At 48.2% G+C, this 57,671-nt stretch carries 46 protein-coding genes and 1 pseudogene (1 of these 47 running past the window's edge); 31 read left to right on the top strand and 16 right to left on the bottom strand.

Annotated features, from left to right (window positions below):
• From PBN151_RS25355 to PBN151_RS25330, 6 genes are all read left to right on the top strand, one after another.
• On the top strand, positions 1–280 hold the final stretch of the coding sequence (locus PBN151_RS25355; RefSeq protein ID WP_072731346.1) for a carbohydrate ABC transporter permease. It extends 593 nt beyond the left edge of the window; the window shows 280 of its 873 coding nt (coding positions 594–873); its start codon lies off the left edge, out of view; the stop codon is at positions 278–280.
• A gap of 13 nt (positions 281–293) precedes the next feature.
• Positions 294–1,172: a carbohydrate ABC transporter permease gene (locus PBN151_RS25350; protein WP_072731345.1), complete on the top strand. Its 879-nt coding sequence runs from the start codon at positions 294–296 to the stop codon at positions 1,170–1,172.
• A 20-nt stretch (positions 1,173–1,192) separates the two neighbouring features.
• Positions 1,193–2,350 (top strand): efflux RND transporter periplasmic adaptor subunit, encoded by a 1,158-nt coding sequence (locus PBN151_RS25345; RefSeq protein WP_072731344.1) that lies wholly within the window; start codon positions 1,193–1,195, stop codon positions 2,348–2,350.
• Positions 2,351–2,401: 51 nt separating this feature from the next.
• Positions 2,402–3,730: an ABC transporter substrate-binding protein gene (locus tag PBN151_RS25340; RefSeq protein ID WP_083545327.1), complete on the top strand. Its 1,329-nt coding sequence runs from the start codon at positions 2,402–2,404 to the stop codon at positions 3,728–3,730.
• A gap of 21 nt (positions 3,731–3,751) precedes the next feature.
• Positions 3,752–4,408: a hypothetical protein gene (locus PBN151_RS25335; RefSeq protein ID WP_072731342.1), complete on the top strand. Its 657-nt coding sequence runs from the start codon at positions 3,752–3,754 to the stop codon at positions 4,406–4,408.
• A gap of 154 nt (positions 4,409–4,562) precedes the next feature.
• Positions 4,563–5,843 carry an MFS transporter gene (locus PBN151_RS25330; RefSeq protein WP_072731340.1) on the top strand — a complete coding sequence of 427 codons (1,281 nt, stop codon included), beginning with the start codon at positions 4,563–4,565 and terminating at the stop codon, positions 5,841–5,843.
• Between the two features lie 341 nt (positions 5,844–6,184).
• Here PBN151_RS25330 and PBN151_RS25325 read toward each other — a convergent pair whose 3' ends face one another.
• On the bottom strand, positions 6,185–7,015 hold the full coding sequence (locus PBN151_RS25325; RefSeq protein ID WP_072731339.1) for a hypothetical protein: 831 nt from the start codon (positions 7,013–7,015) through the stop codon (positions 6,185–6,187).
• A 170-nt stretch (positions 7,016–7,185) separates the two neighbouring features.
• Here PBN151_RS25325 and PBN151_RS25320 point away from each other — a divergent pair, with 170 nt between their 5' ends.
• Together PBN151_RS25320 and PBN151_RS25310 are read left to right on the top strand one after the other, a co-directional pair.
• Positions 7,186–7,515, top strand: coding sequence for a hypothetical protein (locus PBN151_RS25320; protein ID WP_028531894.1), 330 nt, complete (start codon positions 7,186–7,188; stop codon positions 7,513–7,515).
• Positions 7,516–8,383: 868 nt separating this feature from the next.
• The gene (locus PBN151_RS25310) at positions 8,384–9,253 is read left to right on the top strand and encodes a lipoate--protein ligase family protein (RefSeq protein ID WP_083545326.1); all 870 of its coding nucleotides are present in this window, start codon (positions 8,384–8,386) and stop codon (positions 9,251–9,253) included.
• A gap of 6 nt (positions 9,254–9,259) precedes the next feature.
• Here the strand turns inward: PBN151_RS25310 and PBN151_RS25305 are convergent.
• From PBN151_RS25305 to PBN151_RS25295, 3 genes and pseudogenes are all read right to left on the bottom strand, one after another.
• Positions 9,260–9,449 (bottom strand): annotated as a pseudogene (locus PBN151_RS25305) (aldo/keto reductase); the annotation flags it as partial.
• 96 nt (positions 9,450–9,545) lie between these two features.
• On the bottom strand, positions 9,546–10,562 hold the full coding sequence (gene cydB, locus PBN151_RS25300) for a cytochrome d ubiquinol oxidase subunit II (protein WP_072731337.1): 1,017 nt from the start codon (positions 10,560–10,562) through the stop codon (positions 9,546–9,548).
• Entirely contained in the window at positions 10,546–11,955 is a 1,410-nt protein-coding gene (locus PBN151_RS25295; RefSeq protein ID WP_072731335.1) for a cytochrome ubiquinol oxidase subunit I, read from the bottom strand. Before PBN151_RS25295 ends, cydB begins: the two co-directional genes overlap by 17 nt.
• A 433-nt stretch (positions 11,956–12,388) precedes the next feature.
• Between PBN151_RS25295 and pdxR the strand changes: the two genes are divergently transcribed.
• The 5 genes from pdxR to PBN151_RS25270 all read left to right on the top strand — a co-directional run bounded on the left by pdxR (position 12,389) and on the right by PBN151_RS25270 (position 23,151).
• On the top strand, positions 12,389–13,831 hold the full coding sequence (pdxR, locus tag PBN151_RS25290) for a MocR-like pyridoxine biosynthesis transcription factor PdxR (RefSeq protein WP_072731334.1): 1,443 nt from the start codon (positions 12,389–12,391) through the stop codon (positions 13,829–13,831).
• A 195-nt stretch (positions 13,832–14,026) separates the two neighbouring features.
• A complete protein-coding gene (locus PBN151_RS25285; protein WP_072731332.1) occupies positions 14,027–17,554 on the top strand; it encodes a discoidin domain-containing protein in 3,528 nt (1,175 codons plus the stop codon).
• A 252-nt stretch (positions 17,555–17,806) separates the two neighbouring features.
• Positions 17,807–18,847, top strand: coding sequence for an efflux RND transporter periplasmic adaptor subunit (locus tag PBN151_RS25280; RefSeq protein WP_072731331.1), 1,041 nt, complete (start codon positions 17,807–17,809; stop codon positions 18,845–18,847).
• A 1-nt stretch (position 18,848) separates the two neighbouring features.
• Positions 18,849–21,950, top strand: coding sequence for an efflux RND transporter permease subunit (locus tag PBN151_RS25275; protein ID WP_072731329.1), 3,102 nt, complete (start codon positions 18,849–18,851; stop codon positions 21,948–21,950).
• Between the two features lie 286 nt (positions 21,951–22,236).
• Positions 22,237–23,151, top strand: coding sequence for a type II CAAX endopeptidase family protein (locus tag PBN151_RS25270; RefSeq protein ID WP_072731328.1), 915 nt, complete (start codon positions 22,237–22,239; stop codon positions 23,149–23,151).
• Between the two features lie 25 nt (positions 23,152–23,176).
• Here the strand turns inward: PBN151_RS25270 and PBN151_RS25265 are convergent, their stop codons facing one another.
• Positions 23,177–24,094 carry a serine hydrolase domain-containing protein gene (locus PBN151_RS25265; protein ID WP_072731327.1) on the bottom strand — a complete coding sequence of 306 codons (918 nt, stop codon included), beginning with the start codon at positions 24,092–24,094 and terminating at the stop codon, positions 23,177–23,179.
• Positions 24,095–24,676: 582 nt separating this feature from the next.
• On the opposite strand from PBN151_RS25265, the gene PBN151_RS25260 reads away from it, so the two are divergent.
• The 4 genes from PBN151_RS25260 to PBN151_RS25245 all read left to right on the top strand — a co-directional run bounded on the left by PBN151_RS25260 (position 24,677) and on the right by PBN151_RS25245 (position 29,039).
• On the top strand, positions 24,677–25,441 hold the full coding sequence (locus PBN151_RS25260; RefSeq protein ID WP_072731325.1) for an alpha/beta hydrolase: 765 nt from the start codon (positions 24,677–24,679) through the stop codon (positions 25,439–25,441).
• 23 nt (positions 25,442–25,464) lie between these two features.
• Positions 25,465–26,427 (top strand): ABC transporter permease, encoded by a 963-nt coding sequence (locus tag PBN151_RS25255; RefSeq protein WP_072731324.1) that lies wholly within the window; start codon positions 25,465–25,467, stop codon positions 26,425–26,427.
• Between the two features lie 14 nt (positions 26,428–26,441).
• A complete protein-coding gene (locus PBN151_RS25250; protein WP_072731322.1) occupies positions 26,442–27,344 on the top strand; it encodes a carbohydrate ABC transporter permease in 903 nt (300 codons plus the stop codon).
• A gap of 99 nt (positions 27,345–27,443) precedes the next feature.
• Entirely contained in the window at positions 27,444–29,039 is a 1,596-nt protein-coding gene (locus tag PBN151_RS25245; RefSeq protein WP_072731321.1) for an extracellular solute-binding protein, read from the top strand.
• 11 nt (positions 29,040–29,050) lie between these two features.
• Here PBN151_RS25245 and PBN151_RS32105 read toward each other — a convergent pair whose 3' ends face one another.
• Complete coding sequence (locus tag PBN151_RS32105) at positions 29,051–29,188, bottom strand: hypothetical protein (RefSeq protein ID WP_227775076.1); 138 nt, start codon at positions 29,186–29,188, stop codon at positions 29,051–29,053.
• A 121-nt stretch (positions 29,189–29,309) separates the two neighbouring features.
• On the opposite strand from PBN151_RS32105, the gene PBN151_RS25240 reads away from it, so the two are divergent.
• The 5 genes from PBN151_RS25240 (at position 29,310) to serC (ending at position 37,434) form a co-directional block, all read left to right on the top strand.
• Positions 29,310–31,475 (top strand): glycoside hydrolase family 3 N-terminal domain-containing protein, encoded by a 2,166-nt coding sequence (locus PBN151_RS25240; RefSeq protein WP_072731319.1) that lies wholly within the window; start codon positions 29,310–29,312, stop codon positions 31,473–31,475.
• Between the two features lie 122 nt (positions 31,476–31,597).
• A complete protein-coding gene (locus PBN151_RS25235) occupies positions 31,598–34,993 on the top strand; it encodes a GH36-type glycosyl hydrolase domain-containing protein (RefSeq protein WP_072731318.1) in 3,396 nt (1,131 codons plus the stop codon).
• Between the two features lie 177 nt (positions 34,994–35,170).
• Entirely contained in the window at positions 35,171–36,136 is a 966-nt protein-coding gene (locus PBN151_RS25230; RefSeq protein WP_072731314.1) for a LacI family DNA-binding transcriptional regulator, read from the top strand.
• An 88-nt stretch (positions 36,137–36,224) separates the two neighbouring features.
• Entirely contained in the window at positions 36,225–36,371 is a 147-nt protein-coding gene (locus tag PBN151_RS31525) for a hypothetical protein (protein WP_174810067.1), read from the top strand.
• Positions 36,343–37,434, top strand: a complete 1,092-nt coding sequence (gene serC, locus PBN151_RS25225; RefSeq protein WP_072731313.1) for a 3-phosphoserine/phosphohydroxythreonine transaminase — start codon at positions 36,343–36,345, stop codon at positions 37,432–37,434. Before PBN151_RS31525 ends, serC begins: the two co-directional genes overlap by 29 nt.
• 104 nt (positions 37,435–37,538) lie before the next feature.
• Here the strand turns inward: serC and PBN151_RS25220 are convergent, their stop codons facing one another.
• The 4 genes from PBN151_RS25220 to PBN151_RS25205 form a co-directional block, all read right to left on the bottom strand.
• Positions 37,539–38,123 (bottom strand): DUF3238 domain-containing protein, encoded by a 585-nt coding sequence (locus PBN151_RS25220; RefSeq protein WP_072731312.1) that lies wholly within the window; start codon positions 38,121–38,123, stop codon positions 37,539–37,541.
• A gap of 133 nt (positions 38,124–38,256) precedes the next feature.
• Positions 38,257–38,967, bottom strand: a complete 711-nt coding sequence (locus PBN151_RS25215; protein ID WP_021252585.1) for a response regulator transcription factor — start codon at positions 38,965–38,967, stop codon at positions 38,257–38,259.
• Between the two features lie 261 nt (positions 38,968–39,228).
• A complete protein-coding gene (locus PBN151_RS25210) occupies positions 39,229–42,390 on the bottom strand; it encodes an MMPL/RND family transporter (RefSeq protein ID WP_072731310.1) in 3,162 nt (1,053 codons plus the stop codon).
• Positions 42,387–42,836 (bottom strand): MarR family winged helix-turn-helix transcriptional regulator, encoded by a 450-nt coding sequence (locus PBN151_RS25205; protein ID WP_072731309.1) that lies wholly within the window; start codon positions 42,834–42,836, stop codon positions 42,387–42,389. Before PBN151_RS25205 ends, PBN151_RS25210 begins: the two co-directional genes overlap by 4 nt.
• A 219-nt stretch (positions 42,837–43,055) precedes the next feature.
• Between PBN151_RS25205 and trmL the strand changes: the two genes are divergently transcribed.
• On the top strand, positions 43,056–43,520 hold the full coding sequence (gene trmL / locus PBN151_RS25200; protein WP_021261527.1) for a tRNA (uridine(34)/cytosine(34)/5-carboxymethylaminomethyluridine(34)-2'-O)-methyltransferase TrmL: 465 nt from the start codon (positions 43,056–43,058) through the stop codon (positions 43,518–43,520).
• A 143-nt stretch (positions 43,521–43,663) separates the two neighbouring features.
• On the top strand, positions 43,664–43,912 hold the full coding sequence (locus tag PBN151_RS25195) for an AbrB/MazE/SpoVT family DNA-binding domain-containing protein (protein ID WP_021261526.1): 249 nt from the start codon (positions 43,664–43,666) through the stop codon (positions 43,910–43,912).
• Between the two features lie 148 nt (positions 43,913–44,060).
• Here PBN151_RS25195 and PBN151_RS25190 read toward each other — a convergent pair whose 3' ends face one another.
• The 4 genes from PBN151_RS25190 to PBN151_RS25175 form a co-directional block, all read right to left on the bottom strand.
• Positions 44,061–44,342, bottom strand: a complete 282-nt coding sequence (locus tag PBN151_RS25190; protein WP_072731307.1) for a 50S ribosomal protein L25 — start codon at positions 44,340–44,342, stop codon at positions 44,061–44,063.
• A gap of 38 nt (positions 44,343–44,380) precedes the next feature.
• Positions 44,381–44,590, bottom strand: coding sequence for a sporulation protein Cse60 (locus PBN151_RS25185; protein WP_021252579.1), 210 nt, complete (start codon positions 44,588–44,590; stop codon positions 44,381–44,383).
• A 388-nt stretch (positions 44,591–44,978) separates the two neighbouring features.
• Entirely contained in the window at positions 44,979–46,046 is a 1,068-nt protein-coding gene (locus tag PBN151_RS25180; RefSeq protein ID WP_072731306.1) for a phosphodiester glycosidase family protein, read from the bottom strand.
• 17 nt (positions 46,047–46,063) lie between these two features.
• Entirely contained in the window at positions 46,064–46,474 is a 411-nt protein-coding gene (locus tag PBN151_RS25175; protein WP_021252577.1) for a hypothetical protein, read from the bottom strand.
• A 230-nt stretch (positions 46,475–46,704) separates the two neighbouring features.
• On the opposite strand from PBN151_RS25175, the gene PBN151_RS25170 reads away from it, so the two are divergent.
• Together PBN151_RS25170 and PBN151_RS25165 are read left to right on the top strand one after the other, a co-directional pair.
• Positions 46,705–49,047 carry a sensor histidine kinase gene (locus PBN151_RS25170; protein ID WP_227775074.1) on the top strand — a complete coding sequence of 781 codons (2,343 nt, stop codon included), beginning with the start codon at positions 46,705–46,707 and terminating at the stop codon, positions 49,045–49,047.
• A gap of 353 nt (positions 49,048–49,400) precedes the next feature.
• Positions 49,401–50,612, top strand: a complete 1,212-nt coding sequence (locus PBN151_RS25165; protein ID WP_072731303.1) for an aminotransferase-like domain-containing protein — start codon at positions 49,401–49,403, stop codon at positions 50,610–50,612.
• Positions 50,613–50,778: 166 nt separating this feature from the next.
• Here PBN151_RS25165 and PBN151_RS25160 read toward each other — a convergent pair whose 3' ends face one another.
• The gene (locus tag PBN151_RS25160) at positions 50,779–51,681 is read right to left on the bottom strand and encodes a DUF2161 family putative PD-(D/E)XK-type phosphodiesterase (protein WP_083545325.1); all 903 of its coding nucleotides are present in this window, start codon (positions 51,679–51,681) and stop codon (positions 50,779–50,781) included.
• A gap of 266 nt (positions 51,682–51,947) precedes the next feature.
• On the opposite strand from PBN151_RS25160, the gene PBN151_RS25155 reads away from it, so the two are divergent.
• Positions 51,948–53,843 carry a PrkA family serine protein kinase gene (locus PBN151_RS25155; RefSeq protein ID WP_065293384.1) on the top strand — a complete coding sequence of 632 codons (1,896 nt, stop codon included), beginning with the start codon at positions 51,948–51,950 and terminating at the stop codon, positions 53,841–53,843.
• Positions 53,844–54,166: 323 nt separating this feature from the next.
• Positions 54,167–54,709 (top strand): DUF2199 domain-containing protein, encoded by a 543-nt coding sequence (locus PBN151_RS25150; protein ID WP_028531910.1) that lies wholly within the window; start codon positions 54,167–54,169, stop codon positions 54,707–54,709.
• A gap of 145 nt (positions 54,710–54,854) precedes the next feature.
• Here PBN151_RS25150 and PBN151_RS25145 read toward each other — a convergent pair whose 3' ends face one another.
• Positions 54,855–55,715 carry a DUF368 domain-containing protein gene (locus PBN151_RS25145; protein WP_072731302.1) on the bottom strand — a complete coding sequence of 287 codons (861 nt, stop codon included), beginning with the start codon at positions 55,713–55,715 and terminating at the stop codon, positions 54,855–54,857.
• Between the two features lie 121 nt (positions 55,716–55,836).
• On the opposite strand from PBN151_RS25145, the gene PBN151_RS25140 reads away from it, so the two are divergent.
• The 3 genes from PBN151_RS25140 to PBN151_RS25130 all read left to right on the top strand — a co-directional run.
• Complete coding sequence (locus PBN151_RS25140) at positions 55,837–56,475, top strand: TetR/AcrR family transcriptional regulator (protein WP_083545324.1); 639 nt, start codon at positions 55,837–55,839, stop codon at positions 56,473–56,475.
• A gap of 12 nt (positions 56,476–56,487) precedes the next feature.
• Positions 56,488–56,964: a DUF4188 domain-containing protein gene (locus tag PBN151_RS25135; protein ID WP_072731301.1), complete on the top strand. Its 477-nt coding sequence runs from the start codon at positions 56,488–56,490 to the stop codon at positions 56,962–56,964.
• Positions 56,965–57,100: 136 nt separating this feature from the next.
• Positions 57,101–57,671 (top strand): hypothetical protein (locus PBN151_RS25130; protein ID WP_227775072.1); only part of this gene is annotated, 571 nt, incomplete at its 3' end.

Genomic DNA, 57,671 nt, shown 5'->3' with positions numbered 1-57,671 from the left:
ATGTTATGGGATTACACTTGTCTATTTAACCCCAACGATGGTCTTCGTCGTTCTGATGTCGATTATGAATACATTCAAGATATTCCGTGAAACGTACCTGATCGCAGGAGATTATCCACATGACAGCATCTATACACTTCAGCACTACATGAACAACATGTTTCTCGGACTGGATGTACAGAAGCTGTCTGCGGCTGCGACGCTTATGGTGATCGTTATCTTTATCATCGTGACGATTCTGCTTCGGATAGAGAAACGATACACCCAATTTATGGAATGATACAGGAGGAAGAATGAAGAACAGGGGGTTCATTCGGAACCTGTCGTTCACGCTGGTGATGGCGTGCATCGGGCTTATCATGCTATTTCCAATTGTGATAACTTTCACAAATTCACTGATGACGGAGCATGAAATTCGCGGCAATTACGGTCTAGTGGGTCAAATGCCAGTCGTTACGCAAGGAGAGCCTGCTGTATTCGTGAATCTGAAGCTTATCCCGGATTGGCTGTCCTTCGAGCAGTATGGGAGCGTTTTGCTAGATACGCCGACGTATTTGTTCATGCTATGGAATTCCGTCGCGATGGTCGTGGGAATTATTGCGGGACAGACCGTTGTCAGTGCGCTGGCAGCGTACGCTTTTGCCAAACTCCGGTTCAGAGGGAGAGAGGGATGGTTTCAGGTGTACTTGCTGACGATGCTGATGCCTTTCCAAGTGACCTTGGTTCCGAATTATATTATTGCTGACAAGTTGGGACTAATGAATACAGCTAGCGCGATTATATTGCCAGGGATATTCGCGGCATTCGGTGTGTTCATGCTGAGACAATTTATGCTCTCGATTCCTTATTCGCTGGTTGAAGCGGCTCAGATGGATGGCGCGGGTCATTATCGCATTTTCTATCAAATTATGCTGCCTCTAATGAAGCCGGGGATTGCGGCGCTAATCGTATTGCTGTTCGTCGATTATTGGAATATGGTCGAGCAGCCCCTGATTTTCCTGGAGGAAGCATTCAAGCAGCCATTATCGCTCTATTTATCCAGAATTCATAAGGAAGCACAAGGCATCGGCTTTGCCGCGTCGATGATCTATATGACGCCCATGGTTCTCCTGTTTTTGTATGCGGAATCTTATTTTATCGAAGGGATTCAAATGTCGGGGATCAAAGGGTAGCTCATGAAAGGAGGGATAGGATGGCTATAGGGTTCACAGAAGCGCTGGATGCAAGAAAAAAACGGAAAATCGTGTGGCTCTCCGGCCTTTTCTTTAGCTTGCTCCTTTTCCTTACCCTGGCGAGCAATACATTGCTGACGTTACATTTGCCAAAGGTGCGAACCGAGGAAGGAAGGGTTGGTGAGCTGGTAACCACGTGGCGTGGTACGGCCCGGCTGATGCCACGGCAGCATATCGATTTATCGAACAAGGCGGAATGGTTTATTAAGGATGTTCATGTAAAAGAGGGGGATCGCGTAGCGAAGGGGCAGACGTTAATTACCTATGAAAATCCTGCTGCTGCTCAGGAAATTCTGGATGTACAGGCGGGCCTTGCAGGGCAGCGGCTATCGTTAGCTGACTTGCAGGAGGCTTATATTGAAGCCGTACAAAATAACGACGAGTTGCAGGCGCGCCGCACGAAGCGGGAATTGGAACGTGCGCGATTAGCGATTGGTGTTCAAGAGCGAAAATTGAGCATGTTGAAGTCGGAGGAGATAGAACGCAGACGCCTTATCGCGCCTTTTGACGGTGTTGTGGCGCAAGTACGTGCGACGCCGAAGCTGCCTTCAGGAAGCGGAGGGGCAGATATCAGCTTGGCGAATAGGCAGCAAGGATATCAATTCGAAATTGTCATCCCGGATGCCTTCGGCCGGGAATTGCGTACCGGGGAAAAGATGCGCGTGCAAATCGAGCATGAGGAGGCAAATGTTCCGGTTGAAGGAAGCATTACCGACATTCGGCCGATGCCAGGCGTTAATGGAGGGGCTTCCCTCCAAGGGGAAGCGGAAGGGAATGCATCTCAGGCAAATGCGAGTCAACGGGTCATTGTGAAGGTTCAACATCCGAATGTTCAGGCGAATGAGCTCGTAAGTGTGGAATTAACACAAACGAAGAAGAGCGATGGAGGCATGCTCGTATCGAACCAAGCGATTCGTCAGGCAGGGAAGGACATCTATGTGCTTGTTATCAAAGAGCAATCCGGCCCGCTGGGCAATATTTTTATTGCTAGCAAGCTTACCGTTCAATTAGGGGGGACGAATGGCCAAGAAACGCTGGTGCAAGGGGTATACCCGAAAACCCAGATTATTGTCGAGAGCAGTGAGCCATTAACAGATGGTCAACGTGTAAGGATCTAATGCGTCTGAGCGCGCAACGATCCTATGAAGAATGGAGAGGAGCGATTCAGGGTGAAAAAAAGGAGTGTACGCAGTCTGTTCGTAGCAATAACAATAGCGATGACATTGGCAGCATGTGCCGGCAAACAGGCTGATGAGGCGAAGCAAGAAGGGCAGCAGGGACAGGACGGGAAGAAAGTCGTTGTCGTATCCGTATCCGGAGCTGATCCTGTGTATGCTCAGGCTGAGAAGATGTATGAAGCGAAGCATCCCAATGTGGATATTCAAATCAAGGAATACAGCCAAGGGGGAGGCTCTAATCAAGAAGGAAGTGCGGAGAAGTATGTGAATACCACTACTACAGAGCTATTGTCCGGTAAAGGGGCTGATTTGATTGACTTGAATGTGAGCGGGTTGCCGATTGGGAAATACGTAGACAAGCAAGCGCTGGTGAACTTGAGTGAACTTATGAAGCAGGATCCTGTCTTTGATTCTAATTCGTACGAGATGAACATTCTGGACGGAGCCAAGATGAGAGGAGGTCTCTATGCGCTGCCTCTGCGGTTTTCCATGGACAGTCTTATGGGCGATGCGAAGGCAATTCAGCAATCCGGCGTAACATTCGATGACAGCACATGGACATGGGGAGAGTTTACGGAAGTAGGCAAACGTTTGGCAGCGTCCGGCGGGCACACGTATTCGCTGGGGAATACGCCGCCTGAGAGGATGTTGAACATTCTGTTCGCTGATAATTATGCTCGCATTGTCAATGAGGAGCAGCGCCCCGCCAGCTTCGATGCCAGTGCATTTGTCGGATTGATGGAGCAAGTGAAGACGATGTATGCGGAGAAGGTAGCGACGGATGCGGCGGTGAGCGCAGGAGATTATTTTTTTGCACCTAATTTGATTACTTCGCCGGAAGATTATTTCAGTGGGCCAGCGATGTTCTATGAGCAAGGGAAGATTTATCGCAAGCCGCTCGCGGCTGGGCAGCAGGCCGGAGGCACCTTCGTGACATCTAACAAATTAGGGATGAATCGGAATTCGAAGGTTCAGGCGGAAGCATGGGATTTCATGAAGTTCTTATTGTCTGAGGAAATACAGACCATGCCTGGACTGCGAGGGTTCTCAGTCAATAAAAAGGTTAACGAGCAGATGTTCAAGGATCTTGAAGACAAAGGCACTGTCGAATCGCCAACGGGATCTTCGATCCCGATTCAGAAGGCAGATATCGTCATGGTCAAGCAGATGCTGGCCGATGCGAACACCGCAATAATGGATAATTCGAAAGTTCAATCGATCATCGAGGAGGAAGCGAAGGCTTACTATAACGGTCAAAAATCGGCCCAAGCGGTTGCGGATTTGATCGCAAACCGTGTAACGACCTTTTTAAATGAATAGACGTGGATGGGGGGAGCACAAATGCAAAGAGATAGGGATGGAAGCAGGTTGAAAAAGTGGATGGTTCTATTGGTGCTGTCTGCAGCAGTCATCATTTCTGCTTGCAACTTCACAGGCAGCAAGCAGAAGAATGCTGGTGAGACCAAGAACGTCTCTTTGACTCCGCAGCAGGAGGGGCAGGAGCAAGGGCGAGCAGAACAAGAGAATAAGATTGCGGAAACGAAGGCTCCTGAGGAAGAAAGAATTCACGTATTCTCGAATTTGATGTCATTGAAGCTTCCGCAGGGATTAGAGGCGCAAACGAGTGAGACATCGAACTCGAAGCTTGTTTACATGGATAGCAGCCAGAAAGTTAAGCTTGAGATACAGCATGATCCAGAACAGCTCATGACCGATGCTGGAATCGATGGGTCACGATTAAAGATGAAGGCGATTTTGGAACAAGACAGTGAAGGAGAAAAGCTAGAGTGGTTGAAAGATGAAACGTTGCTTGTTAATGGGAAACACATTGCGATCAATGAAGTTATCATGCCTTCCCAGGAGGGAGCCACCTATCGTCTCGTCGGCTGGGCGGAACTAAATGGAGCTCTACTTGAAATTCAATTTAGCGCTCCAGCTAATGAGCAAGTGGAATGGCAGAAGGCCGTTCATGAAATGATTGAATCGATTCAGATGTAGGAATAAGAACCGTTTAGCGGCATAGCTAAGCGGTTCTTTTTTTGCTTATTTATTTGCGATAATGAAAGCGCATGATCTTGAAACGTAAGTTCCCCTATACTACAAATGCAAATTTGAATGGCAATTCGTTGTGTCGAAGAATGGGGGAACGAGTATGAGTAACAAGGTGGAAGGATTGTTAACGAACGCAGAGTTTCGCAGGCTCTGGATCGGGCAAACTGCATCACAGTTTGGGACTCAGGTTGCATTATTAGGAGTGCCATTAGTGGCAGCTCTCTATTTAGGCGCCAGTCCCATGCAAATGGGGTTGCTTGGTTTTGCCGAGTATGCTCCATTTATCATTTTCGGTTTGCTAGCTGGTGTATGGATAGACAGATTTCCCCGGCGACCAATTCTTGTTGCCGCTAACTTTTTCAGGGGTGCATTACTGCTCATTGTGCCGCTGACAGCCTCAACCGGATTCCTGAATATTACAGTTCTATATTTGGTAGCCTTCATAGTTGGTATCTGTACTGTCTTCTTTGATGTTGCCTATACATCCTTTTTGCCTTCCATTGTGAGCAAGGAGCAGCTTGTTGATGGGAATAGCAAACTAGAGACAAGTAAATCTACCGCACAAATTGCTGGGCCGGGTTTATCAGGCGGACTGGAACAGTTAATCACCGCTCCTTTTGCAATATTGTTCACGTCGGTATCCTTTTTTGTATCCGCTGTGTACATAGCCCGGATTCGCAAGTTGGAGACAGTTGTGACAGATGCGAAAAAACAAAAAAACATGTGGCTGGAAATGAAAGAAGGGCTGCATACGGTTTACACCAAACCGTTGCTGTGGGGAGTGGTACGCTGCTCAACAGTCTTTAACCTTTCCTGGAATGTTATTTTTAGTGTTTATGTTCTATATGCATCGCAAGAACTTAAAATCAGTGCAAGCATTCTTGGCATCATTTATGGAACGCTAGGAGTAGGGTACCTATTTGGTTCTCTGCTTGCCCAAAGGGCTGTACGTCGTTATGGAGTAGGTCCAACAATTGTGGGTTCCGCTACGCTCGCAGCAAGTGGCGGTTTACTTGCTCCATTAGCAGTAGGATCAGAACTAAGTATTGCGTTGATTATGATGCTCGGACAGCTTCTTTTCGGAATGGGTGTCTCCATGTTTAGCATTAGTACCATCAGTTTACGTCAAGTCATTGTTCCCGATGCCCTGCAAGGTCGCGTGAATGCTACATTTCGATTTATCTCGTGGGGTTCTTTACCGCTTGGTTCGTTAATTGGGGGGATGATAGGAGGGGCAATGGGTTTACGGTTCGCTTTATTTGCGGGTGGCATTGGATTGTTAGCTTCGGCTTGTACATTATTGTTCACCCCATTTTTACAACTACGCGTGAAATCATTTCATGAATTAACACTGGACAAAGATATGTCTATAAAGAGCTAAGGAGTGCCATAAGAAGTATTAAACGAACAGGCTCGTTTGTTCAATGAAACAGCGACAGTCTAGGACTTCATTTTCTTGCCCCAGTCTAATACCATATTTTCTGCTGACCGATGGGATAATGGTGTTATACCCGAAACCGATTTTTTCACAATGTAGTGTATGAGGGTATGCACTCTTTTGGTTTCGATATGAAGTAATACAAATGTACTGCAGATCGCAAAGAAGCCCGGGGATCTCCATCCTTGGGCTTCCTGTAATTACGGCTCCGAATCGTCAGTAGCCGTAATTCTGTCTTTGCCGATAACATAGCGTAGCCGTATCAAGAAATGAACTTTGCCTAATCACCAAGTAAGGTCGATTTGTTGGTAGCTATTAGAACCGGAATTTGGACTGAAAGAAACAGATGCTGGACCAAATGCTATAGTGACGCTATAACTTCCAAAAATATTACTCTTTGCTTCATTATATGCTCCTACGACACGGTTTATCGCTGTACTATTCTTCTTTTTCATTGTAAGTTTGGAAGTACCTTTGAATTTAAAACCAGGTACTGCAACTTTTGTGCTATTAAATTCCCAGGCTGCCCCATACATGTGATACTGAACTGGTTGTCCATTATTACATGTTGAACTATCCGGAGCTGTCCATTGCCATCCATTGGCAATTGTGTAATCATATGTTTGAGTTGCACACGCATATTTTCCAGACTGAACTTCCCAGCCGTCTGGAACAGCAATCGCGATATTATCCTTGTATATTCCATCAGGAGAAATGGAAGGATTTTTCTTCCATTCAAAACTATTGTAGACATCATCCATGTTAGTTCCGTTATAATTAATTACAAAATGAAGTAATGTCAGAGACAAATCACTAGTAGGAATGTTGTCCAGTGTTTTCATTTGATCGGAACTCACTAATGAATTTGTTTTTTGATCTCTGATGTACTCTTGTGTTGTTGAGTCGGCAAATTTAAGGTCTTCACCTGAATTTGTAACAATGAAGTTTTTGAGATCATAATCCATTGCTTCAAGGATTGTCTGTGGAACTTCCGCTTTAGTTAAGATTGTGTCCAATTCGGTTTCGGTATATGTTGTTTTCTCGGCGAATGTTGTACCCATGTTAATAGTGAATGTAAGAGCCAATACCGTGAGCAGAGAGATCATTTTTTTCACTTGTTATCCTCCTTAAATTACAGATGTAATTTTATTTTAAACTTCAAAAAAATAAATTTTTATATTAGCCCCCCTCAAAATTTTATTTGAATCAATTACACAACCTAATTCAAAACAATTATGAAGTTGATTCATTTGTATAAAATAACTGAAAGGAGAGAACAAACTTGATGAATAAGAAAAAGTCCTTACAGTTGATTTTAACTGGAGCATTAATAGTTGCCGTTTTATTTTTCCTGTTTAGAAATTACAGTTCACCAGCTCACACTACATCTTTTATTGAAATTATTGAAAAAGGAACTAAAACTAACAGTAATGAGCCATGGGCTATTGTGAAAAACCCATTAGATGCTAAAGCAGAATCATTTAAATTAATTCTTGATACTTTTAATACTCAAAATCTTTTAGTTGTAGGTAAAACTTATCTTGTAACTTATGAACACTTCAAAAATGATAACACTTACAAATTAGTGATAATTGATGAAGTTGATACAAAATAAACCAAGTAATATATTACCAATATACCATTTTTATCTAAATCTCGCAATATTCGAAAGTTTCATAACTTCTTCGAGGGGAATTATAAAAAAAGTACAATCCCCGTTGTTGTGCAGACCAACGGAGATGCTATGAATGTATCTATTATCATAGTAACAAGCAATATAAGGGCGCACAGACGGCCGCAGCGCGTATCTACGATAGCAATAACAAGCATGTAACGACTGTTACACTGGAGAAGACGGGCGGCAACTGAAAACAAGATACATTCGAGCTCTCGGTTACCTCCCATAAAAACTCAGTTACAGGCAAAACCTTTAAGTACCGTAAATTCTCTTTGGACTATACAGCGCCAGACGGCAAGTCTCGGGTTGAGATTGAATCTGACCCTGCAAGGGCAACCGGCATATCGGTTTGTAAGACTGTATTCGTATGGATTTACGGAAGTATGTATGATGACGTACAGAATCTCCAGATAAGAAACTAAACAAGGAAAAGTCCCATTTGGGGCTTTTTCTATGAAATTTACGAGATTCCTAGGCAATGCTAGAGAAACGAAAAAACGTCCATTGCTTTGGCGGGCATGGCGCTCTTCGTTCAAATACCATACGGGCGTCACCCATCCTTTGAGGAATTTTTTACGAGTCTAGCAAAGACACAAAAGTCAGGGGCATTAGCGATGAATCTCTTATTTTCCGTAACGAACTCATCCGTGTTAAGATACCTATAGATTGGATAGATTCAGAATTAGCCCGGTAATTCCGAATGGACGGTCAAGATGACGCATAGTGTTGTTGATCCGTATCTCTAGGAAATCCGATAAGTATAAAGGTTCGGTTGGTTTTTATGATCGATAAGGGGGATGCAGAAATGACGGAATGTACGGCTTCATTTCATATGGGAGAAGGATTAGACAATATCCTCGTGCTTGATCGCACGCAGTATCTGGAGGAGCCCGACATTCTGTATCCTTTTGCATTGGACGAGCTGCTGTGCAGACATACAGGCAAGGGAGGGCCCGCTGTATGTCACCTGTGGCGTCATCCGCGGGGCTTCGTGATGGGACTGCGTGACAGCAGATTGCCGCATGCGGCAGAGGCGCAGCAATGGCTGGAGTCGCTTGGCTACTCGACGGCTGTCCGCAGCACGGGCGGGGCGGCCGTACCACTCGATTTGGGCGTTGTGAACATTTCCCTGATCTTGCCGAAGGAAGGGAGGGGCGACAAATGCTTCCGCTCGGACTATGAGCGCATGTATCAGTTGATCAAGCTTGCTCTGCAGAACACGGGCTACACGATCGACAAGGGTGAAATCGATGGCGCATACTGCCCTGGCGATTTTGATCTCAGCATTGGCGGCATCAAGTTTTGCGGCATTGCACAGCGGCGTCAAGCTCATGCCTTTGTCGTGCAGGCATTCGTCATCTGCGAGGGTTCGGGCAAGGAGAGCGCCGAGCTCGTCCGCTCCTTCTATGAGCGTGCTGCGTTGGGTGAGGTGCAACCGGATCATCCTGTTGTGACCGAAGATAAGACAGGCAGTCTGGAAGAACTGGCTTCGCTCGGCAGCACTGTTGGCGGCGGGGCGGCACACGTATTTATTGAATCTGTCAAGCAAGTGATCCGAGAACGCCAGTCCGAGCGTTGTCTCGAACAAGCGTCCTCAGGATTGTGGCTCCCAGAGCCAGAGCAAGTGCACGAGGTTATCCATACATTGCGTGAACGTTATGGAATCAAAGCGTGAGAGTCTAAGCACTGCTTCTGCCCGTGTATCTGAGTACACATCTGTGGTGTCGAATGTAGTGATCCCAGCTTCCAGCGCAGCATGTACACAAGCTTTGGGCTGCATGAACGTCCACTTGGGCGCCGTGAGTTATCCAATTCCCAAAAGCAATCTCGCTCATAGATAATCCGCTTGTACCAAGCTTTCGCGAGTTCACTCTAACCCTTCCTTTTTCAGGTAACGGTTCGAGCATAGCAAGCTTATATTAATTGGTGAAATACTCATTATTTTGCGTATTGATTCGAGAATCCTATTAATACTCCAGATGTTCCTTATCATCGATCCGGTTGCGGAAGACGTAGTAGCTCCAAATTTGATATCCGAGCACGAACGGCAGAATCGTCAGCGAGATATACGTCATCACCTTCAGCGAGTAAGCGCCGGAAGCCGCATTCATAATCGTCAGATTGAACTCAGGGCTGATCGAGCTGACCATCACTCGTGGGAACAAGCCGATGAACATGCTCACGGCCGACAGAATGATAACGGACCCTGTCATGGCGAACGCCAGTCCATCTCGCTCACGCTTAATGAATGACATGGCCAAGAGCAATGCGCCCCCAGCTAACAGCGGCAGGATAAGCCAACCTCTGCCATGAACCGTATAAATATCAGTGCTGACATATGTCAGCATGGCGAACAGCAGCAGGACGACGACAACTGCCGGGCTGACATCGCGAGCTGCCTTCCGTGCCCGCTCCCGCAGGCCGCCGGTGGTTCGCAGCGTAATGAAGACGAGTCCGTGCAGAATGCATATCATGACAACGGCCACACCGCCAGCAAGGGAGTAGCCGTTCAGCAGGTCAAACACACTCCCGACCATTTCTTTGTTCCCGTCAATCGGCACACCGCGAATGATATTGGCGAATACGACACCGAATAGGAAAGGAGGCAGCAGACTACCAATGAAAATCGCGGCATCCCACGCTTTCCTCCAAGCGCCATAATCCATCTTGCCCCTGAACTCGAACGCGACACCGCGCGCGATAAGCGCCAGCAGCAGCACGACGAACGGGATATAGAAACCGCTGAACATCGTCGCATACCATTCCGGAAAGGCAGCGAACATAGCCCCCCCGGCCGTAATTAACCATACCTCGTTCGCATCCCAATAAGGACCGATTGTGTTGATAATGATGCGGCGCTCATGATCCGTCTTCCCGAGGAACCTGGCGACCATGCCTACGCCGAAGTCAAATCCTTCGAGGAAGAAGAAGCCGACGAACAGCACGGCGACGAGTATGAACCATAACTCATTTAGCGATAGCATGCGTTACCTCCTTATCAAATGAATCGTAATTCTTCATATCTTCTTCCTCCGGTTCTTCCATCTGCTCATCTTTACGTATCACCTTGACGAAGAGAACAGCGTCAATAATGGCGAGTACCGCATAAATGGTCGTGAACGCAATGAGCGAGAAGAGAAGTTCTTCCGCCGTAACTGTCGGCGATATGGCGTCCTCTGTACGCATAACTCCGAACACAACCCACGGCTGACGACCCATCTCGGCCATAAGCCATCCCGCCGAATTGGCGAGGAACGGAAAGGCGATCATGCCAACCATCAGCTTCAAGAACCATGGGCGCTGCTCCAGCTTCTTCTTGCGGGATAATATCAGGCCGTAAATGCCGACAAGGCACATGAGCCCACCTGCGGCAACCATCATGCGGAAGCTCCAGAACGTCATTTTAACCGATGGAATATAATTTCCTGGTCCGTACTTCTGTTCATAACGCGCTTGAATCTGATTCATCCCTTCTACACTGCCGCTAAGCTTGTTGTACGATAGCAGACTGAGCATATATGGAACTTGGATTTTGAACGAGTTTTCTTTCTTTTCCGTATCGATTGTAGCAAATAACGTGAACGGTGCCGGATCCTCACTCGTATCCCAGAGCGCCTCGGCCGCTGCCATCTTCATCGGCTGAGAAGTGAGCAGATGCTGCGCCTGTGCATGCCCAATGTAGGCAACGATGACGGACGAAATCAAGGCAACGGTAATCGAGACGCGGAACGAACGGCGGAACATGTCCGGATTGTGTCCACGGAGCAGCTTCCATGCGCTGACGCCTGCCATGAAGAAGGCGCCGGTTGCGAATGCCGCGAACAGCGTATGCGGAAATTGCAGCCACAATTGCGGATTCGTAATAAGTGCGAAGAAGTCGCTCATCTCTGCCCGTCCGTTGTTGAATTCATATCCGACAGGCGCATGCATGAACGAGTTGGCGGTCAAGATCCAGAACGCTGACAATACGGTACCGATCGAGACAATCCAGATGCAAGCGAGATGAACGCGCTTCGATAAGCGCTCCCAGCCGAATACCCATAAGCCGATGAAGGTGGATTCCATAAAGAAGGCGAGCAGCCCTTCAATGGCAAGCGATGGCCCGAACACATCACCGACGAAGCGGGAATAATTGGACCAGTTCATCCCGAACTGGAACTCCTGCAATATGCCGGTGACGACGCCAACTGCGAAGTTAATCAGAAATAATTTGCTCCAGAACAAGGCTGCTTGCTTGTAAATCTCCTTGCCCTTGACGACATAGAGCGTCTCCAAAATGGCAATTAAAAACGCCAGTCCAATCGTCATGGGGACGAAGATGTAGTGGAATAATGTTGTTGATGCGAATTGGATTCGCGCGAGAATGACCTGATCCATAGAGGCCTCCTTGTGATGAAAATATGATCGTCGTGCAACAAGAAAAAGGTCTGTGAGATTCGAACAATGTGAATGTCTTCACGTTTTGTGGTGCTGTGAGTGTGGCACTCGTTAAGATTCAGTCGTTAAGAAAAGTGTTAGGTTATGAGCTTGACGAGGCTGTACGTACATCGCTGCACACATCGTACATACTCTTGTCATATGGCATTGGCAGCCAGTCAAGTGAAGTTCTCAGGTTCAGCCTTATCATAGAGCAGAGTGGATGGGGTGTCGCCATCCACTTCAACGGGGGGAGGTCATCCATGTTCAAGAGACTGACACAGAGTTGACAACGTTTCGATGAAATCGAGTCATCGGAGAGTCTGTAGGAGAATGATATACTTATTTATATGTGATAAAAATCACAGATTATAATAGTAAGAGGTGTATTCCTATGTGGCAACCGGATCGTTCCAGCAATCAACCACTATATCAGCAGATTGCCGCATATATTGAGCGCAGCATTTATAACGGTGAATTTACTCCGGGAAGCGTCCTTCCATCGGAACGTAAATTTGCTGAGCAAATACATGTAAATCGAAGCACTATCGTTCAAGCCTATGAAGAGCTGCGTGCAGCAGGCATTATTGAGAGCATGGTCGGCAGTGGTACTCGAGTAAGCAAGTCGAAGTGGGGGGCAGACTCTCAACAAACGCCAGATTGGCATCAATACTTAGATAACTGCAAGCTGGTACAGCCTGATCCGGTATACGCAGAACTGATTCGTTCCGCACTGGATTCGGGCAGCAACTGTATAGACTTTGCCAGCGGAGAATTGTCACCCGATTTGTCGCCAAATGAAGAGATGCGGACGCTATTGAGCGAGCATCTGCTGCATGAAGATATGAGCTACGACGATCCTCAGGGCTATGTGCCGCTGCGGGAGGTTCTGTCTACCTCTTTACATCAATATCGCGGCATTCGGACGACAGCATCATCGATTCTCGTTACCTCTGGGTCTCATCAATCGCTCTATTTAATAACTCGACGATTGCTTCAGCCTGGGGATGCGATCGCGATCGAGGATCCTTCCTACTATTATTCTCTGCCTATGTTTCACTCGGCGGGCTTGCGCTTGTTTCGGCTGCCTGTGGACGAGAAGGGAGTATGTCCGGAAGGTATATTGTCCTTGTATCGGGAGCACAACATACGGATGATATTCGTGAATCCGAATTATCATAATCCAACGGGCCGTGTGCTTGACCCCTCTAGACGGGAACAATTGCTTGAGATTTGCGGCAGCTTAGGCATTCCCATTGTGGAGGATGATCCGTTTAGCCTGACTTCCTTCACGGGCAATCCGCCGCCGACACTGAAATCGATCGATACGAACAATACCGTCATTTATATTGGCTCATTATCCAAAATTGTAGCGTCAGGCCTGCGGATCGGATGGATGGTTGCCCCGCAGTCTGTTATCACGCGGCTTGCCGCTGAACGACAGCAAATCGATTTCGGAATGAGTGTGCTGCCGCAGCGGATCGCCGCACGTTTGCTGTCGGAAACTTATTTTGACCGCCACTTGGTGCGGCTGCGGCAGGAACTCCACAAGAAACGGAACTTGCTAATCGATGCGCTGGAGCGCGAACTTCCGGGGGAGGTGGCGTATTCCCTTCCGCAAGGAGGACTGCACTTATGGTGTAAAGTAAAAACACCGATTCCTGATGCAAAATTGCTAAAGGAAAGTATAAAGCGAGGGGTACTCTATAATCCCGGAACGGTCTACGGTTCAGAACCAGGGTATGTCCGGTTTACGTATGCAAGACCGCATGAGGATGAAATTGGGTTAGGAATAGCGCGATTCGCTCAAGCGATTCATGTATCCCAGCAGCGATAAAAATGATTCATTACGGAGTAGAAATTCAAAAAAAGAGATGCAATTGGAAAGTTCCTCCTTTCTAGTTGCATTTTTTTGTAATATGATAGAGAGGAAAGAAAAAGAAAGCGCTTGCGAAATTGGGTGCATGAGATTGGAGGGAGGAAGAAGGAGGGACTGTGCAAATCCGATAACTAGATGAGATGGAGGGAAATAATGAAGAGATCCATGTATTTGAAAGCGGTTTCGATGCTGCTCAGTTTGATGGTTGTTATGACTTCGACGCTTACAGTAGTGCAGCCTAAGGCGTACGCTCAACCAAATGGGCAGGAGAATGTAAAAATGGAGCATCAAGATGAAGGCCCAGTCCTATCTATACCAGATAAGGGGGATGGGACTCCGCCGAGCGTTACAGATGTCGTGTATGACAAGGACGGCAATATCATTCCGAATCCAATTGGGGACTCCAATGAGGAAGCTGCTCGCCTCCTCGCGGCTGCTACATTTAGCGGAACGAATCTAGCTCTGCATAAGCCGGCCTTTTCCTCTGGTAATGAAGTAGATTATTTGGGGCCTGAGCTGGCTGTAGACGGAAAAGGGAATACAAGATGGTCTTCGGCGAAGGAAGATGATCAATGGTTCTATGTAGATCTCGGAGAGAAAAAAGCTTTCGATCGTGTCGTAATCCGCTGGCAAACGCCGGCCGATACATACAAGATCCTCGTATCGGATGACGCTCAGAATTGGACGAATGTGAAGGACAACGATGGTCTCATCCAATGTAAGGGCGGTGTGGAGACGGTTGATTTCCCTTCGCTCGAAGCTCGTTATGTGAAGTTCCAGGGCGTGAAGCGCGCTCCTGTTGATGGAGTGCTGTATGGATATTCCTTTTTTGAATTTGAGGTGTATCAATTGAATGACTTGCAATCTGTCATCGATAAGGTAACAGCTGCGCTCACGGTGCAAGCCGGACAGACGAAGCTCGATTGGTCCGCTGCAGGAGTGCCGCAAGGCTACAGCGTCAGTGTATTTGGCAGCGACAGAGTTCCTGTCATTGACCGCGAAGGCAACATCCGTACACCGCTAGTAGACGCCAAGGTGAATCTGATTATTCAGGTAGAGGATCAGAATAATCCCGATCGGAAGCTGCTGTCGGGAAGTATCCCCGTAATCGTTCCAGGCTTGCATAAGCAGACATCGGATCGCAATCCTGAGCCGGAAGTGATCCCTTCTCTGCGCGAATGGTATGGGGATTCGGGCAATTTCAAGTTGAAGAAGTCTTCGCGAATTGTAGTCAATCCGAAGGATGAGTCCTTGCTCCGCAAGGCAGCAGAGCTGACTAGCGAAGATGTATTGGATCTGACGGGTTACCAGCTTACAGTAGTCTCTGGAACGCCGAAATCTGGGGATTTATATCTGTCGATTGATCCGTCATTATCATGGCTTGGCAATGAAGGAAATGTATTCAAGGTAGGGGATTACGTAGCTATTACCTCTTCATCAGCTAAGGGGGCTTTCTTCGGAACGAGAACAGCGCTCCAAATCATTAAGCAGAATAAGGACTTGACGATTCCGCGAGGTGAAGCAAGGGATTACCCGAAGTATGAGAAGCGTGGACTCATGATCGACGTAGCCCGCAAATTCTTCACGATTGATTTCCTTCGCGATTATGTGAAGCTGTTGTCATGGTACAAGATGAACATGTTCCAAATTCACTTGAATGATGACGTCGGGGAGCCATTCGCAGATGGCACCCGTGCAGCTTATCGCTTGGAAAGCACGACCTATCCTGGACTTGCAAGCGCCAGTGGGCATTATACGAAGCAAGAATTCAAGGATTTGCAGCTCATGGGCATGGACTATGGCATTAATATCATCCCGGAAATCGACACACCCGGACATTCTCGCGCATTCACGACCTACAACCCGGCGCTTGGGGACGATTCCCATTTGGATATTTCTAAGCCAGAAACCGTGGAATTCATCAAGAACTTATTCAATGAGTATATAGACGGAAGTGATCCAACATTCGTCGGGCCAGAAGTGCATATTGGCACGGATGAATATTGGGGTCCGGATATCGAGCGCTACCGTTGGTACATGGATACACTCGTGAAGCATATTAACAGCAAAGGCAAGCACCCGCACATGTGGGGAGGCTTGACCCAATATACCGGAACGACGCCGATTAGCAATGACGCAACGATGGACATCTGGTATGAGCCATATGGTGCGCCACAGCAGGCGGTAGATCTCGGCTATGACGTCATCAACTCGCAGAATGTATACATGTACATCGTGCCTACCTTATACGGAAACTACTTGAATTCGCAATTCCTGTACGATGAGTGGGAGCCGAATAAGTGGGAGAACACATCGCTGCCACTTGGCCATCCGCGTGTGAAGGGCGGCATGTTCTCGATGTGGAATGACGTATCTGAAGCGAATCGCTTGTCGATGGACGATGCGCATATCCGATTGCTGCCTGGCATACAGGTCGTGGCAGAGAAGCTGTGGACGGGAACACGTGATGATAAATCTTTCACGCAATTTAACAATCGTACAAAGGTGATCGGTGATGCACCGAATGCCGATCGTTCTCACAAAATTACGGTTAACAATCCAGACAATCTTGTTATGCAGTACATGTTCGAGAAGAAATTCAAGGATAGCTCAGGCAATGGCTTTGATGGCAAGGCAGTCAATGTGGATATTACAGAAGGAAAATATGAACAGGGCGCGCATTTCAACGGCGGCAAGAGCTACATCGAGACGCCAGTTGATGCGATTGGGTTCGGTTGGACCGCTTCCATGTGGATCAAGCCGGACAAGGATAATCCAGATGACGCTGTCTTGATGGAATCGCCTGTTGGTACGCTGAAATTAAAGCAGGGCAACACAGGCAAGCTCGGATTTAGCAAGGAGCATTATAACAGCACGTTCAATTACGTCGTTCCAGAAGACAAATGGACCCATATCTTGCTGAAGGGCGATGACAAGGGTGTATCCCTGTTCGTCAATATTGATGAGTATGTGGAGCGTCTGGAAATGGAGTATCCGAAAATGAACACACTCGTCTTGCCGACGCTTCGCATTGGCAGCGAGACCAACGCCTTCAAGGGCACCTTGGATAATGTAGTCATCTACAACAAAGCGATTGAACTGCTCAGCACGGAAAATCTGGCTCTGCACAAGGCTACGGAATCCTCGGAACCAGAGTTCCCATACTATTCCTCTGACAAGGCCGTAGATGGCAATCCTTCGACTCGCTGGGCCAGCAAGTATGTGGATGATGCGTGGTTCCTTGTAGACTTGGGAGAGGTCAAGGATATCAATAAAGTAATTATTAAGTGGGAAGGCGCCTATGCGGAGAAGTATCAGCTTCTTGTGTCTGATGACAAGACGAACTGGAGAAATATTTCCGGTGAAGGCGGAATCATCGAGTCAAAGGGTAAAATGGACATTCTCGAATTTGATACGACACCAGCACGCTATGTAAAGTTCCAAGGCATCCAGCGGGCAACCGTCTTCGGCAACTCGTTCTACGAGTTTGAGGTATATTCACCAGGGCAAATTCCTGAATACAAGCAGTTGATCGCTACCATGGATGATATGCTGGAGAAGATCGGCAACAAGGGGAAATGGTACAAATTAATGCTCGAAGTACTGAACCGATACCCATACGATGCCAATCGTCCGATTGATGAGATGAAGACGCTCATGTCGCAGCTTCAACCGAATTAACAGACAGGTGAAAACCTCGCTTCCTTGCTGGAGGCGAGGTTTTTTGGTGCAGCTGAAAAATCAACATCACGCAATCTTCACATCTTTATCCACTCTATTGAATGACCCGTGGTTCATTCTCGTGTTATCATTAAGGGGAGCAGCTGATATTTTACGTCTAAACCATATAACTAGAACTTTAGTAAGTAGGCTGCGCTGAAATGCTAGGGGGATTATTTCATACATGATAGACAAAAGGGGAGTGGGACAATTATGGCAGTGAGAAGACGTTGGCTGATTACGGGGAGCATTTTGCTTATGCTCGGAGCCGCAACAGGATGCGGAAGTCCGGAGGCAGAACAGCCAATGCAGGGAGCACAGGAGAAGGAGACGCCTGTTCAGGTGGCAGCCGTGCAGAAGGGAGCGCTGAATCAAACCAATGAGATGATTGGGACAGCGAGTGCAAGCCGATCTGTCGAGGTGATCCCGAAGCTGAGCGGTGAATTGAGAAGTGTGAATGTGAAGAAGGGTGACACCGTCAGCAAAGGCGAGACTCTGGCGAGCGTGAAGGCAGACGATCTGGACATCCAGCTCCGCTTGGAGCAGCTGGGCTTGGAACAGGCGCAGGACCAATACAAAACGCTGCATAATGCACAGGCGTCTGAGCTTGAATTGGATCAGGCGAAGCGCAGTATCGAACAGGCCGAGCTGCGTATTCAGCAAGCGAGCAATCGCAAAGCAGACGCATCCATCAAGGCGCCGATCAGTGGTCAGGTGGTGCGTGTAGCGGCCGAGCAAGGCGAGATTGCTGCAGGCACTTCGCCGTTGTTCACGATCGTGTCAACCAACCCGATCAAGTTCACGGCAAATGTGAGCGCTAATCAGATGCTGCTTCTGCAGAATAGGAAGGAAGTCAAGGTGGAGCTGCCGGATCTCGGCAAAACCATGAATGCGCACATTACATTCTTGTCTCCTGTGGCGAACGAATCTGGATTTTACGCACTGGAAACACAGGCAGAGAACAAGAAGGACGAGATTAAGCCGGGCATGACGGCCAAATTCTTAGTTGATCAGCAAGTGCTGAAGGATGCCTTGCTCGTGCCGACAGAAGCAATCGTCGAGAAGAATGGTACTTCACACGTATTCGTTGTTCGCGATGGACAAGCTGTCGAGGAAGCGGTAGAGGTGCTTGAGGCGCAATCCAAGCTGACGGCGGTGAAGGGCAATCTTCAGCCGAATGACCAGGTAGTTGTCAAAGGACAGCTGACACTGACAAACGGCAATAAAGTCAAAATTGTCGAGGGGGCACGCTAACGTGAAAGTAATCGACGTCTCCGTTAAGCGTCCTATCGGCGTAATGATGCTCGTGCTGGCGATTCTGGCACTGGGTTTGTTCAGTCTGCGCAGTCTTGCTATCGACCTTTTCCCGAAAATCGATGTGCCGATTGCTGTGGTCGCGACCTCCTATCAAGGGGCGGCTCCAGAGGAAATTGAGAAGCTGATCTCCAGACCGCTGGAGTCTTCTCTGAGCACGATTCAAGGGATTGACACCCTGTCGTCTCAGTCACAGGCGAATTCCTCGCTGGTCATGCTCCAATTCAAGACCGGCACGAATATGGACAACGCCCTGATCGATGTCCGGGAGAAGGTCGATCAAGTGAAGGGGATGCTTCCTGATGATGCCAATGATCCGACCGTGCTTCGGTTCGACCCGAACCAGATGCCGATCATTACGCTTGGCTTGACGGGCGCATCTCCAGAGAAGCTTCAAGAATTTGCGGACAAGACCATCATTCCAACCTTGGAACGGGAACGCGGGGTTGCATCTGTCTCTGTTGCTGGGGGCAAAACACGCGAAATTCTCGTTGAGCTGAATCGTGCAAGCCTGTCGCGGTACGGCATTACGCCATCTCAAGTGGTGCAGGCGATCAACGCAGAAAATAAATCTCAGGCAGCGGGCTCTGTACCGAAAGGTGTGCAGGATCTGCAAATCCGCGTGAAGGGCGAATACGGTTCCGTAGATGACATCAAGCAGACTATCATTCATTTGCCGCGTGGGGGACAAATACAAGTTAGTGATGTAGCTGTCGTCAAGGATACGTTCAAGAAGCAAACCTCGCTGACGTTAGTAGATGGCAGCCCTGCCCTCGTCCTGTCGGTACAGAAGCAATCGGATGCGAATACCGTAGCGGTTGCGGATAACATCGACAAGGGACTCGCAAAGATGAAGGATGTATTGCCGCAAGGCATTGAATTGAAGAAAGTGTCCGATACGTCGACCTTCATTCGTCAATCGATCGACAGCGTCATCGGCAATATGATGAGCGGCGGCGCATTGGCCGTCGTGATCCTGCTTCTCTTCTTGCGTAGCGTACGCTCGACCTTCGTTATCGCGCTCTCCATGCCGATCGCGATTATTTCGACGTTTACGCTCATGTATTTCACGGGGCAGACGCTCAATATCATTTCGATGGGCGGGCTTGCGCTCGGCATCGGGATGATGGTCGATAACTCTATCGTTATATTGGAAAATATCTTTACCTACAGGCAGCAGGGCATGTCCATGAAGGAGGCGGCCGTGAAGGGGGCATCTGAGCTCGCTTCTGCAGTTATCGCCTCAACAATGACAACACTCGTCGTGTTCCTGCCGATCGTGTTCATTCAAGGCTTGACTGCCGATATCTTCCGTCCGCTTGCACTGACGGTCTGCTTCTCGCTTATTGCATCGCTTGTTGTGGCGATTACGCTCATTCCGATGCTGGCATCGAAGATCGTATCCGAGAAGAAGATCATGCAGCAGGAGAAGAAGGGCTGGTATATGCGCTTCTTCGGCGGGTTTGTTGCAGGATACAAAAAGATATTGAAATGGGCCCTCGGACATCGTAAAATGACGGTGTTTGCCACGATTGCTTTACTTGTAGGGAGCTTCTTACTCGTGCCGTTCATTGGCATGGAATTCATGCCTGGCGGGGATCAAGGGCAAATTCAGATCAAGGTTCAGACGCCAAGCGGCACAAGTCTGGATGAGACGAAGAAGACCGCTGACGAAGTGGCAGCCCTGCTCAAGCCTTATGAGGGCATCATTGAGACGGCCTCGCAATCGATTGGCGGCGGTGGAGGATTCGGCGGAGGCGGAACGAATTCTGCTACGTTCACCGTTCAACTCGTTCGCGCTTCGGAGCGGGATATCAAGACCAAGGAACTCATGCAGAAATTAACGGATGCGACAGGCAATATTGCAGGCGCAGACATTACTGTATCTGCACAGGAGTCAGGCTTAAGTGCAGGAGCTCCGATTCACATCAAGCTGAATGGTCAGGATCAACAGGTATTAGAGGAAGTTGCGAATCAAGTGGTGTGGATGATCTCTGACGTACAAGGGGTATACAATGCAGAGTCTTCCGCTGCGGAAGGCAATGCGGAGTTGAACATTACTGTCGATCGCAGCTTGGCCGCTTCCTATGGCATCTCGTACCAGCAAATATTAAGCGAGATTTCGCTTGCCATGAATGGGCAGATGGCTACCCAATATCGGGAAGACGGCAATGAATATAATGTGAGAGTCATTATGCCGGAGGAAGAACGCAACAGTATCGCTGCATTGAATGCCTTAACGATTCAATCGCAGAATGGCCAGTTAATTCCACTGTCTGCTGTTGCGAAATTCAATCAGCTCCAAGGGCCTGTCATGATTCAGCGCGAGAATCAGCAGCGTCAAATTAACGTTACGGCTGATATTGCGGGCAGAGACTTAGGCAGCATCTCGAAGGACATTGAACAATCGCTGAAGAAAATGAATTTCCCAGATGGGTATTCATACTCCATGGGCGGAGCGAGTGAAGATATGGTGGAAGCATTCGGAGATCTTGGAATTGCACTCGTATTCTCCATCTTCCTCGTCTATGTCGTGATGGCTGTTCAATTCGAATCGCTGCTGTATCCGTTTATTATTATGTTCGCGATGCCGACGACGTTCATTGGGGTCATTGGCGGATTGTTCATTACGGGCACACCGCTGAGCGTAACGGCGATTATCGGTGTCATTATGCTCGCGGGTATCGTTGTCAACAACGCGATCATCTTGGTGGATTACATCAATATCCAACGCCGCAGCGGATTGGATCGCCATGAGGCAATCATGCAAGGTGCGCCGAGCCGGATTCGTCCGATCTTCATGACGACATTAACGACAGTGCTCGGCTTGCTGCCGCTTGCGCTCGGCATCGGGGAAGGCGCGGAAATGCAAGCGCCGTTGGCGGTTGTCGTAATATTCGGTCTATCCTGTTCGACGATCTTTACGTTGCTGCTGGTGCCAGTCATGTACACGTATTTGGATGATTTCTCGAACTGGATGAAGCGCTTGTTCACACGCAAAAATAAAGTAGAGAACGTGAGCGAAGCAACAGTATCTAATTAATTGGAACCACCTACAGTAACATCAAAAAAATCTTGGTATATAGCAAAGCTCCCACGAACGAATACAATCGTTTGTGGGAGCTTTTTCATTGTGATATACAGCCAACTCCAACCGGTACATAAAAGAATTGACATGTCGAATCGGACAGCTTACGCTTGATTTGCCTATTATTCTCATTTCTGGGTTGATAAACATGACTGTGCTTCTACTAGAATGCTGAAGTAGATAGGGATAATGGAATGAATGTGTAGATGGGAAATGATATCTTGGAAAGGAAAAGGTGCCGATGCCTCAACGAATACATGCATTACACGCGAGCTGGCTGTTCCTTGTCTCTTATGTATTAAGCAATATGCTGTCCACTTTTATTTTTCCTGACAAGCAGCCGTTGTACGCAAACTTGGGCCTATTCTTGCTCTATGTCATGTTTGCACAAGTTGGCTTGCATGTACTACCTTCCATTTTATTCATAAGGAGCAAGCGGATGTCTTGGAAGGCTGTATTCAAATTCCGCCACGTATCATTAAGTACGATGCTGCTAAGCCTCCTAATTTACGGAATCAGTCAGGTTCCAATGCTGTTCATCCATCAAGTCACAGAGCTTATTTCGAATGTTCTTGGTCGCTCGTATCAGATGTCCTATTATCCACTAGCTGCTGACTTCACATCGCTGCTCATGCTCATCATGGCTATCGGAGTATTTCCTCCGATATGCGAAGAGTTGCTGTTTAGAGGTGTGCTATTGTCCGGATATGAGGAAAAGGGCAAATGGTTTGCAGCGGCGATGAGTGCTCTCCTGTTTGCTCTATTTCACGACAATCCGTATCGGCTGCTGGAGCTGTTCTTTTCCGCATGGGTTTCAGCCATAATCGTGCTTCATGCCCGGTCAATCTGGCCGGGAATAGTCATTCACTTGGCCACAAATACAACCTATGTCATTGGTTCCTATTTGAAGGGTGGAGACCTCGTTATGGGCGTCACTTCAACCGAAGCATCCCCGAATTATTGGATAATAGGAGGATGGGGAGCCTTGTCTGTTCCGGCTGTTTATATAGGGTATATGCTGCTGCGAATCATTGCCAAGAAAGAACAGAGCAAGGAGAGTCACAACAGCACCAGTCAAATGGATCGTAGAAAAGGGTATAGCTGGCTAATCCCGATTTTCCTGTCACTTCTCATCTTTGTACTTCAGGTCATGTAACTAAGGCTTTTTAACATTTCCACACCTATAGCATCGGCCAAATCTTTGACCACACCGCATCCAAAATATCCTGCAGCCGATCTTCCTGACTATTGATGGCGATCACGGCATCCTTATCGGGCATGACCATACAGAACTGTCCATGCGCGCCATCCGCCCGATAGGCATTGTGGGAGCACATCCAGAATTGATAGCCGTAGCCTTGACACCAGTCACGGCTGCCTTCATTGCCGATCTGCTTGCTCGTTGCAAGCTGAATCCAATCGGCAGGGATCAATTGTACCCCGTTCCACATTCCTTGCTGCAGAAGCAGCTGGCCGAAGCGGCTCAGTTCTTCGTTCGTAAGTGCCAGCCCGGCACAGCCCAGCGTTACGCCAAGCGGCGAGGAATCCCATTTCTCTTCTGTAATTCCAAGCGGCACGAACAGCCTTGGACGCAAGTAGTCGTGCACCGTTAATCCGACGGCTGCCTGTACCATTGCCGAGATCATGAAGGTATCTCCGCTGCTGTATGTGAACCGCTCGCCTGGCACTCTATCCAGAGACAGAGACATGTAATAGCGGACCCAATCCGTTTCCTGCAGCGAAGCTCGTTCCTCTGCCCAGAGAGGGGGAGAGTCATGACCGGAAGACATGCGAAGCAGTTCGCCCAGCTTGATGCCTGCGGGGTGAAGCAGGGGATTGGGCTCCGTGTGCATATGAGCGTACTGCGGGAACATATCTCCTAGCGTTGTGTCTAGGGTCAACTTGCCTTCCTCAATGGCGAGACCGACGGCCATGCATGTAAACGATTTGCTGATCGAGTGCTGCAACCGCCGACTGTCTTCGTTCTGATCCCACTTTCCGATCAATTTCCCGCCCTGACGAACCCGCACAGAGGTGACCTGCAATTGTTCAGCCTTAATCCGATTCACGAATTCGGTCAGGCTTGAGGGTTCTATCATCTCCATTACTCCTTTCTCAATATGAGTGGTATGTTCCTATATCCGCCCAAACCATTTCACGCGCATTAGAATTCGAGCACATTCCGTTTCGCCAAAACGCTTGTTGAATATGTCAGGGATGATCGATGTAGAAACGTGATCTAAATCTCTTCATGAAAATCATGAAATCACGCGTCACTATTGAATAGAAACGTTTCAATTATGTATGATGAAATCTATACTTCAAGTATGTCATTGGTTCTAGTGCGTTGTCAATGAGTCTATAGTAATCGCTTTCTTTTTATTTTATATCTCAAAAACTGGGTAATTGCCAATTATGAGTATTCAAATTTTCCCCCTTTGATCGAATGCACCAAAAAAAGCATTGACAGATTCAGGAACATAGATCTATGATTGTGTCGAAACGATTCGAAAGAGTTGCTTACATTACGCAATCATGTGTTTTCAGCGAGTGATTTTCACTTAGTTGCAGACGAAAAGCTGGATTACAGTAGCGAATGAACATGTAAAACGGTCGATGTTTGATGATCTATTAGCAGTCAGAACTATATTTCAAAAATCCAAAAATGAAAGGGATTACATATGGCGCATGTAACGATAGAAACTGGGTCGAACGTTTTGCGAATGAACACGAGCATTCACGTGATTTATCCCTTGGAATCGCAAACTCCGCCAAGCAGTACGCTCTATTTGCTGCATGGTGCTGGTGATAATGCGAGCACATGGCAGCGGCTGACGACGATTGAGCAATATGCGCAGCGTCACAATTGCACGGTAATTATGCCAGAGGCTAATCGCAGTTATTACACAGACATGGCGTATGGACTCGACTACTTTACATTCATTACCGAAGAGCTTCCCGATTTGTGCAGCAAGCTGCTCCAGTTGAATGTCGAGCCAGAGCATACATACGTTGCGGGCTTGTCGATGGGGGGATATGGCGCATTGAAATGTGCGCTTACCTATCCCGAGCGATACGCCAAGACAGTATCGTTGTCCGGAGTGACCGATATGCAGCGCCGACTTCGCGATCCCGATATGCCCCAAGGAATGGTGAGAGAGATGCAGGCGGTGTTTGGCATGGATTTACTCGTGAAGCCCGAGCAGGATCTATATGCGCTGGCTGCCAAGAGGATAGAAGCGGGAAGTGCGATACCGTCCATTCTGTGCTGCTGCGGTTCGGAAGATCCTTTCATCGAAATGAATCGAGCATTTGCTGCGCGCATGAATGCCGCTTCCTCATCCGGGTTCCATTTCCGCTATGTTGAAGATTCAGGCACCCATGACTGGGTATTTTGGGAGAAGCATTTGAGGACAGCGTTTGACTTTCTTTTTGACAACAAGTAGCTATCTGAGAGGGGAAATGCAATGTGAAATCTGCAGCCTTGCAGGGGCCAGACGGCAAGCTGAAGAGTCGTTCGAAGCTGGGAGCGCTGTTCAGTGAAATATGGAAGCATCGAATGGTATATACGCTGCTCCTTCCTGGGCTGATCTGGCTACTATTATTTGCGTATTTGCCAATGGGCGGCTTATCGCTTGCCTTCAAGGATTATAAGGCGAACTTGGGCATTTGGGGCAGTCCATGGGTCAGGTTCGAAAATTTCAAGTACGTGTTCCGTGATCCTGCCTTCCTCGATGCGCTGTGGCGGACGCTGTACATCAACATCATTAAGCTGGTCATACAATTTCCATTTCCGATCCTGCTGGCGCTCATGCTGAACGAGCTTCGAATGAAGCGTGCGAAAAAGGTATTTCAAACCATACTGACGTTTCCCCATTTCTTGTCGTGGATTATCGTCTCAGGGATCGTGATTAACGTATTAGCCTACGATGGACTCTTGAACAGCACGCTGACGCTGCTTGGCTTGCCAACGATTAATTTTCTTGGGTCAGAGAGCACATTCGTTCCGATGCTGCTGCTTACGGATATCTGGAAATCCGCCGGTTGGGGAGCCATTATCTACTTGGCCGCTATTTCGGGTATCGATCAGGATCAATTCGAATCTGCCCAAATTGATGGGGCATCACGGATGCAGCAGGTGTTCCGCATTACGTTGCCCAACATTATGCCAACCGTCACGGTCATGTTCATTCTGTCCGTAGGCGGACTGATGTCATCGGGCTTTGATCAAATTTTCAACTTGGCAAATGCAGCTACGAAGAATGTGTCTGAGGTACTGGATGTGTACATTTACCGGATCACCTTCCAATCTTCGACTGACTTCTCGTTCTCAACGGCGGTCAGCTTGTTCCGATCTCTGGTGAATATGATCCTGCTGCTTGCTGCCGATCGAGTAGCGAAAATGCTGGGCGGAGACGGGCTATTCCGATAAGGGGGGATGCAACAATGAGCAAGAAAACTGCACGGCGGTCATCGTTCCGCAGAGAGAAGATGACTGCTCTCGACTATATCTTATTTGTCATTCTACTTGGTATTGCACTGTTGATTCTCATTCCGTTCTGGAACGTCATTATGATTTCATTCTCGACGCCGAAGGAGTACGCCGACAATCCGTTCCTGCTGTTCCCGAAAAATCCAACGCTGGCCTCTTACAAGGCGCTTTTCACGGACGGAAGCATTCTTATGGGATACTGGAACACCTTCAAGCTGCTAATTGTCGGTTTGCCTCTAAGCCTGTTCCTGACTAGCAGCATGGCCTACGGACTTAGCAGAAGCAAGTTTCCGGGCAAGCGGATCATCTTTTTCCTTGTGTTGTTCACGATGATCTTCAACGGCGGTATTGTTCCGCTGTACCTGATCATGAAATCCCTGCATCTGACAGGGACATTATGGTCTGTCATTTTTGCCGGCAGCTTCAGCGCCTTCAACATGATATTAATGATGAACTATTTCTACAGCCTTCCGGAATCGCTGATGGAGTCCGCACGCTTGGATGGTGCGGGCGAATGGAGAATTATGTTCTCCGTCGTGCTGCCGCTGGCTGCTCCCATTATGGCAACCATTACGCTGTTCTATGGTGTCGCGTATTGGAACAGCTGGTATGATGCGATGATCTTCCTGCGCAAGGCAGATCAGCTTCCACTGCAGAATGTGCTTCGCACCATTATTGTAGAATCGTCGACGAACGCATCCAATGCGTCAAGCGTAGATGCTGTCGGCAAGCAAGCTTTTTCAACGGGGATGAAGATGGCTGCGGTGTTCGTCACGATGGTGCCTATCATGTGCTTCTTCCCTCTGCTTCAGAAGCATTTCGCTAAAGGGGTGTTGACAGGGGCTATTAAGACCTGATGATACACATAGATTTTTGTTATTTTTGCATGATGGTATGAAGGCAATATTCAGTATGCATCAAAAATCTATTATCCAAAAAACAAGGGGCGACAAAACATGAATGCAGACAAAAAGCTGTCGGTAAGATCCATTCTTCTCCTCTCGCTATGTCTGGTAATGCTGCTGGCTACGGCATGCTCGAAGGAGGGAGCGCAAGGAGGCAACGAGAAGGATGCAGACGGAAGTTACAAGGACAAACTCAACATTTCCGTGGCAAGCACCATTAATCTGAAGGACGAACAATTAAACAATGAGTTCCATAAGTTCTGGATGGATAAGTTCAATCTAGAGTGGGACTACAATTTCATCGAATGGGATTCATGGGCGGAGAAGCTGCGGTTGTGGGTCAGCTCCGGCGATCTGCCTGACGTAGCTACATGGAACTACATTCACGGCGACGCGATGAACTATATTGACCAAGGACTTCTGTACAAGTTCCCGGATGATTGGAAGGAGCGCTGGCCGAACGTAGCTGCTGCCTACAAGCTGACTGGGCTTGGCGAGAAGCTGGAAGAGCTGAAGGGCGGCACGTATATTCTGCCGCGTCCAGTGTACTACGAGAACAAGCCTGCTGATCCACTCGTCAACCAAATCGGCGTTATTGCCCTGCGCAAGGACTGGGCACAGGCTGTTGGCTTCGAATTGAAGGATGTGTATACAACAACTGAATTAATGACGTATGCCAAGCTGGTGAAGGAGAAGGATCCGGGCAAGGTCGGTGCGAATCTGGTGCCTCTTTCCTACAACGCAGGAGATGCATTGACGAACATCATTATGCCGAACAGCGAGCATTCCCGTGTGGAGTCTGCCTTCTATAAAGGAGAGGACGGCAAATATCACTGGGGAGCAGCGGATCCAGATACGCTTGCCGGTTTGAAGCTGATGCAGCAGGCGTACAAGGAAGGACTGTTGAATCCTGAGTTCTATACATGGAAAAACAGCGAGGGCAGCGACAACTTCCGCGTTAAAGGAGTTGCGGCAGTTACCAGCCTTGGCGGTCTGGCTTCCTACAGACAAGACGTGGATAAGGCTATGAAGAAGAACCTGGGCGTGAACAGCGATGATCTTGTTCATACCGCAATCGTGCTCGGCGACGACGGCAAATATCGCAATTTGGAGCAGGTGAATTTCTGGTCGGCGCTTATTTTCTCGCCGAACATCAGCAAAGAGAAGTTTGAACGGGTTATGGACTTATTGGATTATTCGACTAGCAAAGAAGGACAAATGCTCTTGAACATGGGCTTTGAGGGCAAGGACTGGAAATACGGCGACAACAAGGAGCTGGCAAGCCTGCTGCCGGAAGGGACATCGCTTGAGGATAAATATCCAAGCCGCTTCGAAGGATTGTATTTGTTGGGAGATGATTTCAGCATCATTAACCCGGCGATTAAGAAGGAATATCGCGAACGCGCCGTTCTTCATTATCAGAATAAGGCGAAGCTGGGCAAAGAGGGCGGCAAGCTGGCTGCTTACGACTGGACGGTTCAATTGCACGATTCCAAGGTGAAGAACCAGGCAACCTTCGATTATGAGACGGAGTATACGAATCTCATTTTGCAGAGCGGTGATCTGGAATCGAACTGGAAGAAGTGGGTGGAGAGCAAAATGTCGCTCGTTCAACCGGTTTTGGATGAGCTGAACAATTTGAAATAGGTACGATTTGTTTAAAGATGAACCCGGTATGCCAACTGTGCAAACGGATTGCTGCTGCCGGGTTCCTTCTCCACAATATTATTCTTCTCAATGAGGAATTTGCACAACCGATGATTCTCTGCACTTTGGTGTATGTACAACGGAGTCATCTATTGCGCAAGTCCCTGAGGAAGGAGAATCACTATTTTAGGAAATGAAAATGAAATCCCTTCGAATGATGACAAGTCAATGATCGTTCATACGAGAAATTCGAACCGTGGAGGAACTATTATGGATAATCAACAACTTCAAGCGCTTGTACAACAGATGACATTGGAAGAGAAAATTGCTCAACTGCTGCAGCTTACGGGACATTTTCATGAAGGCTCGGACAGCGACGGGCAGGTAACGGGGCCGATGGAGGAAATGGGCATAACGGAGCAGATGGTTGCGGCGAGCGGCTCTGTGCTTGGCTTGTCCGGGGCGCAGGCGGTAATCGATGTGCAGCAGAATTATATGAAGAAAAGCCGCCTCGCCATTCCGCTTCTGTTCATGGCAGATGTCGTTCACGGCTTCAAGACCATTTTCCCGATTCCGCTCGCGATCGGCTGCTCGTGGAATACGGAGCTCGCAGAACAGAGTGCGGCAATCGCGGCGCGAGAGTCGGCTGTCTCGGGCATTCATGTGACGTTCGCACCAATGGTCGATCTGGTGCGTGATCCGCGCTGGGGAAGAGTGATGGAAACGACGGGCGAGGATCCGCATCTGAACAGCTTATTCGCGCGGGCGTTCGTGCGCGGTTATCAAGGCAGCGATATAAAGGGAGATTTGGAGCGGCTGGCCGCATGTGTAAAGCATTTTGCCGCTTATGGGGCACCGGAAGGAGGCCGCGAGTACAACACGGTTGATATGTCGGAGAGAGCCTTGCGCGAATATTACTTGCCTGCGTACAAGGCAGCACTGGACGAAGGCTGCGAGATGGTCATGTCCTCCTTCAATACCGTCGACGGTATACCAGCGACAGGCAATGAGAAGCTGCTGCGCGGAATTCTGCGTGAGGAATGGGACTTCGGCGGCATTGTGATATCGGACTGGGCTTCCATACGGGAAATGATTGCTCACGGTGCGGCTGAGGATGATCGCGAGGCAGCACTTCGTGCTATACGGGCGGGCGTGGACATCGAGATGATGACGCCGTGCTACGTACATCATTTGCCGGGACTTATCCGCGAAGGCAAGGTAGATGAGGCGCTTGTCGATGAAGCGGTGCTGCGCATTCTGCGCCTTAAGGACAAGCTGGGACTGTTCGAGAATCCACTGCGCGGCGCGAATCCGGAACGGGAGCGTGAGATTCTTTTCTGCGCGGAGCATCGCAATGCATCCTACGAGCTGGCAGCTAAATCCTGCGTTCTGCTGAAAAATAACGGCATACTGCCGCTGCAGCCTGATACTAAGGTGGCGCTGATTGGGCCATTCGCCCAGAGCGAGGACATATTAGGCTGGTGGTCCTGCGTCGGTGCGAAGGAGGATGCGGTGAAGCTGGGCGATGCCTTGTTGGAGCGGCTGCCAAGCGGGCAGTTGAGCATCGCGGCTGGATGCGGGATCGAGTGTATGACAGCAGCTCAGTTGAAGGAAGCTCTCAATACGGCTGCTGCCGCGGATGTCATCGTGCTTGCGCTGGGTGAGGAATCCGCGATGAGTGGCGAAGGCGCCTCTCGTACGGATCTCCGTCTGCCGGAAGTGCAGCTTGATCTAGTGAAGCAGCTGAAGACGCTTGGCAAGCCGATGGCTGTTGTCTTGTTCAATGGTCGGCCTCTTGATCTGCACGGCGTCATCGAATCAGTGGATGCTGTATTGGAAGCATGGTTCCCTGGCAGTGAAGGAGGAGCAGCAGTTGCGGACATCTTGCTCGGCAAGGTGAATCCGTCAGGGCGGCTTACGATGTCGTTCCCACAATCGGTCGGACAGGTTCCGGTTTATTACAATCATTTCAATACGGGCCGGCCGCTGAATCCGAGCAAGACGGATGAACGCTATGTCTCGAAATATATCGACTGCTGGAATGATCCGCTGCTTCCGTTCGGCTATGGACTGTCCTATACATCGTTCGCCTACAGCAATCTGGAGCTTTCCAGCAGCGAGATATCAGATGAGGAGAAGCTTGAAATCCGCATAACGGTTACGAATACAGGAGCGAGAGCAGGTGTGGAAACGGTACAGCTGTATATCCGCGACATATCAGGCGAGGTTGTTCGTCCGCTGCGCGAACTGAAGGACTATGTGCAGATTAAGTTGGAATCAGGAGAAAGCAAGGAAATCCTCTTCCACGTAACCGAGGAGCAGCTGAGATATCACCATTCCGATCTTCGCTTGGCAAGCGACGAAGGGATGTTCCAAGTACATGTTGGATCGAACAGTCGCGATACATTGCAAGATTCTTTCCGACTTGTTCGCTGATACTGATTTCGTCAATACAAGATGAATGACTAAGAAGGCATAGCCTTACTAGAACAACTAGAACTAGATTTATAGATACAAAAGATGCCTTGCTATGAGCTGGGATAGGAGGAAGGGCAGACATGACGACAATAGAGAGATCAACGCAGTCGAAGTTTACGTTACAAGCCGGCGAATTGCGCTTTACATTTTGGCCGAGTGGTGATTTGCATCAAGCAGTTAGCGGGCAGATTATGCTCAATCAGTTGGTGACGAGTCCGCTTGATGGCTCGCTCAACAACTTATATCTGCGGATTCACGACGATTCGGGTATCCGCTTCTATCCGCTGCTCGGGATTCGCTCGCGTAGCGCAGTGCGGATGGAAGGGAACCAGGCCGTATGGGAAGGGGCCGTCGAGGGAGTAGCGTATACGGTTACCTTTGCACTTCTGAAAGAGGGCATTTGGTTCTGGGATATTGCTGTGCGCGGGGAAGGTGTAACTGTCGATATTCTGTATGGCCAAGATCTTGGCATTGCTTCAGTAGGTGCGGTACGCAGCAACGAGGCGTATCTGTCGCAATATATCGATCATGCTGTCTTCGAGGATGAAGAGATCGGCTGTGTTGTATGCTCACGCCAGAACCAACCGCAAGGTGGATTATTCCCTTATCTACAGCAGGGAGCGCTCAGCCGTGCAATTGGCTACTCGACCGACGGGTTTCAATTTTTCGGATTGTCCTATAAGGAAACCAACATACCAGTGAGTGTGAGCAAGCCTTGTCTATCCAATGAAGTGTATCAGTACGAGTTTGCCTATACTGCGCTGCAATCGGAGCGTGTTACGCTTCATGGAGAAGAGCGGTTTGTATTTTATGGCCTGTACAAAACAGAACATACGGCTGCAATAACGGAGCTGGAGTATCGGGACGAGGTTCGGCAGGCATGGGAAGCCTACTTGTCCGAGTCAAGTCATATAGCTGCGGGCGAAAAAAATGCAGCATCGAGTCCGTTAAATCCTGTCCATTTCAATGCCGATATTGCTGAACCCCTGCGGACGCTTTCGATGACAGAAGCAGAAGTACAGGCGTTTTTTCCAGAACGTAATCAGGAAGAGCGCATGGATGGCAAGCTGTTGTCCTTCTTCACAAATTCCTACGAGCATGTCGTGCTGAAAGAGAAGGAACTGCTCGTTGAACGTCCGCATGGTCATATCGTAATGAGCGGAACCAGCGTGAAGCTTGGCGCGCAGGTCATAACGTCGACTGCTTATATGTACGGCATTTTCAACTCACATGTGGTGGTCGGCAACACAAATTTCAATAAAATGATGAGCAATGCCCGCAACCCGCTGAACGTGCCAAAGACGTCTGGGCAACGCGTCTATATACACTTGAACGGAAAGTATCGCCTGCTCGCGATGCCGTCCATGTTCGAGATGGGCTTCAATTACGCGCGCTGGTATTACAAGACTGACGACGACATGCTAATTGTGACGAATTACACGGCATCGGACGCGCCTGAGATCCGCTTGAACGTCCGCTCTGTGAATGGAAAGGCCTATAAGTATGTGGTCACCAATCAAGTGACGATGAATGTCAACGAGTACGAGGTTCCGGTTCACATGAAGCAGGAGGGCGGAACGCTGATCTTCCATGCGAATCGGGAATCGCTGAGCGCTAAGGTGTGCCCGAATCTTGAATATCGCATGTGGGTGGAAGGGGCGTCAGTGACGATCGGTGATGAGACGATGCTGGCAAGCGGCATCCAATCTGGTGACGCTTCACTTGTTGTCATGCAGCTTGATATGAATCAAGAATGGACGTTAACAATTCAGGGATTACTGGACGGACGAGAGAACGCAGCGAATTCGGAACACTCCCTGGGGACACATGATATCCAAACCGAAATGGACGCATACCGTGTATTTTTGAAAGGCTTGATGAACGAATTCCATCTATCGTATGGAGCGGGACAATCCGATGAGCTATTCAAGATGAATGCCTTGGCGTGGTGGTACACACATAACATGCTCGTTCATTATGCAGTGCCGCACGGACTAGAACAGTATGGCGGAGCGGCTTGGGGGACGCGTGACGTATGCCAAGGGCCAGTTGAATATTTCATGGCTACTCACAAGTACGAGCAGGTGCGGGATATTGTGAAGATGGTCTATTCCCACCAATATGAGGATGATGGAAACTGGCCGCAATGGTTTATGTTCGATGAGTACTTTACGGTACAGCAGGAGGAGAGCCACGGGGATATTATCGTGTGGCCGCTCAAGGTGCTGGGCGATTATTTGACGGCAACCGGGGATTACAGTATTTTGAAGGAAAAGGTTCCTTATACCATGAAGCAGCGTTTTGACTTTACGGCGGATAAGGCGACCATACTGGAGCATGCCATCAAGGAAATATCGTATATTCGCAATCATTTCCTACATGATACGCATTTATCATCTTATGGCGATGGAGATTGGGATGATACGCTGCAGCCGGCGAATGCGCAGTTGAAGAAATATATGATCAGCAGTTGGACCGTGGCACTTACGTATCAAGCAATGAAGCAATTCGCTGATGTGCTGCTGGCAGTGGACAAGAAGCTGGCTGAGGAATTGCAAGAGATCGCATCCGGCATTGAACAGGACTATAAGCGCTGCATGCTGCACACGGAGGTTATTCCCGGCTTCATCTATATGGAAGATCCGGCGCATGCCAAGTTGATGCTGCATCCGACAGACACGGATACTGGCATTCAATATCGGCTTCTGCCGATGACGCGCAGCATAATTGCCGAACTGGTCGATGAGAAGCAGGCTCACATTAATTATCGCTTGATTCAGGATAATCTGTCGTTCCCGGATGGTGTGCGGCTTATGAATCGACCGGCTCAATATGCGGGCGGCGTCAGCACTCACTTTAAGCGGGCTGAGCAGGCGTCGAACTTCGGACGCGAGGTAGGACTGCAGTATGTGCATGCGCATATTCGTTATGTTGAAGCGATGGCGAAGCTTGGGTGTGCGAACGATGCTTGGCGGGGCTTGGAGACGATTAATCCCGTTGGTATTCGGGAAGTCGTCCCTAACGCAGAGCTGCGCCAAAGCAATGCCTACTTCAGCAGCTCTGACGGGAAGTTTCATTCCCGGTATGAGGCGCAGGCGAATATGGATGCGCTTCGCAGTGGATCGGTGCAGGTGAAGGGCGGATGGAGAATCTACTCCAGTGGTCCGGGAATCTATATGAATCAGCTAATTGCAAATGTGCTTGGTATTCGGCAGGCTGGAGGCGATTTGGTCATTGATCCTGTGCTTCCGAACACGATGGATGGGCTGCATTTTGACTATCAATTTGCCGGAAGACAGGTTACCTTCATCTATCATATTGCAGGCGGTGGCGTGAGCCGCGCGGCGATAAATGGGACGCAGGTGAATGCGGAGCGGCTGAATAACCCGTATCGGCAGGCTGGCATACAAATCGCAAGTGCGGATATGGAACGCGAATGGAGAAGCGGTGGAAATCGGATAGAAATATGGATGTAAGGAAGGCAAAGGCGATCTTTTCCGGGTCGCCCTTTTCCCTATAATGCTACAATAGGGAAAGGACATCTGAAGAGTATGAACGGACATCGGCACATCTCAGTAAGACAAAGCGGCATCCGAACAGATGCAACATCATAAGGAAGAAGGATTGGTTATCAAACGGAGGATTGAGGACACGTGGTCAGTATAAAGGATATCGCTAAAAAAGCAGGAGTTTCAATTTCAACGGTATCTTATGCCCTGAATGGCAGCAGCAAGGTGACGGATGAGACAAGCTCAAAAATATTGGCTATTGCCAGAGAATTGAACTATGTACCGAACGCCGCTGCCCGCAATTTGAAAAAAAGAGAAACGAAGATCATCGGCGCCTTTTTAACAGACTTCAAGGGCGAAGTATATGGCGAATTGCTGGACGGCATGAAGAAGGTATGCAATGCGCAGGGCTATGATCTGATCGTATGCAGTGGGAAGCAGTCTCACCGCATGCTGCCGGAACGAATGATCGACGGCGCCGTCATTCTCGATCAGACGTTCACGAGCGAGGAACTGCTTATGTACGCTGATCGCAATCATAAGATTGTGGTGATGGATCGGGAATTGGATCATCCGAACATTAATCAGGTGCTGTTGGACAACAAGGCGGGTGCGACCTTGGCGACGGAATATTTGGTGGAGCAGGGGCACCAGAAGATTTATATTGTGACAGGCCCGCCTGGATCGTATGATTCTGAGCAGCGGATGAAGGCAGTGAAGCTCGTATCGGATCGGGCAGCGAATGTGGAGTGGGTTGAAATCGTCGGCGACTTCAACAAAAGCGGCGGTGAGAAGGCTGCCGAGCAAATCTTGCAGGAGTACACTAGGCCAGCAGCTGTATTCTGCTTGAACGATGAAATGGCGGTTGGGTTGTACAATCGCATATCAGATACAGAGCTCCGTGTTGGCGAGGATATTCATCTGATCGGGTTTGACAATATTGAGCTGACTCGCTATATGCAGCCGCGACTCGCAACCATCGATTATTCCAAGCACAAGTGGGGCTCGCTCGCATGCGAGCAGCTGCTTAAGATGATTGCGGAGGAGAAGGTTGAGCATGAGCGCGTCTACGTTACCCTCGTTAAGGGGGAATCCGTAGGTAAAGCTTAACAATTATGGGTTCAACTATACCTTATAAGTAATGAGTATCGCTCGATGACTAAGTCAATCTATTGCAAAACATATGGATTGCTCCTTGATGGCGAACCCAAATACTGCTATCATTATCGATAAAATATCGCTAGCAGAAGACGTTCGGATCATTTTATGGGCGCCTACGAACATGCTAGTCATGGAGACAAAGGTGGGAGAAACCGATGGGACAACATCGCGCGTACAATTTTAATGCAGGGCCGGCAGCGCTGCCGCTGGCTGTATTGGAGCGAGCACAAGCCGAATTCGTAGATTTTCAAGAGCAAGGCATGTCCATTATGGAAATGTCGCACCGCGGAGCGGTATATGAACAGGTTCATAATGAAGCGAAACAATTGCTGAAGGAATTGCTGAACATTCCTTCCGGGTACGATGTATTGTTCCTGCAAGGCGGAGCTAGCACACAATTCGCGATGGTGCCGATGAATTTGCTCACTGAAGGCAAAGTAGGCGCATATGTACATACCGGAAGCTGGGCGGAGAAAGCAATTAAAGAAGCCGAGCTGATTGGTGCAACGCGCGTTATTGCTTCGACAGAAGCGGATCGCTTTATGCGCGTTCCGATGCCAGAAGAGGTAGTCGCACCAGAGGATGCGGCCTATGTGCACATCACTTCCAATGAGACAATTGGCGGAACGCAGTACCATGCTTATCCAGACAGCGGTTCTGTACCCCTTATTGGGGATTTGTCCAGTGACATTTTGTGCCGTCCAGTAGATGTATCCAAGTTCGGCATGATCTACGCAGGCGCTCAGAAGAATCTGGGGCCATCTGGAGTAACCGTCGTCATTGCGAAGGAAGAACTAATTGCGAGCAGCCCGAAGACGATTCCGACGATGCTTCGCTACAGTACTCATTATAAAAATAATTCCTTGTACAATACACCACCTTCCTTCTCCATCTACATGGTCAATCTGGTGCTGCAATGGCTGAAGGAGCGCGGCGGGCTTGAGCAGGTTGAACGCGATAACCAAGCTAAGGCAGAACTCTTGTACAGCACGATTGATGCTAGCGGAGAGTTCTATCGCGGCTGTGCGGAGCGCGGAAGCCGCTCCCTCATGAACGTGACCTTCCGCTTGGCGGACGAAGAGCTTGAGAAGGCCTTCATTAAGCAAGCTGGCGAAGCAGGATTCGTAGGTCTGAAAGGACACCGCAGCGTTGGCGGGCTCCGTGCTTCCATCTATAACGCAGTTCCATATGAGAGCTGTGAGGCTCTTGCGCAGTTCATGAAGCAGTTCCAACAGCGCAACGGTTAAAGGGAAAAGTGAAATCATTGTTCTTATAAATAAAAACGAGTTAGTGGGAAGTTGCTCCCGCTAGCTCGTTTTTTTGTTTGCCTGTATAGAGCGCCAATTTTCCGTTATAACACTTTTTTGAAATGGTACTCCATTTCCCCGGCCAGAGCTTGAGCGGTATCTCCGGTTTCTCTGAAATCATGAATATAGATTTGTTCAAATGCTCCAAAGTCTACTTGCTTATAAAATTCAAAACACGGGAATCCATCATGGCTGCCCTCAACTTCAACGGCACCATTTTCTGTAACTCGTATGTGTAATAAATAATCAACAGGAGGCGCAAGTGCTAGTAATGGATTACTGGCACTTGCACGCATTTGGAACATGACTTCATTAGAGCCCCAACGAATATGGGAACACAAAATTCCCTCTGTACTGGCTTTGCCGGTTCTTTTATGCTCAGAGCCATCTGGGTGAGTCACTTTTTCTGTTGTGATGCCAGTATTCGAATAGGAGAACACTTCCTTTTTATAAAAATCAACAACAACTTCTTGCTCCACTCTGGAACGCATCGCGTTTACGGCATAGGGTGTAAATTCGCGAGTGTCGCCTTCGTATTGAATGATATTTCCCGTATCCAACTCTTGCTTCGGCTCCGTCCAAGACATAGGTATAAAAACACTTGCTCGAATTTTAACAATGTTCGCCATAGCACCCTCCATGGTCATGAAATTGTGTTCGTTCATTCATAATAGCCCAGTGAGTTGATTATGCAGGAAAAACAAATAAAAACCCCGCCTGCTCGGGGAAACAGGCGGGGCTATATCGGAAATGAGGAATAAGTTAGGCCAAGTGACGCTTTGTCGGTTCTGTAAGCTTGTAGCCTACATTGCGAATCGTCATGATATATTCAGGGCTGCGCGCGTTTTTTTCCAGCTTGTCGCGCAGATGGCTAATATGGACATCGACGATGCGTGTATCGCCGAGGAAGTGATAATCCCATACGCCGTGCAGCAGCTGCTGTCGGCTCAATACCTTGCCGCGATGACGGCATAGGAAGACGAGCAGTTCGAACTCCTTCGGAGTTAGCTCCACATCCCGGCCTTCCAGCTTCACTTCTCGCTGATCTGCCATGACGTGCAGACTGCCGATTTGGTACACCTGTCCTTCATCTACAAGAGGAAGGGAACGGATGCGGCGCATAACAGCCTGAATGCGGGATATAAGCTCCTGCGGGGAGAAAGGCTTCGTCATATAATCGTCAGCCCCATTATCTAATCCATCAATCTTATCGCCTATTTCATGCATCGCTGTCAGCATAATGACAGGCACCATATTGTTCGCCACGCGCAGCTTGCGGCATACTTCCAATCCATCGCTCTTCGGCAGCATGCGGTCAAGTATGATCAGATCTGGACGGAAAGTGGATAGAACATCAAATACAGCCTCCCCATCATAAACACACAGAACGTCATAGCCGGCCAGCTTCAAATTATATTCAATGAGGGTAGAGATTGAAGGTTCGTCATCAACAACTAAAATTTTGGATTTCAAAATAGTCCCTCCCACAATTCTTTTAGTAAGTAATCGGTTGAACGATTTATTGCATTCGATATCGTGCACCAAATTGTTTACCGATCGAATGCCATATACCAACATTATGAAGGATATTCGTCAGCGGCATATTAAGCAAACGTAAACTGGGTGTAAAAAATAGAGGAACCGATGCTCGGTTCCTCTTCAACATTGCGGATGTATTTCATGTGATCAATGGATATTCAATAGATTAATACTCACATGACGCAGAAAAGCAGTTTAGGCACTAACTTGCCGCTTCGCTTTCTCGTCCTGCTGCTTATGGAAGAACGGCCACCAGTTGGCAGAACCGAACGTCTTGACCATGACGGGTACGAAGAACGGCAGGATGAGGAATGTATACAGAGTAAGTCCGGATAATACGACGGTTGCAATTTGCATCATGGACAGTACGCCTGATGGATAGAAGGAAGCAAATGTTCCTCCTAAGATGATTACGGCGGAAATTATAACCGTCCCCATATTTTTCATCGCATATAGGATTGCATCCTTCACATCCAGATGCTTATTCTCATTGAAGCGCTCCATCAAGAAGATGCTGTAATCGACGCCAAGTGCCATCAGCATAACGAAGCCGAAGAATGGAGCTGCCCATGTAACGCCGGAGTAATCCAGCATCTTCGTAAAGATCACTTCCGTAATTCCCATCGAAGTGAAGAAGGTAAGCAGCAAGGATGCTACGATATACAGCGGCATAATGATGGATCGGAACAGGACAATCAGGATGAGCAATATGCCGATGATCATGTACGTTACGGTTCTCATATAATCTTCACCAGACATTTGCTTCAAGTCGGCAAACGTGCTTGATACACCGCCAACTGCGAGCGTCGCCTTTTCCAAGGAAGTTCCCTTCACACTGCGATCCACAGCTGCCTTCACAGCGTCGATCCGATCGATAGCCGGGGTTCCATATGGATTATCAGCAAAGATGACGTCCAAGGTCATTACACTGCGATCCTCGGATAAGTACATATCGAGCGCCTTGCGGAAGGCGTCATTCGTTAATACTTCATCAGGAACGAACCAGCCGCCAAGCTCTTTATCCGGCGCTGTACTTACATTTTGCAAATATCCCTGAGCAGAGTTGAGCCCATCCGATACTTGCGTCAATCCATCGGCTCCATCCTTCAAGCCGGTCTTCAGCTTGCCAATCTGATCAGATAATTGCGAGAAGCCGTCTCCGATCTGTTTTTGGCCAGCTTGAAGTTTATCAAGTCCTGTTATAATGCCAGGGACTTTACTAATGATTTGGCCTTGGCCATTGGCTGCCTGCTTCAGACCCGACTCTAGCTGCGAGATGCCTGCAATGAGCTGATCGAACCCTGATGCCAGCGCCTTCTGGCCGGTAATGGCTTGCTCGTAGCCTTGGTTCGCCTGAGCCATGCCTCCGTTTACTTTCGCTAATGTAGATTGCATCTGTCCAAGAGCGCCGGATAATTGGGCTGCCCCTTGCCCAGCAGCGGTTACGGTGCCGCGAATTGTCATATAATCAGCGTCTTTCAACAAATCTGGGAAGCGTTCCTCCAAGCTTGCGAATCGGCCCGTTAACGATTGCAGCGACTTGGTCAATTCGCTGAACTGTGTATTCATTTGGCCAACGCCGCTTGTTATTTCAGTAAGACCTTGCCCAATCTGCTTATAGGTATCGAGCAGCTTCTGATGAGCTTGGGCCAGCTTTTGCGCACTCTCCTTGGCCTGCTTCAGACCTTGCTGCAGTTGGCCGGCACCGGCAGAACCATCGCGAATGCCGGATTCAATGCGGCCAAGTCCGTCATTCAGCTGCTTGATTCCGGATTTCAGTTCTTCGGTTCCCGCGGTGAGCTGTGCTGCTCCGCTAGCTGCCTCTTTGAGCTTAGGCTCGTTTTTGCTTAATTCGTTGCTTGCCTCGGACAATCCATCTTTAATTTTGGATAATCCGTCATTTCCCTTGGATAGGCCGCTGTCAAGTGTCTTGACCTGTTCGGTAATTTGGAAGTCCTTGATTTCATCGCCAGCAGGTCGGCTAAGGCTGCGAACGCCCGATACGCCATCTACCTTAATCAGCTCACGGCTCATTTTCTCGGCTACGGCCATATATTCGCCCACCTGAAGCGGGGAAGAGCTCTTGATGACGACCTGGGTCGGCATGGATTCGCCAGGCTCGAAGCTGTCTGCAATAATGTTGAAGGCTTTGACGGAATCGTATTTATCTCCGATTTCCTCCAAGCTGTTAAACGATACTTCACCCTTATAGGAAAATAGGAACGGAACAGTGACAGCTGCAACCACGAGCATTGCTGCCAGCGGTCGGCGCAGTGAGAATGAGCCAATGGCGCCCCACGAGCGGCTCTCTTTATGGTCGATCGATTTCTTCGCCGGCCAGAACAGCTTCTTGCCGAGCACGGCCATGAAGAACGGCACGACCGTTACTAATGCGAGCAGCATAATCGCAATTCCAATGGCAACTGCAACAGCAGAACGATACAAATTGAATTCGGAAAATCCAATCACGGAAAAACCGACAAGAACGGCGATTCCAGAGAAGAGGACTGTTTTGCCGGCAGTACGGTACGTAGCGGCAATCGCATCCCATAGGTCGTCGTGCTTAGCGAGCTCTTCCTTGTACCGACTGAGGAGCAGGATGCAGTAATCCGTTCCAATTCCGAATAAGACAGCCACCATAAAGATTTGCGTGAACGTCGATAACGGGAATTGGGTGCTTTCGACAAGAAATGCGACAATGGATTGTGAAATGATATAGCTCAGACCGACTGTTAACAGCGGAATGAAGGCTGCGACGATCGAGCGGAAGACGAAAAATAGGATGGCTAGAATGAATACAACGGTAATCAGTTCCGATTTCTTCAAACCTTCTTGTGAGCTGATGAGTTGGTCATTTTCAATCAGCTTGCGACCGGTAATGTAGTGTTCAACAGAAGTAGAAGCAAGTTCTTTATTGATTTGATCACGAATCTCTACCGGATTCGCTGTCTCGGTACTAACTGACAGGGAGGTGAGTACGGTTTTGTTGTCTTTGGAAATTAATTTATCCTTCAATTCAGACTGTCCGTAGGGTTCGAGCATGGAGACGATATGAAGGCTGTTTTTGTTCTGATTGAGCTGCTGAATAGCACGCTGAATATCTTTGGTATCCTTATCCGTCAATCCATTTGGATTATGGAAGACCAGTGCCAGACTCGTTTCATGTGCATTGCCTTTCGCATTGGACACTTCATCCATGATGCGGATCGCTTCTGCAGAGGAGTAGCCGTCAGGTACACCAATCGTACCATGCTCCTTCACAAGCTCAGATAGCGACGGTGCTGCTATGGCAAGAATAACAGCAACTGCCATCCAGGCCGTCATGACGGCCCATCTTGCTTTTAGTATCGTTCTCATGTTTGATTCTTCCCTTCTGTCATCAAGCGGGCGAGCTTCTCGTACGTCCCGATGAAGGTTTCGACTTCCGCTTCATTGAAATGAATCAGATAAGAGGAGACAATATCCTGTACCTGCTTATCCACTTGCTCATAGACCTTGTGCCCTTCCTCGGTTAAGGACAGCTCGATAACGCGCCGATCCTCCTCAGCAGGCGTGCGTTCTACGTAACCGTGATCGACAAGTCTATTAATAATGGCGGTAATGGAGCTCTTGACGACCTTGAATACGACGGCCAGATCGGTGGAAGTGCACTGCCCTCGCTGCTGAAGTACGCACATAATCTGGTATTGATCGATGGTTAGATGATTGGGGATTGCTTCTCCGATCTCGTTAAATAAATGCTTCATAACAGTAAATTCTGCGGTGATATACCGTTCGATGAGGGTTTTGGCATCTCGATTCACAACAATAGCTCCCTTATGATTTTAAATGGTTTTATAATCGAATCGTTCAATAGTCGAATCGTTCAATTGTAGAACAATAATAATTCATGCAAAATCCAATGTCAAACTTACTTTTATGAACATTGCGTAAAAAGTTCGATTTACTTGCTGCGCACGGAAATCAATAGGCTTGCTTAATTGGTGTATAATATAACAATGAAATATGTGAGGTGAACACAGATGGCTTTCAACATCGTTCTAGTTGAACCAGAAATACCAGCTAATACAGGAAATATTGCGCGCACTTGCGCAGCGACAGGGACTCATCTTCACTTGGTTCGTCCACTCGGGTTCCGAACGGACGATGCGACCTTGAAGCGTGCAGGTCTCGATTATTGGTATGCAGTAACGATTCATTACTATGATTCGTTCCAGGAACTTCAAGAGAAATACAAGGATGGCCGCTTCTTCTACTCGACGAAGAAAGCAGACAACTGCTACAGTGACTTCTCGTTCCAGGATGGGGACTTCTTCGTATTCGGCAAGGAGACAAAAGGTCTCCCTGAGGAGATCATTCATGCGAATCCAGAGACTTGCATGCGCATGCCAATGACGGATAAGGTTCGGTCACTCAACTTGTCTAATGCGGCGGCAATTGTCGTATATGAAGCGCTGCGTCAAGTAGACTTCTTTAATTTGCGGTAATTGCACCTTATTACAAGATTTGAATAAAAACGAATTGAATTGACAAATTTCAGCAGGATTTTGGATCGAGACATCGAAGTAGTAGGGGCAGTAGTTTCGAGGGTAAACATGAGAGAAGAGAATATTCAAGAGAGGTGGAACTGATGAAACCTGCCGGTGTTGTCCGTAAAGTCGATCAGCTGGGACGTATCGTACTTCCCAAATCACTGAGGAAGCGCTACCAGATGAACGAGGGGGATCCTGTTGAAATTTTGGTTCAAGGAGATCATATTATTCTAGAGCGCTACCGTCCGAAATGTGTATTTTGTGGCTCAATGGATGGGGTAGCAGATTTCAAGGATCGATACATATGCGCACAATGTATGCATGAAATGACTCATTTGGCTCGATAAAGAGAAACAAGAGGCGAAGCATCACACTCGGTGATGCTTCTTTTTAATTTGTGGAGCTATAAATAAAATTAGCCAAGGGGAGAAGAGATTCTCCGACCTTGGCTGTATGATTATACTTGTAGTAGTGCTTGAAGGAAATGCAGGGGAATTACACACGCAGTAAGTCAGCATGCACAATGTCATTCGTAACAGGATGACGCTGAATCTCCTTGACGGTAGCCGTAATCGAATCTGCCCCGTCTAAGCTGAGTTCCAATTGGCTGCAAGTCGTATCTCTGACCCACATGGAGAACTTCTTCACATCCAAGTGAAGATTCACGCTCGTTCCCTTGTGCAGCAGGACACAAGGCAGCCGTCCATCCTTGCGAAGCTGCCGCAGTGTTCCTCGATCCTCGCTGTTTCTTGTTACTGCCTGAAAATGCTGCATCATGACAAACCTCTCCTTTTCAAATGTTCGGTGTATCGCAGCTATGGCTCATGCTTCCCAGCAGGAACACTAGCTGTCCGATAGATGACCAATATACAGCTTCTTTGCTCGGAGATTTCGCGATTTGGGCGATAACCTGCCGAGTATTTAATCTCAATAACTTGCTCTTCCTGCAGCGTTGCCAAAAACTCATTTGCCTTCTGCTCCGCTGTCACTGAGCCTACGTCTACAAACTCTCTTACCTGGATCATTGCATCAGTCCTTTCCTCACAGTAGACCATTAAATGTAAAATCCTATAAATATGCACGAAGGCATCTCGCCCCAGTGGGGCGAAATGCCTCGTTATTCTTATCGTATCAAGTTAGGTAACGGGTGTCAATCCAACCGGATGTATCCATATTTAGAAATGGAAGCATAAAAAAGAAGCCTTCCGCAATCGGAAAGCTCCTTCTTCTTACAAGCCGCTCGTCTTATCCTCATTGTAGCCAGCTGTTAACATAGCTACGATGAACATTGCGAATACGAGCATAATGATCCCAAAAGTTACGGACATGATATGCACACCCCCAATGGATGCCTTTATTATACCCAAAACATACCAAAATGAAAATATGAAATGCAGGTTGTTCCGTAAGTTGTCATTTGAAGAACAAGAAATGAGTAGGAAGAGATCGCATCTCGCCATCAGATGGTGTGTTGACAACTCGTCCATTGAATACAAGCGTCGATGAGCCTCCACCATCCAGGTTGTATGCATCTCTTACGCCGAGATTCGCCAGCTTGCGCTGCAGTTCCTCCAACGTAGCACCGGAGCTGCCGCCTTCGTTATAGCCGTCTACAACTAAGATGAGCAGCTGATCATCCTTGTAATTGCCGATAACGGTACGGGGCGCCCTCGCGGGTGACGTCTTCCATTTATCAGGGATCGTAAGACTCGCACCATTCTTTAATAGAACAGGGACGAAGGTTGCTCCATATTCAGGCTTAAGCTTGTCCAGCTCTTCCTTCTGATAGAACTGTCCGCCGATCAAGCGGGAATTGATGTCCATGCCGACGAAGGACAGATTCTTGAAGCTTGGCTCGAATGAAGGGACGTATTTGCCATTCACCACGGTCGTTCCAAGTGGATAGCGTTTGCCTCTGTTCTCTGCATAGCCGCCAGCGTTAATGCCAGCAACGGCATTATGCCGCTTCACAGCTTGCATTGTCGTCTCTGATCCGCCGTACTCGTCGCGGCCAAGTGTCATTCGCATTGCCTGCGGATCCTTCAATTTGACCTTCATCGCATATCCACGATAAGTGGGCTGATTGATTGTGTATAATTCCGCGCGCAGCTTCTCGCTGTCGATGCGCTCCTTCGGTGTGCCGAGCCGCGATGATATCCGGCGATCATAGATACGCTCTGGCCGCTTCGCTTGGCTGTTCGCCGATTGAACGATGTCATTCATCGTTGTGGTCGTCCGATTATACAAGGTAGAGATACGTCGTACGGATTCGATTGTATAGACGGCCGTCTCCTTTGCTTTATCCAATTGAGTGGATACTTGAGCCTGCGTCTTATTGAATGCTGCTGGCTCAGCAAGCGGCTTGTTATCGAATTGAAGCGACACGCTCTGCGAAGAGATCAGCATCCAGATCATCATGCCAAGAAAAGGTGCAGTGATCATCATGAATAGCCGATTGACCACTTTTACTTGCAATTTCATAAAAACCGCCTCGCTTGTTATTTCAACAAATCCATCTTCTTCTGCAGCTCCGCAAGCTGCTTCTTCACTTCGTTCAATTGTGTATACAGCTTGTTGCTGTTGTCTGTTTTGTTCGAAGTATTATCCTTTGTAAACGTAAGTAGTTCATTGAACGATTGAACTTTGCTTTGCATGGCATCCATCTTCTTATTTAACTCGCCGAGCTGCTTTTCGTAGTCTAATTTGACTTGCTGCAGTTGGGCCTCGGTTTGCACTTGAATTTCCTGAAGCATTGTTTTCTTCATATGGGTGCTGTAGAAGTAGGTAGCCGTTACTCCAATACCGATCATAATGACCCAGAAGAGGAGAAACCATTTGGCGCTAGCTCCGCTCGTCTTCGTTCGGGAGCGACGTGCCGTGTCGCGTTCCGTCTGTGCTGTTGGTTGCAATTGAATCACCTCGAAAGAAGTCGAATGGTAACGTAAAAACATTACCCATTCTAGCATGAATTCTATCATTATTGGGGGAAGAGATGCAAAATTCATACAAATCTTGCATTGAAGTTACAGGAAGCGTTCGTTAGAATAAAGAAAGGTTTGTGATGAAATTTGTCGATAAATGATTCTTCTGTCAGGGGTAAAGAAGAGAGATGGAGAAAAAAGGAATAAAATCGAAAAATTTGAAAACGATTACAAAAATAGGGTTATTAGTATTACTCGTATTGCAGTGTTGGTTCGTATTTGTAACGGTTCGGTATCCTTATTTAGGGATTCGTGTGCAGGTAGAGCAAGGGGTATGGACAATCGCCGAATTCTCAAAAGAGGCATTCGCGACAAGACACCACCTGCAGGTTGGTGACCGGATCATTAGCATTAACGGCAACCCGCCAAATGAACATCCAACCGTCCGACGATGGCACACGATTGAACAAGCGGAATATATCGTTATTGATCACTCTGGACATAGCAGGCTTATCGATATAGCGTACGAACCTCGTCATCCGTTTTCTGGAGTGCTGCCGTTTGCGAGTGAGTTTATCTTCATTGTACTTGCAGGATACATATGGTGGAAGGAACGTTCCAGCTTGTCCATGAGAATGCTGTCATGCTTGCTGCTTATAATGGTCATTATCTATATGAGCATGGGAGCTACATTCCGGGGAGATATACTTGGTCAGATTATTATTTGGTGCGCCGTAGCCTTAATACCGATCGTTCTGCTGCATTTCATCGCACAATTTTTCTATGAGAAAGCGGGTATCGCATATTCACGGCGCGGCATTCACGTGTTCTATGGAATCGTTGGCTTATACTTTGTGTTAAAAACAACGCTTCTAATGACCGATTATGTGTACGATGTGTACCAAATTGACAATATCGTAGCCGATTGGCTCTTTGTGAGCGGGGTGGCCTACAATTTCTATTGGATCGCATCCACTTATTATCGCAATCGGTTAAGCTCCCCTCATATCGCATCTGTCATTCGTTATGTGTGGATATGGATGGGGATTGCATTTACACCAATCCTGTTATTGACCTATGTTCCAATGATATTCCGTCAGGATCCGCTTGTACCGCCGCTATTGACGGGGTGGTTCACATTGCTGCTGCCATTAAGCTTTGTGTATTTGAATCGCTTCCATAAATTGTCTGACTTTGAAATTGTCATTAAGCGGGTCGTGTCGCTTGTTCTTATCGCCATGGTTCCGGGGGCGCTCCTTGTTGGATTGAATGCGATCATCTTCGTTGAATCTCATACGATCGTGCAGCATATATTCAGCTTTGGCTTTATCGTTATCTTATTGTCCGTTCTGCTGTACAGCTTCCCATACTTCAATCGGAAGCTTTCAACAGCAATTTATCCGAGCAATCAGCGGCTGAAGGAGTCGCTGCAGCTGATTACGGCTCAATTAACTGCACTAGATACGATGCAGGAATGGAGCAAGGCGATCCTCTACTCCCTCATTAAGACCTTGAAGGTTCGGGGGGCAGCACTTGTGATCAAAAACCCGCATAATGATATCGAGCTCTATATTGATGGTGGACTCGATGCAACAGATGTGGAGCGGCGAGTTCGTTCGGGTCAATTCTATTCCGAGTCGGCTTATTGGTTCGAGGTTGAACGGCATGATGTGTACATTGCGTATTTGGTAGTCGCACATCGTGAAGATGGAACTGAGCTGAACATGGAGGAACAAGAATGGATACGTCAGTTAATCCGCTATATGAATATCGGCATGAAGAAAGTGATGATGATTCATTTGCTGAATACGCAAGTAGAGCAGCTGAAACGGGAAACCGAACGGAAGCCTGTAACCTTGCAATCCTTAACAACAGGGCCGTGGGTGATTGAGAAAATGTTCGGCTCTATGGAGAAGGACAAAGGAAAACTGTCCAACATGCTGCAGCATACGGTTATGCGGCGCTTGCATGATGTTGGCATGCAGCTTGATGCCATTCACGCTAACACGGAAGCGACCGCTGTTCGGGAGCAGCTAGCTCAAGTAGAGAAGCAGTTGACAGACGTGAATATGGAACTGCGGCATACCTGTCTGGGGCTTGATCCGCAGCTTATGCACACGGCGGGCTTCGCTAATGCGGTTCGGCAATATATTGAAGGGGAATGCGGAGAGTGGAGTGAGCGCGTTCATTTCCAAGTGGATCAGGAAGCTGGGATTGATGCACTGTATCCGGCTATGAAGCTGCATGTATTCCGTATGGTGCAGGAGCTTCTGCATAATTCTGCCCAGCATGCTTATGCCAAAAATATTGACCTTCAAGTACGTAAGGATGAAGGGCAAATTGTCATTCTATATGAAGATGATGGAGTTGGTTTTGAAGCAGCAGCTGTGTTCAATGAACGTGCGAAGGTGAAGGGACTGAAGCTCCTCCGTGCCCGTGTTCTTCTGTTGAATGGCAGTATGACGTGGGATGCTTCACCAGGAGAAGGCGTCTGCATTATTATTTCGATTCCATTCCGCATGATGAATGGACTGATTCGCGGAGGAGAGCCACGCGCATAGCGGGTAGTTAAGGTTAATTTCATAATGATTGATATGAAAAAGGAGCGTCTCATCACCAGCTTCGGTGACAGGGTGCTCCTTTTTTGGACGATAACGAGAGCTAGTTGTACCTTGATCGATTATTAATATGTATTGGGTATAGTAGTTACCTTCGATAAGACATAAAATAGTAGTAGTATTGCACCCAACAATGAAGGGGCTTTAAACTTTGCGCACAATTTCTATATCATGTATTTATGATGCCGGATGCGCTTACATGTGACAAGATTGTGATGACTGCAAATCATACTCACCATTGCATTAATAAAGCGTTGGGTGTATCATTTTTGGAAATAGGAAGGGATGATACCGTTATGCAATATAATTTTTCTGCTCGCGTTCGCTCTGTAGAGAGCTCGGTAGTGCGCGATATTTTGAAATTAACACAGGGCAAGTCGATAATCTCTTTCGCTGGAGGATTACCGGCAGACGAACTGTTCCCAATTGATGCGATTCGTGAAGCTTCTGAGCGTGTATTCCGTCAAGGCCCGCAAGCCTTGCAATACGGATTGACAGAAGGTGCCGTTGTGCTGCGTGAGAGACTGGCTGCTCGTATGCAAACCAATCGCGGCATTGAATCGGAAGCAGATGAGATTCTAGTTACATCAGGCTCTCAGCAAGCGATTGACTTGTACGCAAGAGCATTGCTGGATCCAGGTGATGTTGTCCTCGTGGAGAATCCAACTTATCTTGCTTGCCTGCAAGTGCTTGGTTCCTACAGCGCCCGCATCATTCCGGTGGAGAGCGACAGCAACGGTATGGTTCCGGAAGATTTGGCCGCTAAGCTGAAAGAACATAATCCGAAATTTGTGTATGTAGTACCAACGTTCAGCAATCCGACAGGGCGAGTATGGAGCCTGGAGCGCAGACAAGCGTTGCTGGATCTATGCCGCGAGCATGAAGTTCTTATATTTGAGGATGATCCATACGGAGATTTGAAGTTTACAGATAACAAGGTACCGAATATCGCTTCCTTGGAAGGGAAAACAGAGGAGCGAATTGTAGCCTATACGAGCACGTTCAGTAAGACAGTTGCTCCGGGACTGCGCACAGGCTGGATCGTTGCGGATAAGCAGGTTATTCGCATGATGGCTCGCGCGAAGCAATCTGCGGATCTCCATTCCAGTGTTCTGGATCAGTTGATCCTTAGTGAGATGCTCTTGCCAGAAGTATTTGATCTGGATGGACATATTCGCAAGCTGTCATCCGTGTACAAAGAACGAATGGAGACGATGGCCTCCGAATTGCAGCAGGAGATGTGGAAGGACGCGAAGTGGAATACGCCTCAAGGCGGCATGTTCTTCTGGGTAGAGCTTCCTGAAGGCTTGGATGCCCAAGCATTGCTCAAGGTTGCTGTAGAGAAGGGTGTAGCATTCGTTCCGGGCATGTCCTTCTATGCAGGTGAACCAAATCGCAACACAATGCGTCTTAACTATTCGTTTGCGCAGCCGAGTGTCATCCGTACCGGAATGGAGCGCCTGACAGAGGCAGCCTCCGAATTCTTGGGCCGTTACTCTGGTGTGTAAGCAATCGTACGCAAAACGTTCGTAAATGTAGAGATCATGAGAAGCAAGCAGTCCTGTCTGGGCTGCTTGCTTTTTTTTTTTGAAACTGGATGGGGTTAGAAGTGGATTGCATTGGACAGGTCTCAGATAGAAGGCTAACGATCTGGGTAATAAATCCGAAAATGGACTAAGGCGATAATCCTGGCAGCTGCGCAAGAATATTCGCATACTGTGCAATAGCCGCTTTCCCTTCGGAGGTCAGTGCATAAATCCCCCGGCTCTGGCGCTCGAACCACCCGTAGTAATTTTTCTGCAAAATGCTGGCCGCATCACCAACTCCAGCTCTGCTGCGAACAACTGCAGCTCGAAGCGGGCCCTCCTCCAGAACATTAGCCACTCGAAGCGCTTTCTCACGATAGGCTGTAACGAGCGGCTGCTTCGTCGTGCCGCCTACGTTATAGTCGCCGCTGCGCGCATGGAATTCACGGACAAGCCTTGCAGCTCTAGTCTTGGACGGTCTGACTGGCTTCGGCTTATATACGGCTTGATCTGCTTGCTCTACCCATCCAGGAGGATGACAGATTGCCTCTACAAATGGCGCCTTTCGTTTATAGAAGGTGACGAGCAGAAATCCTAATCCGAGCCGTTCGCATAATTGTCGAAGTCCGGATACCGGATGGCTGCTGCGGGTTGCTTTTTTTTTGGCTACAGCAACGTATACGGTCGACGACAGCTTTAACCGATCAAGCGCCTGAAGCAGCAGCGTTACGTTGAAGGAAGACTTCAATTCGATAATAATCGGCTCTGCTTCCGGCGCATCTGGGCGGATAGCAACCATATCACAATGGCGAACCTCACCCCGAACATGATATCCAATCGCTTCAAAGTACGTCTTAATTGGGGCGTACAGCTCTGATTCTTTAAGAATGACTCTAGACGAGTCCACTTGCTTCTCTCTCGTCTCCTTCGTCTCCTGTTGTTGCTCCCGCTCTGCTGCGATTGAATCCGAGCGGACAGGCGATGCACTCTGTGAGCGTGCAGATTGTTTCGTTTTTTTGGCTCGAGTAGAAGGGGATGTTGATTTGCCCATACGAACGGTTACTCCTTTCCCGATGAAAAAGGGGGACAAATCTTGTGATGATTTCTCCGGGCCTCTTTCCTATAACTCTTCGTCCCATTATACCATGCTCATGATCGAACCAAAGGTTGGGCTTGTATATGCAGAAAATTTCGTGATATTCACAGGCTTGTTCCGCATAGTTATGTAGTACACTAATTTTTTCTCTAAAGTGAGACAGACGCAAAGCGGCGATGGAGGGCTGTGTTGCAAATCGGGAGCAATGGAGGTTTAAAGGGATGGACATATTCAAACGGATTTCAGAACATCGTGCCGAAAGTGAACAATTGGCCTGGACCGGAACATTTAAACAATATGTCGAGTTGCTGCGTCGTGACCCCGCTCCGGCGATGACGGCACATGCGCGCGTGTATGAGATGATTGCGTCGTATGGTGTGGAAGAGGTTAACGGGCAGACCAGATATAAGTTTTTCGATAAGGAAATATTCGGTCTTGACCGTGCCATTGAGAAGCTGGTGGAAGAATATTTCCACTCTGCTGCGAAGCGGCTTGATGTGCGGAAGCGGATATTGCTATTGATGGGGCCTGTGAGCGGAGGGAAATCAACCCTGGTCACGATGCTGAAGCGGGGCATGGAGCAGTTCTCCCGAACCGAGCGGGGAGCTATATATGCAATCAAGGGCTGTCCTATGCATGAAGAACCGCTGCACCTGATACCGAATGAACTTCGGCCTGAGGTTGAGCGCGAGCTGGGTGTTCGCATTGAGGGAAATCTCTGCCCGTCATGCCAACTGCGATTGAAGACGGAATATGACAACGACATCGAGCAGGTGCTGGTGGAACGAGTGCTTGTATCGGAGGAAAATCGAATTGGGATCGGGACATTCAGTCCATCGGACCCGAAGTCGCAGGATATTGCGGACTTAACGGGAAGCATTGACTTCTCTACGATAACGGAGTTTGGTTCGGAGTCTGATCCGCGCGCGTATCGGTTCGATGGGGAACTGAACAAGGCGAACCGCGGCTTGATGGAATTCCAGGAGATGCTGAAGTGCGATGAGAAGTTCCTGTGGAATCTGCTGTCGCTCACACAGGAGGGGAATTTCAAGGCTGGACGATTTGCGCTGATCTCGGCCGATGAGCTCATCATCGCTCACACCAATGAGGCGGAGTACAAAGGCTTCATCGCGAACAAGAAGAATGAGGCGCTTCAATCCCGTATGATTGTCATGCCGATCCCGTATAACTTGAAGGTGTCGCAGGAAGAGCGCATCTATTCGAAGCTGATCAGTCAGAGCGATATGGGTCATGTTCATATTGCACCGCATGCGCTCAAGGCAGCTGCTATATTCTCCATCTTGACCCGATTGAAGGAGAGCAAGAAGCAGGGCATGGATTTAGTGAAGAAGATGCGGATGTACGACGGTGAAGAGGTGGAAGGCTATAAGGACAATGATCTGAAGGAAATGCAAAGTGAATTTTCTGAGGAAGGGATGTCAGGCGTAGATCCTCGATATGTTATTAACCGGATATCAAGTGCGCTTATAAAGCAGAATCTTCAATGCATTAACGCATTAGATGTACTGCGTGCCTTGAAGGACGGCTTGGATCAGCATGCTTCGATTACGAAGGAGGAACGGGAACGATATCTCAACTATATCTCGATTGCTCGCAAAGAGTATGACAGCCTTGCGAAGAAGGAAGTGCAGAAGGCATTTGTCTATTCGTTCGAAGAATCTGCGAAGACCTTGTTCGAGAATTATCTAGACAATATTGAGGCATTCTGCAATTGGAAGAAGATACGCGACCCGCTTACGGATGAGGAGCTGGATCCAGATGAGCGGCTTATGCGCTCAATTGAGGAACAAATCGGCGTGTCGGAAAATGCGAAGAAGGCGTTCCGGGAAGAGATCCTCATTCGGCTGTCTTCGTATTCACGCAAGGGACGCAAATTCGATTACAACAGCCATGACCGATTGCGTGAGGCGGTAGAGAAGAAGCTGTTCTCTGACTTGAAGGATATCGTCAAGATTACGACGTCCACGAAAACGCCAGATGAAACGCAGTTGAAACGCATTAATGAGGTCTCAGCCAGACTGATGGAGGAACATGGGTATTGCCCAGTTTGCGCCAATGAATTGCTTCGCTATGTAGGGAGCTTGCTTAATCGTTAATCTATAAAGATGGAACGACGGATCATATTTTACATTTCCACCTGCAGCTGCCGCATGCAGGTTTTTTTATGGGAAGATTCATGACCACGAGCTGTCATTAGGATGCGAATGACTTTCACGTAGATTCTATCTGCAACTTCTATCTGATTTACCGCTGAAACAGAGAAGAGAAATATCGAATAAAGGCGCATTTTTTTATCATTCGACACAAACAGACAACATTTTTGTTGTACTTTGTAGAATTTTGTTGAGAAATGTTCACAATTTCCCTCTTTCATTTTCCCTATTTTTGCGTAAAAAATAAGTAGAGGGAGTGGAGAGATATGGAAGAGAGAGAAAGTAGAGCAGAATTGCTAGGAAAACGCCGGAGGCATCGCACACGATTAAGGAAGCCAAGCGATGCTCCTGTGGCGAGTGTGTACACGGATTGTACAGCACCATTCTATGTAACGGAGATTGAGCCGTGGGAACGGGAAGAACGGTGTCAATTGACGCCGGATGAATGCATCATGGACGATGAATATTACTATATACACAGCAGATTGACAGTTCCGTTCCGCAATGGCAGAGGGCAAGTGAGCTGGGATGTATGGGTTCAAATTAATCCTGAACATGTGCGGCATTCGGCATCCAGCAAGGTGCGCCACGTGAAGGGACGCCTATCATCTGCAATTCCAGGCTACCCGGATACATTGACATTGCCTGTGCAATTGACATTCCAGGGCTCATCGAAGCTGCCAGAGGCCCATCTTGGCGAGGCGGAGCATCCGCTCTATGAGGAGCAGCAGGAAGGTCTATCCTTCCAACGCTGGCTTGAGCTGCGTCCGCTGCATAATCAATATCACCAGCTGTCAGATGCCCGTTAGAGGCATAGCACGTATAATATTGGCACCTTACCTACAACATTTGAACATCATATCGTGCATTCATACAGCAAGGCACCTTATCTTCTGATAATAAGATGAGGTGCCTTGCTGTCGTATAAGCAATCATGTTGTAGTCGAAGCTTTATCATTGCGGCTGCTGCTTCCCTAATCCATAGGCGGCAGCAAATCCGAGAATCATCATTAGGATGCTAATGGCAAGTGTACCGACTGAGCCGTTCAGTCCTGGATAAACAACGGCCAGGGAGCCAACGACCATGCCGATAATAATGGCATACATGATTGATGGGAACTTGGCAAGCAAGAAGCGGATGAACTTTGTGCTAACAATGAATCCGACGATTACCCCGGCGCCAATAATGGCAATGAGCGGCAAGTTCAGTGTTGACAAGGCGTGAATTGCCGTCGGATAAGCGCCGAGCAGGAGTAATACGAATGAACCGCTTACGCCAGGCAGAATCATTGCCATGCTTCCCAGCCATCCAGCGAAAAATAAAAATACCCCTGAGGATGCTGAAAGCTCAATAATCGAGTTATGATCGTCTGGTTTGAAAAACGCTGTGCACGCTACGGCAGCGGCTCCAATCAGCAGCAGAATATAGTGGACAGGCTTGAAGTTGCGCGATCCATCTGCTTCTCTCCACAAAAATGGCAATATACCAACAATAAGTCCAAGGAAAAAGAAAAAGGTTGGCTGCGGATGCTCGGCCAATAGCCACTTCATTACTTTACTAAGCAGCAAAATCGCTGAACCGACACCGATGCCTAACGGAATGAGGAAGCCTAGATGTTTCTTCCACTCCCGACTGAAGAACCCGCTGATTGAAGCGATCAGTTTCTCATAGAATCCGAGTACAACAGCAATTGTACCCCCACTTACTCCGGGAATCAGGTCACTTGCCCCAATCAGAATCCCGCGAATAATATTTTTCCATTCAAACACGTATCTATCTCCTTTTCTATAGTTACTTTCCACTTCATTGTACATAAAAAGGGCACAGAGTCCAAACGGAGGGGAATTTACACTCGGCAACAAAGGTTTACTTGAGTTAATTTAATTACTCAAGTATATTTAATGTATTGCCAGCAAGAAAGGATTGGAAATAAAAATGGGGATGTTGAATATCCCGCTGAGAGAGCGGAAGAAGGCAAAGACAAAAATAGCACTTTATGAAGCTTGCTTGGACATGAGTGTGAAGCAATCCTTTCGTGAGATGAAAGTGGAAGATCTATGTGCGCAAGTGGAAGTGTCGAAGGTGACCTTTTTTAAGTGCTTCCCGAAAAAGGAAGATGTGCTTGTCTATTACATGTGCGTGTGGTTGACGAAGCGCTGGCTAGAAATCGACGAACTGGGGCTGCGGGGCTGGGATGCTGCCAAGCATTTATTCGCCTGCATTGTTGAGGATGACCATGCTCGGCCGGGCATCATGCTGCGTCTTGTGGGACTGCTTGCAGAAGAGAAGATGCATCCACCTATGCCGATGTTGACGGATGCAGAGATTCATCTGCTTTTCCCTGGGAAAGAGGAGCAGGCTCGCGCAATTGATCCAAATCTTTATGTACTCATGCAGCGAATTGCTGAAGAGGCGATCGCCAAAGGAGAAGCCGCAGAACGTTATAGTGTCGGGCAAATAACGGAGATGTTGTTTACCATTTTTTATGGAGCCTATTTAACGGCCCATCTTATGATGCGCGGAGATGATATTATGGCCTGTTATATGGAGCATTTAGAAGTGCTAGCAAAATAGGGAGGGATAGAGATGGGGATCCATATGGGGCGCTTTGCGGCCAAGATGGAAGGCTCATTCGTTGTCTTTATTATCGGGATGAGAGTGAATCGTTGGCTTGCGGTACGCAAATGGCTGCCAGTCGCACGGGCCATGCCGCGTATGATGAAGGAGCTGTATCAAGACAAGGAGCATGGCTTTCTGCATGCCGAATATTTTATTGGGCGAAGTGGTCCGATGTTGGTACAGTACTGGCGTTCCTACGATGACTTGGAGCGGTATGCCAGAAACGGGTTCCATAAGGAAACATGGCGCAAGTTCCATCAGACCGGCAAGGCCGGGGAGGTTGGCGTTTACCATGAGACGTATCAGATTGAACCTGGCCAGTATGAAGCGGTCTATAACTACATGCCTGCATTCGGACTTGGCAAGGCCGGTCAGCTCATTCCTGTAGAGGCTTCCAATCACAGTTCCCGTCAGCGTATGAACCAGTCTAAAGTAGGAGGTTGATGTTTGTTTCATCAGCTGTTTGAATTTTTCTGTAAAATGCATAATTGTTCCTCTTGTTCATCCATACTAACATCGTGCGCCGTGAATATAAATGCGGCATACGGATAAGATGCGATCGCATAGGAGGAATAGGCATATGTCGAATGAGTACTTGCGCCAGCCAGGTCAACAACAATTTCGGGATTTGGTGCAGCAGGTGAACGAAGGAACGTCCAATCCGGTATCTTATACAAGCAATAGTGCCAGCTATGGAACGGGAATCTCTTCTGGCTATGGTATGAGCAGCAACTTGGGTTCTGGAAGCTATGGAGCGTTAAACGTTGATGTGACAAGAGGTGCATATCCTCAACCGTCAGGATACCTACATAGCTATACTTCACAACAGTCTGAACAAAATGTAGTACCGAACAACTTTCAATCGAGCGGGTATGTAGGCAGCATCACTTCACAGACACATGGTGCACAACAGAACGTCGTACCGAACAGCTTCCAGCCGACAGGCCAAGTGCAGAGCATTACAGCGCAAACGCATGGAGCGCACCAAAATGTAGTACCGAACAGCTTCCAGCCAACAGGCCAAGTGCAAAGCATTACAGCGCAAACGCATGGAGCGCATCAAAATGTAGTGCCGAACAGCTTCCAGCCAACAGGCCAAGTACAAAGCATTACAGCGCAAACGCATGGAGCGCATCAAAATGTAGTGCCGA

It is taken from the genome of Paenibacillus sp. NAIST15-1, from assembly GCF_001894745.1.
Classification (GTDB): Bacteria; Bacillota; Bacilli; order Paenibacillales; family Paenibacillaceae; genus Paenibacillus_B; species Paenibacillus_B suaedae.
Note: the sequence above shows the minus strand (reverse complement) of the source record. Positions and strands in the feature narration are given on the sequence as shown.

Excerpts from the sequence above, each read along its gene's own strand:
- PBN151_RS25350 (WP_072731345.1), top strand. The coding sequence starts at position 294 with ATGAAGAACAGGGGGTTCATTCGGAACCTGTCGTTCACGCTGGTGATG.
- PBN151_RS25345 (WP_072731344.1), top strand. The coding sequence starts at position 1,193 with ATGGCTATAGGGTTCACAGAAGCGCTGGATGCAAGAAAAAAACGGAAA.
- PBN151_RS25335 (WP_072731342.1), top strand. The coding sequence starts at position 3,752 with ATGCAAAGAGATAGGGATGGAAGCAGGTTGAAAAAGTGGATGGTTCTA.
- PBN151_RS25330 (WP_072731340.1), top strand. The coding sequence starts at position 4,563 with ATGAGTAACAAGGTGGAAGGATTGTTAACGAACGCAGAGTTTCGCAGG.
- PBN151_RS25320 (WP_028531894.1), top strand. The coding sequence starts at position 7,186 with ATGAATAAGAAAAAGTCCTTACAGTTGATTTTAACTGGAGCATTAATA.
- PBN151_RS25310 (WP_083545326.1), top strand. The coding sequence starts at position 8,384 with ATGACGGAATGTACGGCTTCATTTCATATGGGAGAAGGATTAGACAAT.
- cydB (WP_072731337.1), bottom strand. The coding sequence starts at position 10,562 with ATGCTATCGCTAAATGAGTTATGGTTCATACTCGTCGCCGTGCTGTTC.
- PBN151_RS25295 (WP_072731335.1), bottom strand. The coding sequence starts at position 11,955 with ATGGATCAGGTCATTCTCGCGCGAATCCAATTCGCATCAACAACATTA.
- pdxR (WP_072731334.1), top strand. The coding sequence starts at position 12,389 with ATGTGGCAACCGGATCGTTCCAGCAATCAACCACTATATCAGCAGATT.
- PBN151_RS25285 (WP_072731332.1), top strand. The coding sequence starts at position 14,027 with ATGAAGAGATCCATGTATTTGAAAGCGGTTTCGATGCTGCTCAGTTTG.
- PBN151_RS25280 (WP_072731331.1), top strand. The coding sequence starts at position 17,807 with ATGGCAGTGAGAAGACGTTGGCTGATTACGGGGAGCATTTTGCTTATG.
- PBN151_RS25270 (WP_072731328.1), top strand. The coding sequence starts at position 22,237 with ATGCCTCAACGAATACATGCATTACACGCGAGCTGGCTGTTCCTTGTC.
- PBN151_RS25265 (WP_072731327.1), bottom strand. The coding sequence starts at position 24,094 with ATGATAGAACCCTCAAGCCTGACCGAATTCGTGAATCGGATTAAGGCT.
- PBN151_RS25260 (WP_072731325.1), top strand. The coding sequence starts at position 24,677 with ATGGCGCATGTAACGATAGAAACTGGGTCGAACGTTTTGCGAATGAAC.
- PBN151_RS25250 (WP_072731322.1), top strand. The coding sequence starts at position 26,442 with ATGAGCAAGAAAACTGCACGGCGGTCATCGTTCCGCAGAGAGAAGATG.
- PBN151_RS25245 (WP_072731321.1), top strand. The coding sequence starts at position 27,444 with ATGAATGCAGACAAAAAGCTGTCGGTAAGATCCATTCTTCTCCTCTCG.
- PBN151_RS32105 (WP_227775076.1), bottom strand. The coding sequence starts at position 29,188 with ATGACTCCGTTGTACATACACCAAAGTGCAGAGAATCATCGGTTGTGC.
- PBN151_RS25240 (WP_072731319.1), top strand. The coding sequence starts at position 29,310 with ATGGATAATCAACAACTTCAAGCGCTTGTACAACAGATGACATTGGAA.
- PBN151_RS25235 (WP_072731318.1), top strand. The coding sequence starts at position 31,598 with ATGACGACAATAGAGAGATCAACGCAGTCGAAGTTTACGTTACAAGCC.
- PBN151_RS31525 (WP_174810067.1), top strand. The coding sequence starts at position 36,225 with ATGGCGAACCCAAATACTGCTATCATTATCGATAAAATATCGCTAGCA.
- serC (WP_072731313.1), top strand. The coding sequence starts at position 36,343 with ATGGGACAACATCGCGCGTACAATTTTAATGCAGGGCCGGCAGCGCTG.
- PBN151_RS25220 (WP_072731312.1), bottom strand. The coding sequence starts at position 38,123 with ATGGCGAACATTGTTAAAATTCGAGCAAGTGTTTTTATACCTATGTCT.
- PBN151_RS25210 (WP_072731310.1), bottom strand. The coding sequence starts at position 42,390 with ATGAGAACGATACTAAAAGCAAGATGGGCCGTCATGACGGCCTGGATG.
- trmL (WP_021261527.1), top strand. The coding sequence starts at position 43,056 with ATGGCTTTCAACATCGTTCTAGTTGAACCAGAAATACCAGCTAATACA.
- PBN151_RS25195 (WP_021261526.1), top strand. The coding sequence starts at position 43,664 with ATGAAACCTGCCGGTGTTGTCCGTAAAGTCGATCAGCTGGGACGTATC.
- PBN151_RS25190 (WP_072731307.1), bottom strand. The coding sequence starts at position 44,342 with ATGATGCAGCATTTTCAGGCAGTAACAAGAAACAGCGAGGATCGAGGA.
- PBN151_RS25185 (WP_021252579.1), bottom strand. The coding sequence starts at position 44,590 with ATGATCCAGGTAAGAGAGTTTGTAGACGTAGGCTCAGTGACAGCGGAG.
- PBN151_RS25180 (WP_072731306.1), bottom strand. The coding sequence starts at position 46,046 with ATGAAATTGCAAGTAAAAGTGGTCAATCGGCTATTCATGATGATCACT.
- PBN151_RS25165 (WP_072731303.1), top strand. The coding sequence starts at position 49,401 with ATGCAATATAATTTTTCTGCTCGCGTTCGCTCTGTAGAGAGCTCGGTA.
- PBN151_RS25160 (WP_083545325.1), bottom strand. The coding sequence starts at position 51,681 with ATGGGCAAATCAACATCCCCTTCTACTCGAGCCAAAAAAACGAAACAA.
- PBN151_RS25155 (WP_065293384.1), top strand. The coding sequence starts at position 51,948 with ATGGACATATTCAAACGGATTTCAGAACATCGTGCCGAAAGTGAACAA.
- PBN151_RS25150 (WP_028531910.1), top strand. The coding sequence starts at position 54,167 with ATGGAAGAGAGAGAAAGTAGAGCAGAATTGCTAGGAAAACGCCGGAGG.
- PBN151_RS25145 (WP_072731302.1), bottom strand. The coding sequence starts at position 55,715 with ATGTACAATGAAGTGGAAAGTAACTATAGAAAAGGAGATAGATACGTG.
- PBN151_RS25140 (WP_083545324.1), top strand. The coding sequence starts at position 55,837 with ATGGGGATGTTGAATATCCCGCTGAGAGAGCGGAAGAAGGCAAAGACA.
- PBN151_RS25135 (WP_072731301.1), top strand. The coding sequence starts at position 56,488 with ATGGGGATCCATATGGGGCGCTTTGCGGCCAAGATGGAAGGCTCATTC.